This is a genomic window from Saccharophagus sp. K07 (genome assembly GCF_014336955.1).
In the GTDB taxonomy this organism is placed as follows: Bacteria; Pseudomonadota; Gammaproteobacteria; order Pseudomonadales; family Cellvibrionaceae; genus UBA5868.
The window spans coordinates 342,315-399,985 of sequence record NZ_QRAI01000002.1; the positions used below are offsets into that span (position 1 = coordinate 342,315).

Here is a 57,671-nt window from a genome sequence, read left to right on the forward strand (position 1 = left end):
AAATACGGATTTTTTTCTGTACAGCTCAAGAGCAGAGTTTTCCCTTGCCGAGCCGCGCAAGCTTATGCGCCGTCTGATCAAACACTTTCGCCATAAAGTCCCGGCGGAGGAATTGACCGGCTTTTCCCTGATTCACTTTGCCGAAGGGGAAGCGACATTGCAGGCGGAGTCAGACAAAATCATCTGCAGATGCTTCTCCAATGATCAAAGCCAACTGCAGGAAATTGAAGATACTTTGGAACGCCATATTTCGCGAATGGGAGATGTAGTCGCACAATCCAATGGATGGCGGCGTGTCGAAGTGAGGTCATGACCATCAGCGAAGATCGTTTTGACCTGCTGCGCAATTTTTTCCGTTATTTGGTCCCATCAATTATTGCATTATTGAGTGTCTCTACCGCTGCTGTCGTAGATGGGCTCCTGGTGGCGCATTATCTGGGACCGGAAGCTGTCTCCGCTGTCAATTTGTTGATTCCGCCGATGACCTTGATGTTTGGTCTGAGCCTGATGTTTGCCATAGGCGGAGTCGTGAAATGCACCTATTACCGGGCCGAAAATAACCAGGCCTCGGCTGACACTATTTTTACCAATACTCTTCTGGTCGTTTTAGCTATTGCGCTGCTTCTCGCAGCAAGTGCTTTTGTATTGCGTTACAAGCTCTTTGCTATTCTCGGGGCAACTCCGGACGTAATCACTTTTTTGAACGATTATTTTTGTGTGCTTTTGGTGGGGGTGCCGCTGCAGCTGATTGCTGTAGTGCTTTACTACTTTGTGCGCGGATTCGGATATCCGCGCGCGGCCACTACTGCACTTTTATGCGGCGCGTGCATTAATGTGGTGCTGGATTTTTATTTTCTGGGTGTGCTTCGTTTGGGTATTGCTTCTGCCGCTGCGGCGACGGTTGCAGCTCAGATTACCCAATTTTTAATTTTGGGAATCATTATATATCGCCGTCAATTATTGCGCTGGCGACCGAGTTGGCTGCGCCTTAAAGAGACTTTTCACAGCAGTGCAAATGGTATCTCCGAATTCGTAAACGAAATTTCGGTGGGATTGGTAATAGGCGTGATGCAATGGATTCTAATTCGCCAGGATGGCGTAAACGCAGTGGCAGGATTTGCATTGGTGAATTATGGCCTGTTTATCAATGCCATGGTGTGTTGTGCGGTCGCAGAGGTGGTTTATACCTTGGCAAGTCAGAATATCGGCAGTGGACAAATACATACCGCACGCGCTTATCGGCGTTTGGCGATTGTCTGTGTTTTAGGGTTTACCTCAACCTTTGCCGTAGTGTTTGGCATGTGGGGGCCGAATTGGTTTTTATTTTTGGTGCCTGTGCATGCTGCGGATTACGCAGTGCAATATCTCGGTTGGTTGTGGCCCGTATTTATTCTGTGCGGCATCAATATGATCATTTCTGCGTGGTTTACCGGCTGCCGCAGAGTGATGGAATCCACCAGCATTGCCATATTGCGCAGTTTGATTTTACCGCTTGTGTTTGTCTGCTTTATTGTGATTTTTCAATTGGATCTACCTGCTGTAGCGGTTTTACCTGCTGCGGAAATTTGCACACTGATTGTTGCATTTTGGCTATTTGCCCGGTTTGGAAGTGTCACTTTGAGTGATTCAGGATACCGCGAATTGCCGCCAGTGCAGCAATAAACAGCGGATGCCATTCGGAAGGCTGGGGCGACTCTGCCAGCGGTTGCCAGAAAAATTCAAAATAATGACCGCCGTCATCGGAGCAAAAATGCCGCCACCGATCAGGAAGCTGATCGCCGTTTTCCATCAAACAGAACGCCCATGTCGGCGTCGCCTCAGGTGTCCATTGCCACAACTGCAGAAATTTTTCGCACTGCAAATTTATACCAGCTTCTTCCCAAAGCTCGCGCACACTCGCCGCTTCCGGTGTTTCACCTTGTTCCATTGTCCCTTTTACCAACTGTTTTCCAGCAATGGGATGCCGGAATGTCAAAATTTGCAGTTCGCCTGATATGCGTCGCAAAACAACTAGACATGCTTTATTCATAAATTAGCGCGCTCATAAAAGTCGAATACTCCGCTTCTGTCCGCTTAATTGCAACAATTGTAAAAACAACTGCAGTTGAGAATCGTTATCATGTAGGGTTCTTTTAAACCTGTTAAATAAAAGGTGACCTATGTTGGAGCAGGCGCGAAAGATTGCTGAGGCGGCGTCCTTTCAAGCATTTATCAATGGGTATCTCCGCGAGATCAATGCTGGAAAAATGTGGAATGTTCGTGAATGGCTGGAATTCAACACTACGCCAACATTGTGTGGTGAATTTTTAATTGAGCTGGAACTGCCAAAGCAAGGCCAGAGTTTAATTTTGGATTTGGCTTATAAATCCACTGTTGGATGCCACACTATCAATGCAGTTTATGGCTGCTTGGATCAAAGCAAATGGAGCCGGGTCGGTTTTTGGGATGCAATTCAGCTATTGGTCACAGAAATATATGCAGTTGAAGCGGTCACAGATCCTCTCGGCTTGTGTCAGCAGGAATTGGTTAATCGCCTGGAAGACAGCCTGCAAAATATGATGGTTTATTTTGCCAATAATCCGCATCCTGTAAATCCTTTGGAAAATTTCTGCATTGCCGAGCAAAGTTTGTTGTGCGGTCACTGGTTGCATCCGACGCCCAAGAGTCGCCAGGGAATGCAAAACTCACAACATCGTTTGTTCGCGCCGGAATTGCATGGTGAGTTTCACCTGCATTATTTTGCAGTTGAACACGAGCTGGTGCGGTGGGAAAGCAATGAGGTAAATCCCGATCCGATCGCCATATGTTTGGCTGCGGCGGATTGGCCTCTGGAAATACTGGAGGAAAACGAAGTGCTGATTCCAGTTCACCCTCTGCAAGCGGAGTGGCTGCTGCATCGAGAGGATTTAAAACCCTGGTTTGCCAGTGGGCGCATTCGCAGTTTAGGTAAGGTCGGTAATGTGTTTACTGCCACATCTTCCGTGCGCACTGTATTCCAGGAGCAATTTCCTTGGATGTTCAAATTCTCGGTGCCAGTGAAAATCACCAATTCATTCCGCCAAAATAAAAAACACGAGTTGTTGGCTGGCGTAATCATGAGCCGTTTGTACGAGCGGATCGGCTTTTCGCGGCAATGGCCCAGCTTTCAACTGATCAGCGATCCTGCCTTTATAACAGTGGAGTTGCCCGGATTTAAAGAATCCGGTTTTGAGGTGATTATTCGCCGCAATCCGTTTATGGATAACGAAGGGCAGGGCAAAGTAACTCTGGCTGCTTTGTTGCAGGATAACTGGTCCGCCGAATCCAAAACCAAATCCCCGCTACAAAAATTGATTCGTGATATAGCAGAGAAAGAAAAGCGCAGCGAGCTGATGGTTGCGCATGACTGGTTTGATCAATATTGGAATTGTGCGATTGAGCCGCTTTTGATGTTGTTGGATATTTGGGGTATCGGCTTGGAAGCCCATCAACAAAATAGTTTGATCGATGTTTCCAAAGGTTATCCTTCTGCCTATTACTATCGCGATAACCAAGGATTTTATTTGGCAGAATGCGAGCGCGCTAAATTGCTGGATTGTCTGCCAGAGCTTGATTGCTGCCCCGAGCTATTCTACGAGCGGGACATGATATTGAATCGTTTGACTTATTACCTCATCGTCAATCATTTATTTGCTGTGATTTATCGACTCGGCCGCGACGGTTATGCCAATGAGCAACACTGGCTGGACATAACGCAGAAAAAATTGATGCCTCTGCAAGCGCGTATGTGCGGGCTGGGATATGAGTTTATTGGGCGCTTGTTGACCAAGGACACATTGCCAACCAAAGCCAATTTGCTTACTCGTATCAAGGATATAGACGAATTGGACGCCGATATGGAAATGGCGGTATATGTCACGCTCAGCAATCCATTGCGAATTGCCAATGGTATGCGCCGTAAAGAGTATGAGGTGGAGTATGCCTGATTCCGTGGCTATAACGTCGATCAGACGTGCATCCGCGATTTCTGCACCAGCGACCTTTCAATTGGGTAAGCAGAAAACAGCAGACGTGCCAGCTCTAGAGCGTGTTGTTCGCCAGTTGCTGGAAGCCTTGCTATTCGAACGCTGTATCGAGCATGTGTCTGTCAAGCGCAGCCAGGGCGATGGTCACGTTATTTATTTTTCGCTGGGAAAACACGATTTTGTGTGCACTGGAAGAATTGGCGGATTCGATCGACTGCGCCTGGATATGACAGAACTAGCTGAGTTGGATGGCGGTAAAAAACAACCGGTGGCATTGGATGAAATGCTGATGTGGATCTTAAGAGCCGCGCCAGGTGATGCCAATGCAAAAAATCACCTGTTGGATGAACTACTGCAATCCATATTTTGGCTCGAATGGACTCGCCGGAATCTCCCGCCCGTGCCGGCGCGACAAAATCTCCTTTTTCCTTATCTGGAAACCGCCTTGCGCGAGGGTCATCCCTATCACCCTTGCTGTAAAACCCGCACGGGATTTAATGCGGACGATCAGCTGCGTTACGGCTATGAAAGTGCAGAGCCCTTCCAGATGCAATGGTTGGCCGTGCCCAGATCCAAAATCGAATTTCGCGCATGTGACGCAGAAGGAAGAGATATAACGTTGGTAGAATTTGCGGCTAAGCAAGTGCCGGCAGAAGTCTTGCGAGCAATGAAAGCCTGCAACCTGGATTTAGCGCATTACGCAGCTGTTCCGGTACATCCTTGGCAATGGAAAAATAGCCTCGCGCCCGGATTGAATACACATCAATCCGCTTTGATTTCACTTGGTGAAATGGGTGATTACTACCTGGCTTCGCAATCGCAGCGGACATTGATGAATCTCTCTCAGGCGGGATCACCTGATGTGAAATTGCCGCTGGATATAGTTTGCACTTCGTCGCGACGTAATTTGCTCAGTCACGGTATTTGCACGTCGCCGGTGATCTCCCAGTGGCTTTACAACCTTGTCGCGGACGATGAATTTTTTCGCGATCATCCGCTGACAATTTTGCGGGAATTTGCCGGAATTAAAGTTGATCAATCGATTTATGCGCCCGAAGACGATCCGGGAATCAGCCGTTTATCTGCAATCTGGCGCGAAAATGTCATCGAGCATTTGCACTCGGATGAACAGGCAGTGCCAGCGACGGCCATTTTTGCAGAAGAATCTGACGGCTCTCCTTTTATTCATCCGTGGGTGACGCAATACGAATTGCTTCCCTGGTTGCACCAGTATTTTCGTGTGTTGATATTGCCTGTATGGCACTTGCTGATGGGTCATGGAATTGCACTGGAAGCCCATGCTCAAAATGCTGTTTTGATTGTTCGCAATGGCTGGCCGGTCCGTTTAGCTTTGCGGGATTTTCACGAAAGTCTCGAATATAACCCGGATTATATTGCTGAAACGCATAGGATTCCGGATTTTGCCTCGATGAATCCAAGATATCGGAATGCGACGTCCAATCAATTTTATTGGATGGATTCGATTGAAGCCCTGCGTGAATTGGCGATGGATACCTTGTTTGTCTTCCATCTCTCAGAGTTGGCCGATATCTGTTATCGCCATTATAACCTTCCAGAGGCAAACTTCTGGCAGATGTTGCAAGCATTGTTAAATGACTATGCACGGAGCGGACATTGCAGTGACAAAAGGTTGCAGCGTGTTGATTACACCGCGCCTTTGATCCGCACGGAATCCCTTGTGCGAAAAAAACTGAGGACTGCTCCAGTCGCTGAAGAATATCACCACCTGGTAAGCAATCCGTTCGCTGAACACTATTAACTATAAGTCATCTCAAAATCAGCCGAGCATTGTCGGCGCCAAGATTTTGGTGCAGGTATTTTTGAGATCGCATCTAAGCGGATTCTATTTATGCTACGTATCGACGATCATTATTTTTGTAGCGAAGATTTAATGGAGTTTCATAAAAAAGTTGCCATTGAATTTTCAGCGATTGATTTTTATTCCTATTCAGCAAAGCGAATCGCCGTTTGCACGCCGAACATGGTGGAGTGGCTTGCGCTGGTTTTATATTGCAAAGAGCGCGGCCTCAGTATTGCGCCTGTGCATCCGGATACACCTTTTTCCACTGCATTACTGAAAGCGGAATCTATGAAGTGTGACGCTTTGTGGTGGCAAAACATTGACGGTTTGCAGCTAATTGAGCAAGCCGACAATAAAAACACAAAAAGCCGCAAAAGTGGGATGATTCAGATGAGCTCCGGCACCACAGGTGCGCCCAAAATTATCGAGCGCAGTTGGGCGGAAATTGACGAAGAAATTGCCGCATACAATGCAATGCTGGGGCTTTCGCCAGATACAACACCAGTTCTGGTGTGTTCGGTGACTCATTCCTATGGCTTGATCTGTGGTGTTTTAGCGAGTCTGGCGCGAGGTGCTACGCCCCATGTGCTGACGTCCTGGAACCCAAAATATGCGCATCGCATTCTATCGAATTATGCAGATGCCATTCTCTACAGCTCGCCACCGTTTATCCATTCCATTATCCAAATGTTTCCGCAACCGAGCTTCCCGTACGCCGTGATGACATCCGGCACTCTGCTGCCGGAATCCTGGTTCGTTACCATGAAAGCCAGATTCCGGCATTTTTTTCAGCAGTACGGCTGTTCCGAAATCGGTTGTACGACTATCGCTAAAAATCCACGCAGCGGCGACATTATCGGCCGACCGTTGCCTCATTTATGTCTCACGACTAATCCAGATCAAAACAGTTTGGATACTCCGGCAGAACTCGTGGTAGTGGCGAAAGGTAAAATCGTGCACACACAGGATTTGGTATTTCAGGATAAAGACGGGGATTGGCATTTTGTCAGCCGTTTGGACGATACCATTATTGTCTCCGGCATCAATGTTTATCCTCAGGAAGTGGAAAATGGTATTGCGCATTTGCCGGGAATTGAAGAGGTTGTGGTATATCGCAAAAGCGATGATTTGGTAGGCCAGCGTGTTGCGGCGGTTTATGTGGCTTCGCGGGAAATTCCGCAGCCTGAGTTACGCACGTGGTGCACGCAATATTTGGCTCGCCATCAATGGCCATCTTTTTGGCAGAGGGTGACCAGCATCCCTCGAATGAACAATGGCAAAATCAGCCGGCGGATGTTGGCGGAAATGGATCTTGCTCCTTATCTGGTTAGCTCGGAAATACAAAAGCGGGAGACCATCGTATGAATTTTTATGAGCCAGCAGATGTGCAAAGCAAAATCGCTGCAGTGCTGTTGCAGCGCTTCGCCATAGGTGATGGAAAACATGTAGCCGGTGAAACCGATTTTTTGCTGGATCTCGGGCTAGATTCCATGCAAATGGTGCAGATTCTGGTGGATCTGGAAATGCAGCACGGTATCCAGGTGCCGGAATCTGCTTTAAACAAGGATGATTTTTCCAATGTTGCGACTTTGGTAAAAAAACTGTGTTCGATTCCACAAGAAGGGGTCGCCGATGTTAGTACGGTGTCACAGGAAGAACTGGATATCAAAGTACATTGCGTTGTCAGTTGCCTGTGCAATGCTTTGAAACTACGTGGCATAGATCATCGCCCTATGTATTTTGGAGTTTGGGATGCCGAGATCTTTATTGATGAGGCAGGTTTTCTTAGTTATCACTCCAATAAGGTAGACCACGAATTTTTTATCCGCTGGTACGAGCAGTTATACGGTATTTCGGTGGAAAGTTGGTATGACCCTGGACGTTCGCAAAGAGCCAATCTGGAACATTTGAAAAGCCTTTTGCAAAATCGCCAGGTGGATGAATGGATCATGGTCATGCTCGACTTGTTTCAATTGCCTGAACGGGAAAACAAATTTAACAAAAATCCGTTTCCTCATTATGTGATGCTGGAAAATCTCGACGATCCGGAAAAAATATGGATGTGGGATCCGGATTTTCGCTGGCAAGGCGAGCTGGATAAATCCCGCGTATTGCATGCCATTTTGCAACCGTCGGTTGCAGGTGGCTATAGATTTCGCTCGCATCAGGCCCGCACACCCAAGCCAGCGGACGTACTCGCTTATTTCTATTCCTCAATAAAATTTAATGACAACCCCATGACCGACCGAGTGCGCGATGTAGTGCGTCTGCATCGGGAAAATCCTAAGCGATTGACTGATCTTGGCAAAGCGCTGCGCGAATTGCCTGTGCTGGCGATTCGCAAATATGCCTATGAACATGGGTTCGCTTTTTTCTGGCGGGACCTGCAATTGGAGCCGGCGATTTTCGAATCCTGGTGCGATGAAATCGAGCGTTTGGTCAAAACCTATGACAAAGTTCAATTTGTCGCCATGAAATATGCGAGTCAAAAGGATTTGGATGATCTCGCTCAATTGCAGCAGTTATTGGATGAGCAGGATCAGCGGGAATTTTCCATTAAAGCAGGATTGCTCGAAGTCGCCCGTCGCTGGCAACAAAAATACGGTCTGCAATGGGGCGATAAATATTCCTCCAAGGAGGCCGCGTTATGATGGAACTGTCATTGTGTACCATCAGTTTTCGCCACCAATTGATCGCTTTGCCTGATATTGCCAGCTGGGCCGCGCAAGCCGGATTTCAAGCAATTGAATTGTGGGGTGTACACGCGTTTCATCTCAGTGATCAGCTGCACCTGGATGCCGCTTGGCTGAATGAAGAACACGGTCTACGAGTATCCATGCTGAGCGATTATTTACCTATGGATGGCGACGAGCGCGCAGCATTGACGCGGATGCGCAGTTTGTGTCGCCTGGCGAATCACTGGGGTGCGCTCAAGGTGCGCACCTTTGCTGGCAAACTTGCCAGCCATCAGCTAAGCAGAACGCAGTACCAGGCTCTGGTTGGGAGAATGCGTCGTCTTTGTGATGTTGCTGCCGAACATCAGGTGTCTTTATTGGTTGAGACGCATCCCGGGACCTACGCGGATTGCACTCCTACAGCACTGGAATTGATGGGCAATGTGGATCACCCTGCCTGCGGGCTGAATTTTGATGTGCTGCATTTGTGGGAGGCGGGTGAGGATCCCGCAGAAAGCTGGAAAGTACTTGCTCCCTACGTCAAACATCTCCATCTGAAGAATATCCGGCAGCGCGAGCTGCTGCCGGTATTTGCGCCTCACAATGTGTACGCACCAGCAGGCTCGCGCGAGGGCATGGTACCGCTGTTTGCCGGCGCCTGCGATTATCGGGATTTTTTCCGCCGCTTGCCGCGCGACCGTTTTTATCAGGCTTCGCTTGAATGGTTCGGAGGGTTTTGCAAAAGCGTTTTGAAATATGATTGTTGGGACGTTCACCAACAATTTGGCGATCGCGAAACTCAAATAATTAAGAATCCTATGTCGCATAACAAACATATAGGCATACCCAGCAGAGCAGCCAACTAGTGAACTTTTGGCAAAGATTGCAATCGATCTCCAAAAGCTTACAAAGTTCTCTCGCTCAGCGATCCGCCAGGTAACATTGGGGGTTTGGGTTGTCTTCCGCTAACACCTTCTTTTGTCGGTTTATGTTCTTTGCGATGCTGAGAAGGTCCCTCTTTTTGTCTTATTTTCACTTGGTACACCCTTTGCTCTTGAGCTTTCAAACTCAATAAAAAAAGGAACGACCTATGAAACGAGGCAAAACAAAACTCGAAATTACAAAAAAATTGTTTCTGGCGGCGTCTATTGCTTGTGTGTCCGTGGCTATGGCTTCTTCCGCATACGCTCAGCAGAGTAATTCTGGTCTTTATTTGGGCGCAAATTACGGAGGCTTTAAAGCACGCGGCGGTGAATTTGAAGATGAAAATGATTTCTTCGAATTTCTCGCCGGTTACCGCTTTAACAATTTTATTGGGATAGAAGCCAATTACGCCAATTTTGGCGAATACGGCGGTGATTTGGCTTCAGCGGAAGTCGATGGTTGGGGGGCCGCAGTCGTGGGTTTTCTGCCATTGACGAATAGCTTTACGGTATACGCTAAAGCAGGGCAGTTCTTTTCCACCGTAGATGTGGACGTGGCTGGCTTCCGCGATGATTTTGATGATGAACAAATCTTCTATGGTTTGGGGGGCAGCTTTACCATCGCTCGTCCGCTGGATGTGTCGCTTGAGTACAATCGTTATAAAGTCGAAGTGAATGACGACAACTGGCCTGTGCAGGTAAGCAGCTCCGATACGGATATCGATACTATTAAGATTGGTGCCAAGTTTACCTTCTAAAATTTGATCATCGATGATCATTAAAGATTTTTTGGGTGATGTAGGGAAATCCTCCAATATGCATGGACGCTATTTTTTAATTTTTATGACTTCACATCAAGGAAGTCCGGATTGATTGGCAATGAAGCGTTACAAAATTATTCATAGAACAGTATATACCTTTGCGACCCCTGTAACTTTAAATCCACATGCTCTGATGCTCCGCCCGCGCGACAGCCACGAGTTACGCATTGAAGCGTCGATTCTCCGTATCGAACCTGTGGCAGTATTGCGATGGGTGCGTGACGTGGAAGACAACTCCATCGCTATAGCAGAATTTTCCGAACAGAGTGACCGTCTGGAAATTTACAGCGAAGTGGATATCCAACATTTCAATGAAGCGCCGCTGGATTTTATTTTGGATGAATACGCGGTGAACTATCCATTTTCCTATAGCGAAGAAAACCACCTGTTTTTGCGCCCGTATTTGATGCTGCCCAAAGGCACTGTGTGCAAGCGCTTTAATAGCTGGATTCGTTCGGTAACCCCAGGCAGTGAAAAATTGCAGACTTTCGAATTTCTGCAACGCTTGATGGAGAAAATCAACACCAGTTTTGAATATCGTATTCGCGAGGAAGAGGGTATTCAAACACCAGATCAAACGCTGGAGTTTGGCACTGGCTCCTGCCGCGATTTTGCCAATCTGTTTATTCTTACCGCGCGCCGCTGTGGCTTGGCGGCGCGTTTTGTCAGCGGTTATTTAAATACCATCGGGCCGAGCGAAATTCCCGGTGCAACCCACGCATGGGCAGAAGTTTATCTGCCCGGCGCAGGTTGGAAAGGTTTTGATCCTACCTCCGGTTGTGTTGTTGGCGCTGACCATATTCCCGTGGCTGTATCCCATAATCCCGCCGGAGTGCCACCCGTCTCAGGTTCCTATATAGGCCCGCCGGGCGCGCAGTTGCAGGTCGGGGTTTGGGTGAAGTCGCTGGATGAAGTGATGGAAGCGGGTGGGGCGACGGCGATTGCTTGATTTAGTTGTACGTAGGTAATGATTTTATTGTCTTTAAATTTGGCTGCGCGGAATTTTGCCTCGCCCTAACCCTCTCTCGGAGGGAGAGGGGACGATAGAGTCCTCGTCTAAATTTTTCCTGCGCGAATGTTGGAGCGCGATCCTCACAACTCCCTCTCCCTCGGGGAGAGGGTTGGGATGAGGACGGGAACCCCCTCCCAACCTTCCACTAAATCATCACAACGCCAACAAAAATGCCACTACATCCGCTTTCTCCGCTTCCGTTAATTTCGTCCCTAATACCAAATTAAAAAATTCCACTGCATCGGCAAGCGTCAGCAATCGCCCGTCGTGTAGATAGGGACCGGATTCTTTTATGCCGCGCAGGGGGAAGGTTTTAATTGGGCCTTCGGGAACGGTCAGGCGTCCCAAAATATTGCGCGGTTGATAAAAACGATGGGCTTGTAAATCGTGCATTAAGTTGTCGGTGTAATAGGGCGGTATATGGCAAGTAGCGCATCGCGCTTTACCGTGGAATAACTGTTCGCCACGCAATTCCGCGTCGCTGGCTTTGGCGGGATCCAGGCGACCAAATACATCCAGTTTTGGGGCTGGGGGAAAATCCAAAAGCGCCTGGAATTCCGACATGGTATGCACTTCGCTGCCGCGCTCTAGAATGGTTACACCTTTTTTGGCAGCTATAACGGGGTCGCCATCGAAATAGGCTGCGCGTTGTTCAAACTCACTAAAATCCTCAATGGTTTTCAGTGCGCGTTGCGAGCCAAACAGCCGTTGAATATTGACACCGCGAAGTGATGGTGTGTCGATACGGCGGCGATTTTCTTGCGGTCTTATATCCCCCACCAAGTGAGTGGCGGCGTTGGTGTGGCCGTTGACGTGACAGTCGAAGCAGGTCACACCCAGACTCGGTCGTTCAGAGCGGCGATCGGCAGTGGCATTAAATTGTTGCTGCATGGTCGGCCGCACCAAAAGACGCAAACCCTCCAATTGTTTCGGATTCAAAATTCCGTTGAATAATTCATAAAAATTATCGTTGGTCACCACCTGACCTTTGGAGACATCGCCAAGATCCGGGCGAGTCGTCAGAAAAATTGCGGGTGGATATTCCGGCAGAAAGTGGTCTGGCAGCTGATAGGAAATATCAAAGCGGGCGAGATCGCGTTTTTCCTGTTGCCGCATCCGATCAATATGAAATTGCGGAAACAGCATGCCGCCTTCCTGGTGCAATTCATGAGGCAGAGGGTAAAACCCAGCAGGCCACAGGTTTTTCTGCTTGATTTCATCTGGCGCCATATTGGCCAATTGATCCCAGGTAACATTGCGCGGCAATTTAACGCGCACACCGCCCTGAATTTTTTTTCCCCGTGTCATATTGATATTGGGTATTGGGCGATCGGCAAGATCGTAGCGTTCATTGAGCAATTTGCGAAAACGCTCCTCGGCTTGCGGTTTTTGTTGGCTGAGGCGTTTCTTGACGGCTTCAAAAGGTTCTTTATCAACTACCGGGCTATAACTTGTTGGCACTTGTGCTGCGCTTTGATGAGCTTGTAATGAAAATGCCAAAATAAAACTGACTAATATCTTATTTTTCATTTTGTTATCTCCCCTTGTGATGACAATGGAGCCATCTCAAAAAAATAACTGAGCCATATTTTTTGTGATGACTTTGAAAAGATAACAAACTGGCCGCGATAAATATCGATACATTCAGCGGTTTTCCGTGTTAATTCGTTTATTGGCGCCTATTCGTTCATGTCAATTATTTTTTGATTTCGTAACGAATTTAGTGCGCCGCTTGCTTATGCAAAAACCAAATTTTAAAAAGTGGACGCGCCGCCTTTCCTCGCCTTGGCTTTCCTGTCGTCGGCTTTGCAGTAGCAAGGGATTGCGTCAGGCTTTAAACTGCCTGTTTTGGCCGAACCGGAGCGATCCGGTAGGTTTAGCGATCAAGTCAATGAATAAGAACGATTGCGCGATAAGAACCTTTGCACGATAAGAACCATTGGATAATACGAATTCATGCCGTTTTTTTTCCGTCCACTTCGCTGCACCCTCTGGTGTTCATTCCTGATTTTCATGTTGGCTTGTTCGCGCGGGGAGGAACCTGTGCCGCAGATGCGCGCCGTCGCCCCCATCCCGGCGAATCCCGCGTTGATTTCCGAGGCGCGGGAGCTGTTTACCAAATTGAGTGAAAACTACGGCAAGTACACAGTGGCAGGGCAGGCGGAATATCAGGAACAGGGGCGTTATGTGGCGGTGGATTACATAGCTTCCGTCAGCGACCGTCGCCCGGTGATAGTTGGTTTGGATTTGATCGACTACTCGCCCTCGCGCCGCCAGTTCGGTGCTGATCCGGGCAACTTGATCGAGGATGCGATCCAGATGGCAAAAAAGCAAAACATGGTGCTCACCCTGAACTGGCATTGGAATGCCCCTATGCACCTGTTGAATGACGATCGCGAGCCCTGGTGGCGGGCCTATTACACCAACGGTAGCGAATTCAATCTGCGCTACGCCCTGCGCAATACACAAAGCGCGGAATACCGAGCGCTGCTGCGCGATATGGACGCGATTGCGGTGGAACTGAAGCGCCTGGCCGATGAGCGTATTCCCGTGTTATGGCGCCCGCTGCACTCCGCCGAAGGCGGCTGGTTCTGGTGGGGAGCAAAGGGGCCGGAGGCGTTCAAGGAATTGTGGCGTCTGATGTTCGTGCGTTTTACCGATACCCACGAACTCAATAATCTGATTTGGGTGCTGACCAATGAAGATCCTGACTGGTACCCCGGCGACGATGTGGTCGACATTGTCGGTGTTGATGCCTATCCGGAGGATCGCAGTGAGACTCTGCTGGAAAATTGGAACGACCTGCTGCGTCGTCACAATGGGCGAAAGATGATCGCCCTCACCGAATTCGGCGGTATTCCCTATGTAGAGGAAATGCATCTGGATGGCGTCTGGTTCAGCTATTTCGTAACCTGGACGGACCAGAACCGCGGCAAGCTCGGTCCGAAGAATGTGCCAAAAGAACATTTGTTGCGGATATATGAAAGCCCAGCCGTGCTGACGCTCGACGAATGGCATGAATCGAGCAAAGGAAACGGCACGGGCGACGTGCCGGTTTCACCGGAAGTAACGGCAGATGGCGGTGAACCCGAGGCCAGCGAACCCGCCCAAAATCAGGAATCTCAGCCATAACCATGAAATCGACCTCCTCCCCGCACCCATTGTTGCAACGGCTCCGAGGACTGGAGCTGTCCGTAATGTTTGTAATATTTGCATTGGTCGGTGCGGTTTTCGGCTTCGTGGTAATTCTTGGATTTGTTAAATCCGGTGCGACCGAAGTCTTCGATCGCACCCTGCTACTGGCCATGCGCGATCCCGACAATATCCAGAATCCCTGGGGGCCGCGCTGGGTGCAGGAAATGGCCCGGGATTTCACCGCGCTCGGCGGATTTCCATTTCTCACCTTGCTGACAGCGGCGCTTGCCGGTTATCTCTGTATGGGCGGAAAAAAAGCCCTTGCGGCGATCATAGTGGTGGCAACCTTGATTGCGCTGCTGCTCAGTTCCGGTCTCAAACACGTTATCGACCGGGCGCGGCCGGATTTGGTACCCCACGGACAGCACGTCTATACCGCCAGTTTTCCCAGCGGTCATTCCATGCATTCGGCGGCGACCTATCTCACCTTGGGCGGGTTGTGGGCACGTTTTCAGCGGCGTCGGCGAATCCAGTGGTTTATCTTGTCCTTTGCGGTGCTGATTCCGCTGCTGGTCGGCATCAGCCGGGTTTATCTCGGTGTGCACTGGCCGACGGATGTGCTGGGCGGCTGGGCGGCGGGAACAGGCTGCGCTCTGCTGACTTTGCTATTCGCCCGCGGAATTCTCTCGGTGTCCAAAATTGTCGAGGAAGAGGGGGCTGCAGTTGAGCATGCTGCGGCTGCGTCCAGAGAGAGCAGAAAATATGGGTCCAGATAATTCCAAGATTCACTTTCCGGGAATCCACCTGCGGAACTCTCCGGAAGAAACAGTGCAAGCGTCATTGCCGAGCAAGGCATTGTTGTTGGTCAACCCCTCCAGCCGGCGTGGCAGAGATGAAAATTTGCAGGACGGCCTCGCCATACTTGAACAGGCGGGGGTCGAACTGATCCGCCGCGATCCGGAAAGCCGCGAGCACCTCGTCGAATTGATAGCGGAATATCGCAATCAGGTGGACTTTTTTATTGTTGGCGGTGGTGACGGCACTATCAGCGCGGCGGCCGAGGCGATTTATAAAGCGGGCAAACCCCTGGCGATTTTGCCCTTGGGTACAGCCAACGATCTGGCGCGCTCAGTCGGCATTCCGCCGAACGTTGAAGACGCCTGTAGGATTATTGCCGGCAATCGCAAACGCCGCATTGATCTCGGCATGGTCAATGGCCAGTTCTTTTTCAACGTGGCGCATATTGGCCTGGGCGTCCATATCACTTACGAATTGACGCCCGAAATCAAAAAGAAATGGGGCGTGTTCAGTTATCTGCACGCATTTTTTCGCGCGCTGTCGCGCAAGCAGACGTTCCGCTTGTATTTGCAGGTGGATGACCACAATTACCGGATGCGCAGCATTCACGTGGCGGTGGGCAACGGCCGCTTTTATGGCGGTGGCAACGTGGTGGACGAACGCGCGCGTATCGACAGTGGTGAACTGTATCTCTACAGCCTTAAACCGCAGTCCGCATGGGAATTATTGACACTCGCGCCACTACTGCGTGGCGGCAAGCAGCGTTTGGTTAAGCGAACCTTTACAGCTATAGGCAAACAAATTCGCATCACCACTACCCGCCCGCGGGAAATTCACGCCGATGGCGAACCGGCCGGTTATACGCCTGCCGTTTTCGAAGTTGTTCCAGGCGCTTTGGAACTTTTTGTTGCGGAAGAGGGGCCGGCGCTGGAATCTCAGGCTAATCTGGAAGGGTCCGCGCAACCCGATGCTGCGCAAAACCCACCCGAACCCAACCATTGGGAGAAAACAGTCGCATGACGTTTATCCGCACCGATGAGCAGGTCGCCTTAAATGATCTGTTGGTAGCGATTCAGAAAAGCGCCGATTTACTGCGCGATGCCGCCAGTTTCCTCGACGACGCCAATACTGAGCACGAATTACTGCAACTCGCGGAGCGCCGCGAAATGGTGAGCGCAGATTTGGCGCGCGCCATCCGCGCGCTCGACGATATGCCATCCGCACCGGACCCGGATGCGGAAGCTACCGAAAAGCTTCTGCAGCGCATTTCCGCTATTTTTTCCGGGGAAAAAAGTCAGCAAGCGGTTTTGCAGCAGCGCCTGCAGACGGAAGAGCGCTTGTCCGCCTTGTTGGAGGATGTGCAAGGGCGCAATGTCGGTCGTCAATTTGACGATCTGCTGTACGAAGTGAAAGAGAGTATTCGGGAAGTGACGTTACATTTGAAGGAATTGATGCGCCGCTGTCACGTGGATTGAGCCTGGCTCCAAAATTCCCGCAATGCATTTTTCAATTCTTCTGGCGTGCGGCAGCCTTTGGGCTGCCAGTGCGCCGGCATCAAATTGCGAAAGTCCCTGCGGTTAAAACGCGGGTCCACCAGAATCACTACACCCTTATCACGCTCCGAGCGAATAACGCGTCCTGCCGTCTGTAACACGCGGGTAAAACCCGGAAATTGGTAGACGTATTCGTAAGGGTTGAGTCCTTTGCCGGTGAAATAATCCGCCATCAGATTTTGTTCCGCTCCTGGCTGCGGCATTGCGGTGCCTACGATAATGGCGCCGTGTAATGCATCGCCGGTGTAATCCACGCCTTCGGCAAATAAGCCGCCGAGAATGGCAAATCCCAAAGCGGGTTCCGCATCGCCAAAAAACACGCGCAGAAATTCCGCCTGCTCGTTTGCCGCGCTGCCTGCATTTTGCCGCACTGTGCGGATGTCTGCGTACTGCTCGCAAAAATGCTCGTATACGGAAGTGAGATATTCATAAGAAGGAAAAAAGACCAGATATTTTCCCGGTTTTGCGCGGACGACATGTAACAGCATGTCGACGAGTGCATTTCGACTGCGCTCGCGCGCCTGCCAGCGGGTATCCAAATAATCGCAGCGCAGGGTCAATAAATTTTCCGCTGGAAAAGGATAGGGTAATTGCCGTAAATGGGTTTCAGGCGGCAGCCCCGCCATTTGCCGATAAAAAGGCAACGGCGTTAGAGTGGCGGAAAAACCAATAATAGCTTTTTGTTCGCTGTAACACTGAGCGAGTGCGGGTGCTGGGTCGAGGCAGATTAATTGAATGCGCAAATCATTTCCCGTATTTTGCACTACACAGCGATGGCCTGCGCTCAATTCTTTGTCTTCAATATACGAGCGGTAAATCACACAGAATTTATAAATTTCCCGCCCAATATCTTTTTCGCTCACTTCATTTAACAAAGCGTTTTGCGCGGGAATTTCGCTCGTTTCCGTCGCAATCGCCGCGTTTAATTCCTCCAGTTGTTCAATCAATTCTGGCAATTGTTCGGCATTTGCGAGCGTTTTCCATTTGCGCAAAATTCTGCGGCAGATGCGTTTGACTTCCGCGCCGCGCTCGTTTGCCAGTGCGCGCATATCGGCGGAGCTCAATTGCGCGGCATACATGGCGCGTGCGCGCTCCGGCAGATTGTGCAGTTCATCGATCAGCAATACGCGTTTATTGCCGCCGCGCTCAAATGCGTTGAGGCGCACCAGCGGATCGAAAAAATAGTTGTAGTCGCCCACCACCAGGGTGGACCAGGGGACGAGATGCAAGCCCAGGGCAAACGGGCAGACGCGGTGGCGCTGGCCTATGGCCGTCAGAGTCGTTTGGTTGAGCGTGCGCGCGCGCAAACACTCATTGCGCGCCTCCGGCAAACGGTCCCAAAAACCTATGGTGTAGCTGCAGGTGCCGTCGGGTTGGCTGACGTCGTTTGTGCCTGTGCGGCAGGGGCAGAGTTTGTCGCGCGCGCACAGGGTCAGGCAGTCCAGTGCAAATTTCTGCTCGCGCAGTTGCACCAGCGTATTTTCCACCTGCTGTTGATGGGTGGTTTTACCGGTGAGATAGAGCACCTGATTAGTGAGCCCTTCGCCGAGCGCTTTGCAGGCAGGGAATAGACTCGTCAGGGTTTTGCCGGTACCGGTGGGCGCCTCCGCCAGCAGCGCACCGCCCTGGCGCATTACCCGGTAAATATCCGCCGCCAGTTCGTATTGGCCGGGGCGGTATTGGGGAAAGGGAAACGCAAGTTTTTTCGCCTGAATGCGGATAAGCGTCAGGCGCTCCTGCACCTGCCGATACCAATCGAGATAAACGCGCAGCAGGCGCTCGGTCTCAGCCACGGCTTCCTGCGGAGTGAGGGTTTGCCAGAGGATTTCCTGCTGCTCGTCCCGCAGATTTACCAAAGTCAGGCCGACGCGCAGATCGTATTCCGGCGATTCCGAGCGATGAAGCAAGTGGTAGAGCGCCGCATAGACCTGTGCCTGGGCCCAGAAAAGTGCAATTTTCCCCGGCGGCAATTGTGGGGGTGGAAAGAGCGTGGTTTTGATTTCTTCGATGGCGACGGACGCTCCTGTGTCGCTCAGCAAATCCAACCGCCCTTGCAGATGAATTTCCCAGTCGTCGAGTTGCCAGCGGTATTTCAAACTCAGCTCGCGCTGCCACTCGGAACCGCGCGCTCGTTGGATGCGTTGATGTGCCAGCACCCCTTCGAGCGCGCTCGGGCCACCGGTGTTTTCCGGGTGGAGATCGCCGCTGCGCGCGCTGAACTCCACCAGATCCGTAACACTGAGGGAGATAAGGCGCGGCTCAGGCGAGTTGGCTGTCATTGTTCCTAGCCTTGTGCTCGCGCAGGGCTTCTTGTTCGCACCAAGTCACCTGGATCACCCGGTGCGGAATACCCTGCTCGGCGAAGTAGGTCATCCAGGCGATCTGGTTTTCCTGCAGGCGGTCGCCCGGCCCTTTGACTTCTATCAGCTCGTAGCCGCCGGACGCCGGGAAGTGAATCAGGTCGGGCAAGCCGGAGCAGTTGTTTTTCAGATCGCGCCAGAAGCGGCGGAACACCGCTATCCAGTGCTCAGAGGGTATGCGCTCCAATGCCCTGGCGATCAGCTCCTCGTCCAGCGCCGCCCAATACACAAACGGGTTGATACAGCCAAACCGGTCGCGCCAGCGCTCTTGGTAAACCGTCGCCTCGTGCAGGCGATCTGCCAATTCGGCCAATAGTTCGGCCCGCGTCGTGGCGAATTCCGGCAGATACAAATCGTGTGGTGCGTGCTGGAACGGATGGCTGAAAGCGCCGGGCACGGGGGCAAACAAAGCGTCCCAGTAATGCAGGCCAAACAGACTGTTGAACAGCGCGTTTTCCACGTAGTGGCAATGGCCATCGGCAGACAAATGCTGAACGACTGCAAACTCAACGGATTCGCCGGTAAATGGCAGTTCTACACACTGGCTGATAGGTTTGTAGGTCGGCCGCGCTGGCCAGTCGCCACCGGCGCGGCGCGCCAGTTTGGCACCGAAGCGCAGAGGGAAGGGATGTTCGCGATTCTCCTTCAGCAACTGCGCACACAACTGCAGAGCCTCCTGCTCGCGGCCGATTTTGGCCAGCACCCGAATATGGCGCTCGCGCGCATCGGGCAGAGTGAGGTGCTGGTACAGGTTCAAGGCATCGTCCAGATGCTCCAACCGCTCCAGCTGCCGCGCCACTGCCAGTTTGATTTTCTGCAGCCGCCGTAGGAGAACCGGATCGTCGGCGGGTACGACCGATACGCGTTGGGCAAATTCCAATAGAGCGTCGCGGTCCTCGCTCAGCACATCATCCAGCTCGCTGAGCAACTCATAGCTGGTCAAATGGGCTTCGATCTGCGCGCGGCTGCGGAACAGGCGGGTTTCCCGGTCGAGCCGGTAGTTTTCGTAGCGGTAAGTACCCAGATCGCGCAGGACAAAGTCGGTGAGATCTTGGTTGAGGTTGCCGAAGAACAGCAGCTTGAGCACATCAAAGACTTGCGGATCCTGCAGCTGATAAATCGACTCACCGGTAATAGTGAGCAACAGTTCGCCGCTGATCCACGGCTCATCGTCCCCGCTGCTTAACACGCCGATCAACGCAGCATCCAGCTCCGCCCGCGCCAGTTTGGCGAAAGGTTTGGCCGACACGCCGAGCCTTTCCATCATCTCCAGCCACTCCGGTTTGCTCCACAGGGCAATGGCCTCTGCCAATGGCACATCCGGATCAATCGCAATCAGGCCGCAGCTCTCTAGCTCCTGTGCGGCCCGCTTTGTGTCGGTGATTTCCTTATAACGCAGTTTGGTCGCGCGGAAGATCTCGCCTTTGCGGGTCAGCAAGCGCACATACAGCTTCTGCGCATCCGGGGTCAACTGGCGAAAGGTTTGATAGAACGCCGTTTCCTCCGGCGACAGCAGATCGTCATACTGCGTAACCACCGCATCCAGCAGGCTGACAAAGTTGCGCAGATAGTAGTCCGGCGGCAGTGTGACGTTGGTTTGGGACATGGGGCGAAGCAGGTGTGCAAAAGCTGAAGTGTAGGGGAAATCTGTATTTATATACAGCTTGATGGGAGCTTGTGCCTAATTAGATGCATAACAGAGGGGTGGATATGACAAGTCCTGACAATAAGAGTGATAAATCCAAGCCTAACGGCGGCTTTGTGATGGGCATTGTTATGGGCTTGGCGATTGGCGCGGCTATAGGCGCGGCGATGGACGATATGGGTGTCGGAATAGGCATGGGAATGGGCATTGGCATTGCCCTGGGAATCGTGATGAAAAACGAGCGCCGCAGCAAAGACAAACCGGATCAGTGATATCTGTGCTCCAATTGCCTGCTTGGGGTATAGTCGCGCATTGCAGTTCGACCAAACGGCTCCGTTGCGAGCAAAACTTATAAGGTTTCGCACGGTCCAGAGATAATCTCCGTCAACCATAGAAGAGCAGTCAAAAATGCCAAAATCCATGCTGCCCCTTAAGTCCTTGGTCTGCACATTCGCATTATTGTTTTCCACCCTTCCTGCCGCGTTAAACGCGCAGGAAACCCCCAAGCCTCAGCAGGCTGGGCAAAAGATCATCACTTCCCACGCTATCGCCATGCACGGCGAAATCAAATATCCCGCCGATTTCAAGCACTTCGAATATGCCTCACCCAAAGCCATAAAAGGCGGCACTTTGCGAGATTTTGCGTTGGGCACCTTCGACAGTCTCAATCCTTTCGTTACCAAAGGTACCCCGGCAAGTGACCTCGGATTGATCTATGAGACATTGTTGACCTCATCCCACGATGAGCCATTTACCATGTATGGCCAAGTCGCGGAAAAAATTGAATATCCAGAGGATCGCAGCTGGATTATTTTCCATATCAATCCCAAAGCGCGCTTTCACGATGGCAAACCGATTACCCCTGAAGATGTGATCTTTACCTTCAACACATTGATGGAAAAAGGCGCACCTTTTTACGCGTATTACTATGCGGATGTGGCCAAGGTCGAAGCGCTGGATAAAAGCCGCGTGAAGTTCACCTTCAAAAATGCAGAAAATAGAGAATTAGCGTTAATTGTCGGTCAATTGCCCGTACTGCCGCAGCATTTTTGGAAAGATAAAAACTTTGAACAGGCCGCTCTCGAAATTCCGCTCGGCAGCGGCGCCTACAAAATCGCCAGTTTTGACCCCGGTCGCTCGATTACCTATGAGCGCGTTAAAGATTATTGGGGAAAAGATTTGCCAGTAAATGTCGGACATTACAATTACGACCGCATCCACATCGACTACTATCGTGACGATACAGTTGCCGTAGAAGCACTCAAAGCCGGGCAATACGATTTTCGCGTTGAGCGTATTGCGCGAGTGTGGCATAGCAGTTATGACATCCCCGCCGTCAAACGAGGTGAGTTGGTCAAAAGAGAGCTGCGTGATTACAGTCCGCGCGGCATTCAAGCGTTTATCCTTAACTTGCGCCGTTCTCCGTTCGACAACATAAAATTCCGCGAAGCGCTGAATTACGCATTCGATTTCGAATGGTCCAATCGCAATCTGTTTCACGACAGCTATACGCGCAACAACAGTTTCTTCTTCAATTCCGATCTTGCTTCCAGCGGCCTGCCGGAAGGACGCGAGCTGGAAATATTGAAACCTTTCAAGGATCAGTTGCCGCCATCCGTTTTCACCACTCCCTACACCAACCCAAAAACGGACGGCACTGGCAATAACCGCGACAATTTGCGCAAGGCACAACAATTGTTGAAGGAAGGCGGCTTTACCCTGAAAGACGGCAAGTTGATCGATCCGAAAACCAAAAAACCAGTGGTGATTGAATATTTGGCGCAGGACCCAAGCTCCGAGCGCATCGTGAATCCCTATATCCAGAACCTCAAGCGTTTAGGTATTGAGGGCACTCTGCGAATGGTGGATAGCTCACAGTATGTGAATCGTGTGCAAAGCTACGATTTTGATATCACTACCTTGGTATTGGGCCAGTCCCAATCTCCTGGCAACGAGCAACGGGATTTCTGGTCATCCGATGCTGCGGATAAACAAGGATCGCGTAATTATTCCGGCATCAAAAATCCTGTTGTCGATCAGCTGGTCGAAATGGTCATTAATGCACCTGATCGCGCCGAGCTGGTGGCTCGTACGCGCGCGTTGGATCGGGTTTTATTGCATCATCATTACGTAGTGCCGCAGTACGCTTTTGTTTATCACCGACTGATCTATTGGGATAAATTTGGTTATCCCGAGATCGCTCCTAAATACGATCCAACCTTCGCTACGGGACTTATGACCTGGTGGATCGACCCCGAAAAAGAACGCCGTTTGGCAAAACAATCTGCTGCGAAAACCAAAGCTGAATAAAAAAAGTGGGCAGTTACGTTCTCCGTCGCTTGTTATTGATGATCCCCACTTTGTTGGGGATCTTGGTCATCAATTTTGTCGTTGTGCAATCTGCTCCCGGCGGGCCGGTGGAGCAGATGATCTACCGTATGCAGGGACACGGAGCGGAATCAGCAACGGCCCGATTTACTGGCGGTGGCAGCGAAACCGGTGATAATCGCTACGGTGCACGCGGATTGCCACCGGACATTATTCAACGTATCGAAGCCATGTACGGCTTTGATAAACCCGCGCACGAGCGTTTCTGGGAAATGCTCACCAATTACCTGCAGTTCGACTTCGGCGAAAGTTTTTACCGCAATGCCACAGTGCTCGATCTGATTCTGGAAAAAATGCCGGTGTCGATTTCCCTCGGGTTGTGGAGCACCTTGCTGATTTACCTTATCTCTATTCCGCTTGGGATTCGCAAGGCGGTCACTCACGGCAGCCGCTTTGATGTCACCACCAGCTCTGTCATCGTTATGCTGTATGCGATTCCCGGATTTTTGCTGGGTATTTTGTTGATCGTGTTGTTTGCCGGTGGAACCTATTTCAGTTGGTTTCCGCTGCGTGGACTCACCTCGGCGAATTTTGACGAGCTGAGTTTGCTGGGCAAAATCAAAGATTATTTCTGGCATTTGGCGCTGCCTTTAGTGGCATACACCATCGGCGGTTTTGCCACGCTCACCATGCTGACCAAAAATTCCTTCCTCGATGAAATCAACAAACAATACGTGATTACTGCGCGCGCCAAGGGTCTGGATCAAAAGCGCGTACTGTACGGCCATGTATTTCGCAATGCCATGCTGATCATTATTGCCGGCTTCCCCAGCGCTTTTGTCAGTATGTTTTTTGCGGGCTCCTTGTTGATCGAGGTGATTTTTTCGCTCGACGGCCTCGGACTGTTGGGCTTTGAGGCGGTGGTAAACCGCGATTACCCGGTATTTTTTGGCACTTTGTTTATTTTTACTTTGCTCGGCTTGGTCATGAAACTGATTTCCGACCTCGTATACGTGTTGGTTGACCCTCGCATCGATTTTCAGAGCAGGGAGCACTGAGCTATGTGGCAACTCAGTCCGATCAACCGCCGCCGCTTGGCCACCTTCCGCAGCAATCGCCGCGCTTGGTGGAGTTTCTGGATTTTTATGGTGATTTTTATTCTGTCGCTGGGCGCAGAACTGATCGCCAACGACCGGCCTCTGCTGATTCGCTATCAGGGCAGTTTTTATTTTCCGGCTTTTGTTGATTACACCGAAGCAGACCTCGGCGGCGATTTTGAAACCAGCGCGGATTATCACGATCCCTGGCTGCGCGAACATATTGAAAACGACGGCTGGATACTTTGGCCGCCGGTGCCTTACAGCTACAAAACCCATATCAATAATTTACCTGGACCTGCACCTACGCCGCCCTCGCGCGATAACTGGTTGGGTACGGATGATCAGGCGCGCGATGTATTTGCCCGCGTGATTTACGGTTTTCGCATATCGGTTTTATTTGCGCTGATTCTGACTTTTGGCAGCGCGGTATTAGGGGTGCTGGTCGGGGCGATACAAGGCTATTACGGTGGCAAGGTCGATTTATTGGGACAGCGCTTTTTGGAAATCTGGAGTTCTCTGCCGGTGCTGTTTTTATTGATTATTCTCGCCAGCATTATCACGCCGAATTTCTGGTGGTTGCTGGGCATTATGCTGCTGTTTAGCTGGACTTCTCTGGTGGATGTGGTGCGCGCGGAATTTTTGCGCGGTCGCAATCTGGATTATGTACGCGCGGCGCGGGCGCTCGGCGTCAGCAACGGCCGGATCATGCTGCGCCATATTTTGCCCAATGCCATGGTGGCGACTTTGACCTTTATGCCCTTTTTACTGACCGGTGCAATCAGCACCCTGACTTCGCTGGATTTTCTCGGTTTCGGTTTGCCCCCCGGTTCTGCTTCCTTGGGTGAATTGGTGTCGCAAGGCAAAAATAATCTGCACGCGCCCTGGCTCGCCCTCAGCGCATTTGGCGTCTTGTCACTGATGCTGACTTTGCTGGTGTTTATCGGCGAAGGCGTGCGCGACGCGCTCGACCCACGTTTGATCAATAAAGGGTAGGCCGCCGCATGTCACAAAATCCTTTATTGCGAGTGCAAAGTTTAACCGTGAGTTTCGGTCGCGAAGCGAACGCAGCTCCGGTTGTGCGCAATGTGAGTTTTCAATTAAGCAAAGGTGAAACCCTGGCGCTGGTCGGCGAATCCGGCTCCGGCAAATCCGTCACGGCGCACGCGATTATGCGTTTGCTGCCGTATCCTTTCGCGTGGCATCCGCCGGAAAGCGAAATCTGGTTCGATGGTCAGCAGCTGTTGCAAATGCCGGAAAAAGCCATGAACCATTTGCGCGGTAATCGCATTGGCATGATTTTTCAGGAGCCGATGACCGCGCTCAATCCATTGCACACGGTGGAAAAACAAATCGGCGAAGTTTTGCGTTTGCACAACGATATTCGCGGCGATGCGTTGCGCAGTGCAGTGCTGGAACAATTGGAGCGCGTACGTATTCCGGACCCCGCGAGCAAATTGCGCGCTTATCCTCACGAATTATCCGGCGGTCAGCGCCAGCGAGTGATGATCGCTATGGCGCTCGCCAATAAACCCGAATTATTGATTGCCGATGAGCCGACCACGGCACTCGATGTCACCGTGCAAAAGCAGATCATGGAATTATTGCGCGACCTGCAGCGCGAACTCGGCATGGCGATGTTGCTGATTACCCACGATCTCGGTGTGGTACGACATTTTAGTGATCGCGTCGCCGTGATGCGGCGCGGTGAATTGGTGGAACAAAATACGCGCGAAGCATTGTTTGCCAATCCGCAGCACGAATACACCCGCCATCTTTTGGAAAGTGAGCCGCGCGGGGAGCCTCTGTCGGTTTCTCTTGATGCGCCCGTCATAATGCGCGCAAAAGAGTTGACGGTGAAATTTCCCAAGGAAAAACCCTTTTTCCGCGCACCGCGCAAATTTTTGTTGGCGGTGGATCAAGCGAATATTCAAGTGCAGAAAGGCTCAACCCTCGGTATTGTGGGTGAAAGTGGTTCCGGCAAATCCACCTTGGCTATGGCGTTATTGCGTCTGGTGGGCAGCTCCGGCGAAATTCGTTTGGATGACATGCCGATTCAGCATTTGAATCAAAGAGAATTGCGCCCGCTGCGCAGTCGCATACAGGTGGTGTTTCAGGACCCTTTTGCCAGTTTGAGTCCGCGTATGACGGTGCAGCAAATTATTGCCGAAGGTTTGGAAATTCATAAAAAATCCGCCAGCGCTGCGGAAAATGAAGCGGCAGTGATTAAAGCGCTGCAGGACGTCGGTCTCGATCCGGAAACCCGCCATCGTTATCCCCACGAATTTTCCGGCGGCCAGCGTCAGCGCATTGCGATTGCACGTGCCTTGGTGCTCAATCCGGAATTGATTTTCCTCGACGAACCAACTTCCGCCCTCGACCGCGCCGTGCAAGTGCAAGTCATCGACCTGCTGCGCGATCTGCAGGCGCGTTATCAGCTCTCTTATGTGCTGATCAGCCACGATCTCAAAGTGATACGTGCGCTTAGCCACCATGTGCTGGTGATGCGCGCTGGCAAAATTGTCGAAAGTGGTGCAGCGGACGAGATTCTTAATAATCCGCAACAGGCGTATACACAGGAGCTATTGGCAGCAAGTTTGGGATGATGGTCTAAACTGTTGTACGGCGCAGGTATGCGCCTCAAATATCCAACGCTCGCAAACGGATAATAAAAACCAGAGCGGACCTGACGTGCCTCACAGGCTGAGGCGATCTTTACGAACACCTATGTCCGGGCGTTTCCTTTTAATCTTCCAACCGGAATAAGATCGATGATCAGCAAAAAACATCGCTCCCTGATTTTCCTTTTTGTCGCGCTCTTTGCCTCTCAAAGCCAGGCAGAAACCGCCATTTATAAAGACCCCAGCCGCAGCTTTGAAGAGCGCGCAGCGGATCTGGTGTCCCGCATGACTTTGGAAGAAAAAGTCTCCCAAATGCAGAACGACGCTCCCGCTATCGAGCGTTTGGGGGTGCCGAAGTACGAGTGGTGGAATGAGGCACTGCATGGCGTTGCACGCGCGGGGGAGGCGACGGTATTTCCGCAGGCAATTGGCTTGGCGGCGAGTTTTGATCCCAAAATGATGCTCGAAGTCGCCACTGTGATCAGCGATGAAGGCCGGGCGAAATATCACGAATTTTCCAGCCGCGATCAGCGCAATCGCTATCAAGGCCTGACCTTCTGGTCGCCCAATATCAATATTTTCCGCGATCCGCGCTGGGGACGAGGGCAGGAGACCTACGGTGAAGATCCCTATCTGACGGCGCAATTGGGCATTGCTTTCGTCAAAGGTTTGCAGGGCGATCACCCGAAATATCGCAAGACCGATGCAACCGCAAAACATTTTGCCGTGCACAGTGGCCCGGAACACAATCGCCACGAATTTGATGCGCGCCCCACCGAGCGCGATCTATACGAAACCTATTTGCCCGCATTCCAAGCCTTGGTGCAGGAAGCCAATGTCGCATCCGTAATGGGCGCCTACAACCGCGTCAACGGTGAATCGGCTTCTGCCAGCCAGCGATTATTGTTGGATATTTTGCGCAAAGATTGGGGCTTTAAAGGTTATGTGGTATCGGATTGCGATTCCATCGACGATATTTTCAGACATCACAAGATCGTCGACACAGCGGAAGAAGCTGCGGCGCTCGGCGTGAAAAAAGGTCTGGAATTAAATTGCGGTAAAACCTACGGCGCTCTGATCAACGCGGTAAAACAAGGCTTGATTAGCGAAGCGGAAATTGATGATGCATTGCGGCGTTTGTTTTACACGCGCTTTCGCCTTGGCATGTTCGATCCCGCTGAACAAGTGCCCTGGGCCAATACACCTTATTCCGTCAATCAAGCTCCAGAACATGACGAACTTGCCCGCCGTGCTGCGCAAAAATCCCTGGTACTGCTGAAAAACGCCAAGGTGGGCAAAAAACCGTTGCTGCCGTTATCCAAAGAGATTAAATCCATCGCCGTAGTCGGCCCGACCGCAGACGAGGTTATGTCGCTGCTCGGCAATTATTACGGCACACCTGCACATCCTGTAACGATTTTGCAAGGTATTCGCGAGGCAGTTTCGCCTAATACGCAAGTGTATTACGCGCGCGGAGTGGATCTGGTGGAAGGCCGCGAAGAGCCGCGCGCAGCACCGGTAATCGAGCCGCAATATCTGCGTCCTTCCGCCAATTCCAACGAGCAAGGTCTGCGCGCTGAATATTTTCGCGGTGCGGAATTAAAAGGCGAACCCGTGCTGCGCCGCGTAGATCCACGCATCGCCTTCCGTTGGGATCGCGGTGCCCCTACAGACAATTTAGTCGCGCGCGGCGAACTGCATAAAGATAAAGGTTTGCAAGGCGATTATTTCAGCGTGCGCTGGACAGGAAAACTCTTACCGCCTGTTACCGGTGAATACGAATTTAATGTCAGCGCCAACGACGGCTTCCGTTTGTTTATCGACAATAAATTGTTATTGGATTCCTGGCAGCTTGCTGAGCGCTTGAGCGCTAAAACCGCCAAGGTACATCTGCAAGCCAATAAGCCGGTGGATATCAAACTGGAATATTTTGAAGATGTTCGCGATGCCGAAGTGCGTTTAGCCTGGCAATTGCCGGGAGCCAAATCACCTTACGATGACGCGCTGGATGCCGCGAAAAAATCGGACGTAGTGGTATTTGTTGGCGGCCTTACTGGCGATGTGGAAGGTGAGGAAATGCGCGTGAACTATCCCGGTTTTATGGGCGGTGATCGCACCGATTTGCGCCTGCCCAAACCTCAACGTGAATTGCTAAAGGATTTGGTCGCTACAGGTAAGCCCGTTATTTTGGTGCTCACGGGCGGCTCTGCCATAGCCGTCGATTGGGCGAATCAGCATGTGCCAGCGATTTTAATGGCCTGGTATCCGGGCCAGCGCGGTGGCTCTGCTGTAGCCGATGTGTTGTTTGGCGATGTCAGCCCCGGCGGTCGTTTGCCCATTACCTTCTATAAGGAAAACGCCAAATTGCCGCATTTTGAAGACTACTCCATGCAGGGGCGAACCTATCGTTATTACGAAGACAAGCCGCTTTATCCTTTCGGTCACGGTTTGAGTTATGCGGATTTTCAATACAGCAAACTCAGTGTTGATAAAACCACTATGACTGCAGATGGCGAAACCACCGTGCGCCTGCAACTCAAAAACCGCGGCAAAATGGCGGCAACGGAAGTGGTGCAAGTCTACGTGCGACCATTGCAGCGCGGAGAAAATGATGTCATCAAAAATCTGCGTGCATTTGAAGCCGTGGAACTGCAGCCAGGATCAACGAAAAACCTGGAATTTACTTTGGCGGCTGCGAAAGATTTCACTTACTACGATGAGCAACAAAAAGCCTATAGAGTCAAACCTGGTAAGTATGAAATTCAGGTCGGGGCGTCCAGTAGTGATATTCGGTTGAAGAAAACAGTTACGATCAAATGATGTAAGGAGAGCCGCGATTGCGGCTCTTTTTTATTCCTGCCACTCCTTAATAATCCTGCCACTTTCAAGCAGCCCTCACCAAAATCCTCTCCCAGAGGGAGAGGGCTCGATAGTGCCAATGTCAGCGTGAGCAGATAAAAAATAATAAATTGCTAACAATATTAGGTAGTGCCGATAAAACAAAATTTTCTGCCTATTATGCAAGTATTAAAGCCCAAATCGAGCAAGAGCTTGGCGAGCCTTGGAGTTGCGAGGGCTTTGAAAGCTTCTTTCTGCCAAAACAGAAACTTGTATCGCTTCAATTAAAGGGTATTGAACAGAGAGCCATTGATCCGCAGGCGGATAACGTCATTATTATTATGTTGACCCATTCTGGCGATATTTTGATAAACGGCGCCCCATTAAAAGATCTTTCCAAGTTGCGCGCTGGGCTTGAGTTGAGAATAGCCGACAGGCCGATCAACAATCTCGACTTTATGCTGTATTTTGATGAAGGATCAAAAGGCGAATGGATTTCCAAGATATTGGGAACCTTGACGGAGATGGGCATATCGTCCGTTAGCCTTATTGATCCATGAGCGATTGCAAGCTCCCTTTGAAGCCCTACCAGCACGCTCCCTTTTTATTAGGCTCCGATGGCTGCCAGCTCAGAATTTTGTAGCCAAACTTTAAGTGTACGACACCATAAGTACTGCAAACTTTGTCCAAGGGTTTGCCGTCGGATTTGAGTCTGTTAAGGGTGAATGTTATCAGCGTGTAATCCTCTATATGAGCTAGGATCTTGGAGTTTTCTATTACAGACTTGGCATATCCCTGTTCAACCAGCTTCTTGTGCAAGTCCCCCACGTAATCACCCGCTTCAGCGGACGAATCCGGGATATGGATATGATGACCAAAAATAAACTGCGGGCGCTCAACAAAATAGCCGGTCAGATCCGCATTTTTGTCGAGATCCTGTAAATACTTCTCGATAAATGGCTTGGCATCATGCGAGAGGGCGGAAGTCGATACTAACAGACCAAAAACAAGGGCAATGGTTTTTTTCATTTACTGCTCTTTCAATGTACCTGAGGAGGAGAAGTATCTTTCTCCATAAGATTTCATGGATTTCCTGAATCTGTCTTATTGAGATTCTTTTGTGTTTAAATCCTTTTGATAGCATACATCAATTGCTTCAGCCGGATTTGTCAGAGTAGGAGAATTTACCCGTGAATTCCAGCGCAGCTCATGCGGCTATCAGAAGATGGAGTATATTTTTCTTTCACTGCTTGCAACACCGTCTCATGCTCATAAATATGCTTGAGTTCATATTTCTCAGTCATTATTTTCAGTGATAAATCTTTTTACATCCGCGACACCGTCATTCAGTGGAAGTCTTGCCGAACTTCCGCGAAGGCTATTTCATCCAGTGACAATGGGGTCGTCGGAATCTGGAAAATGGTCCTTTTGGAGAATGTGCTTTTGCCGGAACCGGCATTTCCCAGGATTATTATTTTCATAAAGCTTTGCGATCATTGATGACGCTGCACTCATACGCGAATATTTGCCGATTCGCGTTTTTTACCGTTGCAGCCTACGTGATACATAAAAAACCGCCGCAGCCATCACCCAAGCTGCTCCATTAAGAAGTACTGATACAACCAACATAGTCCATTCAACCCGGTTGCCCGGATCAACCAATACGCGCGGTACATGCAGAAGACAAACAAAGCTGGCGAACATAAAACACAATAATGGTGTGGCGGTTCGCATGGCAATGCCGCTGATAAGGCTTAATCCAGCGGCTATATGACCGGCTCCGGTGAGATAAGTAAAAAATAAACGCGCAGGAAACCAATCAGGAATCATCTGGGAAGCCGGTTCGGCATAAATAAAGTGAGAGGCGCCGCAGCCAATTAAGCCGATGCCAAAGCCGATGCGCGCAAAAATAAAAGTTTGACGGTCGAAAAATCGTGAGCGGCCATCCGATCGCAGCCATAAAAGTGCAATACCCGCGGTCGCCGGCAGCAGAAATTCCGCCGCGCCCAACCATCCATCTTTAAATAGCGCAGGAATATGAAACACCAATAACCAGGCCCAGAAAATTACCACAAGCGTGTTTATGCCAAAATTCCGCAGCTGGGGCAGGAAACACAGCAATCCGACCGCAATAAACAACAATCCCGTCAATCGCGCCAACAATGCCCGCTGAGGGAGATTTTCTGGCACTGGCTGCCAGCTGTAGGCAAAGTCTCCAGTGATTAAACAAAGCGCTCCAATTATTGCTGTTGTGGACGCAAGCAAAACCCAGCCGACGTTCACAGCTCGAGAAATGGCATTATGGGTGCGGTCCAGGCGCTTGTGGCGCGTTATCAAGGTGTGACGGAACCTAGAGCCAGCCTGAACCTTTCACAGACAGCTGAATTATTCGACCTTACTGTGAAGACCAAAGATGGCGATACAGTTACGCTCAGCATTAGCGCCAATGTTTTGCTTAACGAAAAAGAAGGTGGTACCTCGCTGGCTAACGAGTCCAATTTTTCGTTTGTGGTTGCGGGAACTCTCAGTGACAGTGAGCGTGAAGCCATAGATGCCCTGGTGCAGCGTCTGGGCGATATTGCAGGTGCTTATCAAAAAGACGGCTGGACAGATGTGGAGTTTTTGGATGTTCTGGACGGCGATGTGATTGCGGGATTGGATTTCAGCATCGCCGGAGAGGAGAACAACGCGTTGACGATTGCCTACAGCCTTAATGCGGATGCAGGTACGCACACATTGGCAGTCAATCAGAATGATTATAAGTACGAAATAGATGCGGAAACGATTCTTGCCTCGACTGGGTTGGCGCTGGAGGACAATGATGTCTATCTGCAATACCAGCAAATTCTAATCGACACCGCGCGATCCTATAAGGCGGGGGAATTTTCGGGCGGCGTAAGAAGCGTGGATGCTGCAGAATTTTTTCTCGATGGATTGGAAGCTATTCTTACGCCACTTACACCCGATAAAAACGGTGGCACAAAAGCACCGAAAGCTGATGTAGAAGATACGACCAGAAACACCGGCAACGGCACAATTAACAGTGATAAAAGGAATTATCAATCCGACCCAGGCTTCGCGAAAGAAAACGTCCTGCCGCGGAAAAGTGCCGCGGAGAAAGAATTTATAAGCGGAATTCCCGACTTCTGCGCCAGCTTTAATAGCCCGCGCTTCACGCCCAATGCCTCTAATCTCGGGGAAGTTTCGCAAATGAGCTTAAGCATGGAACAGGTCACAGAAGTCTCGGTTAGCCCGGGTACCGGTAAATCCATAGAGCAGCGCTACAGTTACGAGTCGGTTGTCAGCCAGCATTTTGGCATTGGACGCGATAGCGTGGAGCATGCAAATCTGGCGGATAAAAAGCAGCCCGGCGGACAAACTTATTTATACGAAGTGGTTAAGCAAGCGGAAACTTTAACTCGAACATTGGACATGGACACCAATGGCCATGCGCTGGCCTACCTCGAAGAAAAAGACAGTGAGAAGCTCAAAAGCACCAAAACTGTCGAGAATGGCAATATCAAGGATATCAAAGAAGAAGATCTAACCGATCCACGGGCAAATTACTCTTACGCTTTACAGGCTGTAACGGACGTGCCATTGCGAGCGGCACAGATCCGTGATTATGTTGATATTCAGACGCTGGAGGAGGCGGTTAAATTAAAAGGCATCAATTTTTATTCGTAGTGCGTTATTTTAACTGGTGAATACCGCGTAATAGGGGCTGATGACGCTATTCGCCAGTTGGAGGTGGAAAACAAAGTGCGCCTGAAGCTGTGCAAGCTGCGGTATTAATCCTTTAAAGGTTGGTAGCGGAAATTTTGGTTATTCAACATTTTCTGAGCTTCATCGGGCAGTATTAGGAAAAAGACATCAGGATTTCCTCGTTTAAGCCGAAAGAAATAGGTCTTGCCTTCTTCCATGGACACAGTATCAGCTCTGAAAGTAGGATTTTTCTGCGGGCCTGTGCTCACTACATGGGTTCCTGGCGGAACATCGGTATACGCAAAGCCATGATTGTTCAACATCGCAAATAATTTCCCGTCAACATAAAAATGAGATGGCCAGGCTAAGCCTTTTAGTGCTGGTGCGCGTAATACAACTACGCGAGATTTCCCGCTTTCGATGGTTTGGGGAATTTCTGAGTAAGTTGGCCCGTCCAGTGTGGCGCATGAGGTTATAAAAAGGCTGGTAATAAGAAGGCAGATTGATTTGGGTGATTTCATAGATTACCTAATATCTAAACAGCTCCGTCTTTCTGGAAGCCCGCAGCTAAATCTGCGGGCTTTAGGTTGAGGCATTATCTTAATTGATATCCACCAAATGCTCATAAATGGCATTAAACCACTTCGCCGCCATACGTGCATATCCTTGAGCATTAGGGTGGATTCCGTCGGCGAGTTCGTTACTGGGAAAGCCTGTATTTTGGTCGACGAAAATTACGTTTTTGCCTTGGTTGATTCGCTGGTTGACCACATTGGCAAGTTCCGAGTTGTATTGATTCACATTACCAGCCATTGTTGGCCAGGGAATGATGTTGGAAACCACGATCAGCGAATTCGGCAAGCGGGTAGTCAAATCATCGATCAAGCTGCCAAGGCGATCGGGTGCGCCGGATGGGCCGTTCCACATGTCGTTGGTGCCGGCGTGCAGCAGAACTATATGTGGGCTGTCTTTCAATGCCTGGTTTCTTACCCTGTTATGAATTTGTGCGATGGTTTCGCCACTGACGCCTTCGTGATTTTTCGGGAAGGGAACGCCAGCAACCGTGTTGGGACCATTGGAGAAATTGCCGACGAAGGTAATATCAAATCCTGCTTCCACAGCCTGCCTGAACAGTTCTATTCGATAACCGCCGCCACCGGAAACTCCTAGGCCATCGGTAATGGAATCACCAAGAGGCAGAATTTTGCACGGAGCATTGGACGGACAATATTTCGATACAGCCCCCGATGAAGATGAACTGCTGGATGAGCTGGAGCTGCTTGAGGAGCTGGAACTGCTGCTCGAGGAACTTGAACTGCTGGAACTGCTTGAGGAGCTGGATGAAGAACTTGAAGAGCTTGACGTGCTACCACCGCAGGCGGTGAGTAATAGGGTACAAATTAAAGTAAAGCTGACTGCGCACACCGAGTTTTTTAGATGCATGGTTTTCTCCTAATCCTATTGGTTTTGTCATATTTTTAATTTGACTAAATAGTCATTCGAAAATGATTTTTCAGCCTTTTTTGTTTTTTTATTTATCGGGTCTATCGAAGCGAAAATAGGAAAAAACTTCCGGTCATTTTTCCTATTTTTGATGGGGTGGCAAAAATGGAGGAGAGAAAAGATAAATTTAAATAGTTATAAATCAGACAAATTTGGGATTTTGGGGTCCTCACCCTGAAATAAAAAAGGGCGCATGATGCGCCCTTTGGGTTTTGATAATTGAAGGAAAATTACAGACCTTGTAATGCTTCCTTCACGCCTTCGTAGGCTGGTTTTTTCTGCAGGCTGCCGTTCCACAACAATGGCCAATCGGGAACGGTTTGACCGTTGTGAGTTGTGGAGGAATACCAGCTGTCGGAGTCGGCAATACCCCAGACGGTGATACCACCGCGACGATTGGCTGGAACAGTGTCCATATAGGCTTTGATAATTTCCTTATAGCGCTGTTTCTGCGCGTTCAAACAGCTGTTGTCGCAGGATTGGCTGATGCGCGGCGGAGTGGCGTACGGGTTGTTGGTACGTACGTCGATTTCCGTCAGTTTGATTTTCAGGTTTGGATCCAGATCCAAAATCTTCTGCCAGGCGGCTTTGATATTGGTGATACTCGGCCAGTCAGGCAGCACGTGCATCTGGAAGCCGACGCCGTCAATCGGTGCGCCCTCTTGCAACAGGTAGGTGATCAGATTGACCAGACCATCGGTTTTATTGCCGTTTTCTTCTGTGTTGAAGTCGTTGTAGTACAGCAATGCGTCAGGGTCAGCCGCGCGCGCGGCTTTGAAGGCTTCGACAATGTATTCCGGGCCGTTGTATTGGGTGTAGAACACGGAGTGGCGATAGTACTCGGTTACCGGAGGTGTGGATTGCCCGGTGGTGTTGTCGGCGGGGTCAAACAATGCCTCATTCACTACGTCCCAGCTGAGCACTTGGCCTTTGTGTTTGGTCGCCACGCTTTGCACGTGGTTGATGAATTTGGTTTTGAAATCGCTGCCTGGGGTTTTTGCCCAGCTTGGCAATTGGTAGTCCGGGTGCCATACCAGTGCGTGGCCGTGAACGCTAAGGCCATTCTCTTGCGCCCAGGCAATCATTTGATCCGCGAGGGTGTTGGAGAAGTCGGTTTCGTTGTAGTAACTCATCTTCATCTGGTTTTCAGCGCTGATCTGGCTGAACTCGTGCTTGACGATATTTTGCCGTGGAGAGCTGCTGAGGAAGTTGGAGCCGCCGGATACGGAAACCGCAACGCCAACTGGGAAGTTCACCAGGGTAGCAAGACCTTCGCCGGTGGGCTCTTCTGGATCTGTACCTGGATCAGAAACTTCGCCATAAACCACAAAATCGTCGGCGTAGAAGCTGACTTCCTGGCCTTCGTCAAAGGTTTCGATAATGAAGGATTCGAAGGTGCCTTGAGGGACATAGGTGCCTGAAAGCTGAGCCCACTCGCTGGAGTTGACGGTAGCGGTGGCAATTTCGGTGTATTCCAGATAAGTCTCGGGGTCGCTGTCATCCACTAATTTGCCGGTCAACTTGATGACGGTTTCCGGCTGTTCTGCAGTCAGTTTTACCCAAACGGAGACGTCGTAAGCGTTGCCTGGAGTCAATTGGACGTTAAAGGTTGCGCCGTGCCACGCAGCCGAGCGATTGCTGACCAGAGCGCTGCCTGAACCGCCGTGTTTATCTTCGGTCGTGCGAATAACTTCTGCCCCTCCGCGACCACTCCAGTTGAGGATGCCGTTTTCCACATCGCCATTAACAGCTTGGTTGGTGCTGCCGCTTGAACTTGAGCTGCTGGAAGAACTTGAGGAACTGGAAGAACTGCTAGAGCTAGATGAGCTGCTAGAACTGGATGAGCTAGAAGAACTTGAAGAGCTGGACTCCTCTACAGCGTCGCATGCGGCAAGAGCACCCACGAGCAGCGCGACACAGCCATATCGGCTAACGGCCGATACCAATGACTGAAAAAGGGGTAAAGACATAAGAGAATTCTCCTGAAGGGCTTAAATTATTTTTGATCCGTAAAAAGGATTAGGGCGCTTTGATGGCTGTTGTGGTGACTCTGAAAATATTATTAAGACGGCGGACTGCCTGTATTGTGGGTGCTGGTGGACAATCGCCGTCATTTATTCGCCATGCAAAGCGCCATCCTTTCAGCTACAGCAAAAAATCGACAAAATTCAGGCGCCAATGATACTGGCATCGCATTTCTGGTCACAATACAAACAGGTAACTTGTGAGGTTTATCAAACTATTTCAGAAATTGCGGTCTCGAATGTTAAAAAAATGCTTTTTTAAAGTTAAAAAATAATCTTCGTGTCGGGCGAAACAGATTGGCGTTAGCGACAGATTTTCTGTCGGAAAAGACGGGATGTGGTTAAGAACGGATTCCTGGAAGTAAAAAAGCCGCCAGGGGATGGCGGCATATGCATGACTCTAGAGCAAACCCTTGATTAGAAGCGCGGGCTGGTGACCGCGTTAACCAATGGATCAGAATTCGTATTGAGCGCGGAAAATCGCCGAGCGACCTTTGCCGGATTCGATTTCTTTCGGGCTATCCACGTCGGATTCTGCAAGGTTCAGCATCAGTTTGACTCTGCCAGTCGCATAATAGTTCACGCCCACCATCAGCGTATCTGCTTGCAAATTGCGGTCGATATCCGCCAATTCGATCTGGCTGTAGCGCGCAACCAATTCCCACGCACCCGCTTCACCCGTCGGCTTTACGCTGCTAAATGAGCCTTTTTTGTAGGAGCGGCTGTCCTGGGTGAGGAAAAAGCTGGCGAGAACGTAGTAACCGGAATAGGTGGTATCCGGAATCGGGTCGCCAGTGGTTTGCTCTTCGATTTTCTGTTCCATCCACTCGGCTTGTAAGGATGCGCGGCCAAACACCGCGGCACCTTCAAGCGAGTACTGGCTGATTTTGTCAGCGTTGATGCGTCGACCTTCAATAATGCTGCCTGCAGCATCGACTTCGAGCGATTCATTGATGCGATGCTGATTGCCCTGCATATCCCGCTGTGAACCACTGAAACCCAAATGGATCAGGCTGGTTTCTGTGAGCAGTGGGTTATAGGTCAAACGAGTTGTCAGGGCATAGCCGTCCAAACCATCTTCGTCTTCAGACGTGCGGAAACCGCCGAGATTAAAGGTATAACGGTCGCTGTAACGGGAGACCAACAAGCCGTAATTGCGACCGGGCTTAAAGGATTCGGTCACAATACTTCTTTCCGCGGTGTTAATGCTCTTGGAGCCGGTGGTATTTTCCAGGCCAAAAGGTTCTTTCATTTTGCCGAAAGTGAAATTCGCGTGCGGCCATTTAGTATAGCGGACATAACCATCAGTGATGCTGACTTCGTTGTTATCGTCGTCGATATCAATTTCGAATTCCGCTTCCCAGCCTTTTTTGGATTCGTGTTTGAGGCCTATGCGGGCGCGTCGAATTTCCCATTCACTCCCTTTTGCCTGATCGTTATGAGCGCCTTCGAAATAGGAAAAGCCGGTTTGCAATACGCCTTTTATTTCAAAGTCTGGTGGGGTAGCTGCTAGGGCACTGAGTGGAGTTGCGGCCAGGCCAACTAAAGCAAGACCTAGTTTTGTTTTAGTCATAAAAGCTCTGATGGTTGATGAATGTTTTTAAGCAAATAAGGCTTATGGTGGAAGAAACGACAGAGACTGTAAAGGTTCGTCGGGGTGCAAACAGGTAACTGCATCACACATGACAGGATTGTAATGTGGGGGAGTTTGGACCACAGAAGTGCACTTGGCCTTTAAAGCAGGGTCCGGTTACTTAGCCTCTAGCTTCTTTTATTGATGGAGGCGATAGGACCTGATAGTGAGATGGATGGCGTTCGTCATATGGTCAAACGGATAATTTTCCTGCTTGCGTGATTATTCTTCTCCCTGTCGATCATCATGGATTTTCCCTCTTCAAAATGTTCCCCTTCGTTTTGTTGGTGCGGAGATTTTTCGGTTCGCCATTAAATTATTGATGTGTTAATAAAATAGATGTTGAAAATATTCTGAATGAGGTGTGTTATTGCGCGTTGAGGTAATGGTAAACAGGAGCTGTGTGTTTCAGGAGTTTTGCATCGTGGAGTTGTTGTAGTTGGAAAAACAAAATCGGAAGTCGCATCAAAAAAATGACCGCGCCTAGTTGGTTTTTGAGAAGGCTTTCTGGCAACAATCGAGAAGAGGCAAAATATGAAAATAACAAGGTTAAACTCTTGGTGGGCAGGTGCATCGGTTGGAGTTTTCTTTAGCATGGCTGCGGCCTCTGCTTATGCACAAACGGCGAATACCACCTTCAAAATCGGTGGATTTGTGAAACTGGATGTCATTTCCAGTGGATATGATGACGGAGATCTTCCGGCTGGCAATTTAGGTCGGGATTTTTATGTGCCGTCCAGTATTCCAGTCGGCGGTGAAAACGAGAGTCGCGATATCGATTTTCACGCTAAGTCATCCCGAATAAATCTGGAAAGCAAGACCGAGATTGACGGGCACACCATCGGCGGTTTTGTCGAATTCGACTTTTTAACGCCCAGCGGCGGCAACGAAAGAACCACCAATGCCTATCAGCCGCAACTGCGCCACGCCTATCTCACCTACAACAATTGGTTGTTCGGTCAGAGCTGGACCACTTTTCAAAATGTTGCTGCCTTGCCGGAAGTTTTGGACTTTATTGGCCCTACCGACGGTACAGTGTTCGTCAGACAAGCGCAGGTGCGCTATACCCTCGGCCCTTGGCAGTTCTCTTTGGAAAATCCCGAAACTTCCATCAACCAAACGGATATAGACGATGACGCACTGCCGGATATTGTTGCCCGTTACAACTGGGCGGCGGATTGGGGCAGTCTTTCAGTGGCGGGAATTCTGCGCGATCTTCGTTATGACGGAACCTCTGAAGGCAATGGCTTTGACGATAATGTCACCGGTTATGGGGTAAGCGTTGCGGGCAAAATTCCGCTTGGCAGCAATGGCAACGATATAAGATTTATGGTCACCACGGGGACCGGCTTGGGGCGTTACGTAGCGCTCAATGCAATTAACGATGCAGCGATTGATGGCGATGAATTGGAAGCGCTGGATGTGACATCGGCTATGGTGTCATACCGCCAGGTGTGGAATTCCAAATGGCGCTCCAATATCAGCCTCTCCCTTTTGGAAGGTGACGATAGTAATTTGATTGCGCCAACCCAGACCAAAAGCACTCAGTCCGTTCGTGCCAATATTCTCTATTCACCCGTCAGCAAAATTACCCTGGGTGCAGAATTGATGTATGCCGAGCGTGAATTGCAGAATTCTGCGAAAGGGTCAATGAATAGGTTGCAGTTTTCTGCCCGCTATGACCTATAAGATTTATGACCTATAAAATTTATGTTTTGCAGCCTCTCCCTGGCCAGGGGGAGGTATCAATTTGACTGCCGCAATATTTCCCCCACCGAAAATCGCGAGCGGCTGATTTGCGCGAGCAGCAGTAATGCGCAGCCGTAGGCATCTTCCAATGCGTGATGTTCAACTGCGCTTTCCGGCAAACCATAACGTTGCAAACAACTGCGCAGTTGCAGAGCATCTTGGCTAAGGGCTAATCCCTGGCGTTGCAGGCGCGATTGTTCGATCGCCAAGGTATCAATAAAGGTTAATTTGGCTTTTCCACCGAAGCAACGCTGAATTGCACTGCCGAGAAATGCGCGTTCGATAGGGGCGTGATGGGCAACAAAAATGTATCCAGCGTACCGCTCCAACAAATCCGTGAGTACATCGTGAAGGCTTTGCGCATTTTTCAAATCGCTATCCAGCACCCCGTGAATGGTTGCGCTTTGGCCGACGCTGACAGGGCAGGTGACAAGATGGTGATTCGCTTCGCCGAGAATGATTTCCCGTTGTCGAATCGGCAGCCATCCAATGCTGATAATATGATCTTTGCTGGCATCCAGTCCGGTGGTTTCCAAATCCAATACCAGAAGAGGGCAGGTGGTAATCGGTGTTGTGCGATCGGGAATAGGAGTGGAATTGAATTTTTTCAACACGGGCGCCATAGCGTTTTCGTGCTGACGGAACCAGTTGAATGCCACGCGACACCTCCTCTATAAGTCCCGGCAAAATCGAAGTCGCAACGCTGCCTGGGCTTGGATGATCACTTGGAAACTGTCTTTCAATTGTTCGCGCTGCAATACATGCAATTGCTGCGGGTTGATCAAATTGCTTGGGCGGTGGGAGCTGACCTCACCCGTGGGTGGTACTTCACCGGCAGGCGACAGGTGCTGTTTGTGCTGCCGCCAGCGCAAATTGGCAATAACCTCAAATGCGTCCAGGAGATTTTGTCCGTCCTTTTCATCGAGAATTTTTTGCTGCATCAAACGCTGCAAGCGTTCGCGCGTGCTGACAGTGCTGATACCTGCTGACAAAGCGTAAACTCGCGCGATATCGGTAATCAGACTGAGGCCGCGTTTTTTTACATCGACGCCGGATTCACCGTCCGCATTTTTTTCCAGAATAAAATTTCTCAGCATGCTGAGCGGCGGTGTGCGCTCCAGTGCGGCGTTGGCGAGATGAAAGAAAAATAACGAATTCTGCACCACAAATGGTTGCAACCGCTCATGCAGTTCTGCCACTAAACTCAAGTCGCCAGCAATTCCTCGCGCATCGAAAAAAATTACGGAACCCAAAATGGATTCCGCATCGGGGGAATGAATGAAATTCAAAAATTTGCGCATCCAGCCGTCGAGGCTCAGACGCAATTCCGGATTGCTTGCCATGATATTTCCGGGACACAAGGGAATGCCGCAGCGCGCAAGGCCGCTGCACACAAAATCGGCGAGCTTGGCAAAATATTCTGCCGCCTCCTCTGTGACTTCTCGTTCCAATAACAAAGCGTTGTCCTGGTCGGCGTTGATACTTTGGTCCATGCGCGCTTGCGAACCGAACGCCAGCCAACAAAAGCGACAGGGTGCAGGACCGAGTTGTTCTTGTGCCAAATACACAAGGCGTTGTGTGAGTGCGTCTGTGATCAGGGTGATGATATGGCTGACTTCATGACCCGGTACTTCCTGTTGCGCAAGATCTGCCAGCAGAGCCGGTAATTGCGCGGCGCTTTGTTGCAAACTTTCAATATCCATTTGGTGATGGATATCGCTGATCACATAGACCGGATGTTTTTGCTGTGCACGGATAATATCGGTGAGCGTAATCATGCCGTAACTTTTGCCGCGGTCAGTGACGGGTAAGTGGTGTACGTTGTGCCGACTCATGGTCAACACAGCCTCAAACACAAACGCGCTTTTTTCCACGCAACGCGGCGACCGACTCATGATGTTTTCAACCGGCGTAGCGGTATCGAGTTCTTGCGCCACAACCCGGCTGCGCAGATCCCGGTCGGTAATAATGCCGACCAATTGTCCTTCTTCCTCCACCAATAACGACGACACACGATTTTCCGTCATTAAACGCGCGGCGTCGGCAACACTGGCGCCCGGCGCAATCACCACTTTTTTGGTGGAAATGAGGTCCTCGATCTTTACGGTGATGCGGGGATTGGTATTGGGCTCGTGGTATTGATGTAGTGCTCGCCGCGTCAGCCCTTCGAAATATCCTTTGAAGTGTCCGCTATGATGCAAGCATTCGTGAAACGCTTCGGCCGTGAGCCGATAAATCAAACCGTCTTCTTCGCACACCAAGCGGTCAGATTGCACGCCGGGCTTTATCAGAGCGTCGTAGCCGTAACAATCGCCGGAGACTAATTGGGTGTGGCGGTTGTTGTGTTCGTCAATCAGAGAAAAACGCCCAGAACGGATGATCACCAGGCGCCCGGTTGGCGGGTCGAGAATTTCTTCAGAAGTGCAATAAAGAACCGAAAGGTGGCGAATGACGACTTCCAATGTCGCAAGGTCGAGATAACAAAAGGGCGCGGTATCGGCGAGAAATCTGTGGATCTCCGACGGCTGCATCAGGTATCTCCGATTCCAGTGAGGGCTCTGCGGCAGACAGTATTAAGCAGAGCATCATCTGCAGACAAGCGGAACCATTGCTCGCTGAGTGATTCTCCCTGTTGGGGGATCTGCAGTTGCTCATTGAAATCGGCGCGCGCGTTTTGGCCGCAGTGAAAAACCTGATGTACCCGTCTGGCCGACATACGTCGCTCGAACAAATAAACCTCCGCGAGTACCAGGTCTGGATTGATGGTGTTGACGGCGGCTTTGCCAACGCGCACGGCAATAAAACGCACGGTTTGCGGATAGAGATAACTCCAGGGACGCCAGGGGGCAGCCTCTTCGATTTGCCGGACCACTGTGACGTCATTCGGCAGCAGGCTTTTTTGATGGGGAAACCAGTTGTATTCGCTGTAAATCTGAAACGCCAACATAGCCCCGCCTGCAACCGCAGGAATACCCCAGCGCGGCAGTTTCCAGCGAGTGATCATCCGGACGATCAAAAGAACGCCTGCGGCACCCACGCCGGCAAAAAGGGTGGCGATAAATTCCCAAAACATGAAGAGCCTTAAATAAAAAGGGCTTTCCCAGGAAAGCCCACGATTGAACGAATGTATATTGCTTTTAGTGGCCTGTAGCGGCTCCAGCGCCGCGCGGATAACGGACGCTTTCGACCAATTCCTGAATCTTTTTCGGTGGCGGCGCGGTGAAAGCAGAAACCGTCAGAGCGACCACAAAATTGATCACAGCACCGACTGCACCAAATGACAATGGGGATATGCCCAGCAGCCAATTGGCTTCGGTATTGGCGAAGGTAGCCGTGCCGGGGATAAAGAACCAGCCGAGGTACAGGAAGATGTAAACCACGGTGGAGATAAAGCCGGCGAGCATGCCACAAATCGCCCCGATGCTGTTTACGCGCTTGGAGAAAATTCCCAGCATCAACGCCGGGAAAATAGACGCGGCGGCAATACCGAAGGCGAGCGCCACCACCTGCGCGGCAAAGCCCGGTGGATTGATGCCCAGCCAAGTGGACACCACTATGGCCACCGCCATGGAAATCCGCGCCGCCAGCAATTCGCCGCGATCACTGATATCCGGCTTGATCCAGCCTTTGATCAGGTCGTGACTTATCGCGGAAGAGATCGCTAACAACAAGCCTGCGGCAGTGGAAAGTGCCGCAGCCAGACCACCTGCGGCAATCAGACCGACAACCCACGCAGGCAGGTTGGCAATTTCCGGGTTGGCCAAGACGATGATGTCGTTGTTCACAGTCATCTCATTGCCGTTCCAACCACGCTCCTGAGCGGTTTGCTGGAACGCGGGCGCGTCGTTGTAATACTGAATGCGACCGTCGTTGTTTTTATCCTCGTATTTAATCAGTCCAGTGGCTTCCCAGTTTTTGATCCAATCTGGCCGGTCTTCGTAGCGAATGGAGGCCTGTTCTGCGCCGTCGGGATAAATCGTCGTCAACAGATTCAAACGTGCCATGGCCGCCACCGCCGGAGCGGACAAATATAACAGTGCGATAAACACCAGCGCCCAACCGGCGGACCAACGCGCGTCGGCCACTTTGGGAACCGTAAAAAAGCGGATGATTACGTGGGGCAGACCTGCGGTACCGATCATCAATGACAAGGTCAGCAGAGTCATGTTCAGCTTATTGGGAACATCTGCGGTGTAATCCTGAAAGCCCAGTTCGCGCACAACGCTGTCCAGTTTTGAAAGCAGCGGGACACCCGATTGAGTGTGGTCTGAGAACAAACCGAGGGGAGGGATGGGATTACCGGTCAGGTGGATAGAAATAAAAATCGCCGGAATCGTATAAGCGATGATCAGCACTACGTACTGAGCGACCTGAGTGTAGGTAATGCCCTTCATGCCGCCGAGCACTGCATAGAAAAACACAACTATGGCGGCAATGATCAATCCCGCAGTGCTGCTTACCTCCAGAAAGCGGGAGAACGCCACGCCCGCGCCGGTCATCTGGCCGATTACGTAGGTCACCGAGATCACGATCAAACACACAACCGCCGTTAAGCGCGCGCCTGAGCTGTAAAAACGATCGCCGATAAATTGCGGCACCGTGAATTTGCCGAACTTGCGCAGATAGGGCGCGAGCAACATGGCTAGCAGAACGTAACCGCCCGTCCAGCCCATCAAGTAGGTGGAACTCCCGTAACCGCCTGCGGAAATAATGCCGGCCATGGAAATAAAAGATGCGGCAGACATCCAGTCAGCTGCGGTCGCCATTCCGTTGACCACCGGATTGACCCCGCTGCCTGCGACATAAAATTCTTTGGTGGAGGCGGCGCGCGACCAAATGGCAATCGCAATGTAAAGCGCAAATGAGCCGCCCACGAACAGCATATTGATGGTGAATTGGCTCATAGATCAGTCCTCGTGAACGTCGAATCGTTTATCGAGGGCGTTCATGCGCCAGGCATAGAAAAAGATCAAAACTATAAAGGTGATAATTGACCCTTGCTGGGCAAACCAGAATCCCAAATCAGTACCGCCAACTGATATGCCCGCCAGCAGCGGACGCAAGAGAATGGCAAATCCATAAGACACTAATGCCCAAACAATCAGGCACCCCAGAATCAGGCGCAGGTTGGCGCGCCAGTATTGCTCAGCACTACTGTTTTTATCGCTCACATTCGACTCCTCGGTATTAACGTTATTGTTGATTCGATGAATGTTGTTTTTGATGTTGCTGGCCGGAATACGAACCGGGTGTTCGTGACGTATGCTTCGTTGTCTGTGTGTCACCATGGCACAGATTAAAAGCGACGACGTGTTGAGTCTAGCACTGTCGTTTAGCGAGACAATCCATTTTTATTGACCGTCGGCCATTTATCGATAATCGGCTCCCGGCGAAACGGAATTTCTTTTCCATGGGAAGCATATCTTCAGTAGAACAATATCTCCGCCAGATCGCGCATTTGAAATTCTGGCGCCAGCGCATTTGATGTTGTTATGTAATGCTGCTGTATATTCCGTTCCTGCTGCGCTAGATCATCTACGTTCTGTTTTACAAAAGCTTGCAAAATTCTCTCAGACCCTTGGTGGTTTTTTGCTTTTGTGCTGCGACGGGAATGTGGTTCGCAACATTTGACAGGTATTTTCCCGGCGGATTTTTCGAGTTCGTAATGCAGGCATGCTAATTGCGTACGGGCAAGCTCGGTTGACATGAAAATGAAAGAGCATGTCACCCATAACTCAAACGGAGGATTAACAATGAAAACTTGGCTTATGTGTATTTTGTTGGGCATTTTTTCAGTCTGCAGTTTGACTGGCTGTGAAACCATGGAGGGCTTTGGGCGCGACGTCGAAAAAACTGGCGACAAAATTGAAGATGCTGCCGACCGATAAACGTGTCTTCAATGTGGATTCATTAAATTCGGAACACTTTGGCGCTTTTTGATTTAGGCATATTTTAAGTGCCAACAGGACAAGCGCAATTGAAAAAGTGTCCGCGCCATTAGGGGGAAAAGGGGGCGTTGGCCATGTTCCTCAGGCTGTTAAACCAATAAGGATTTCTGTGCATCGAAGGGTTAGTGACTGTATCGAAATCTAAAAACCACATTGATGAATCCACTTATTGAAGCACCCTCTGGGTGCTTTTTCTTTTCGGCGGCTTCACTTCTAGTAGGCTGAATACATTTTCCAGTGGATTGGTATCAGGTTACAGGCTGCTGGGAGACTAAAGAAAAAGGCAGCTTGCGCTGCCTGTAAAGTAACTGTCAGGGAGGAAATTATTCGTCGTCGACTACACTGCTGTAACGACTTTCGTCGTATTTGAATTCCTGCGAATCCTTAATTTGAGCTGCATCTAATTGCGTTTCCCAAATCAGTTGATTGCCGGACAGTCTTACGGAGTCCAGCGGGACCACTACTTCTTTTTTGCCTATACCCATAAAGCCGCCGGCTTTGACCAGCAGTGCGCCGGAGCCGTCTTGCGATTGAATAACCTGCGAGACCTCACCGATTTCTTTTTGCTGCAAATTAAGAATTTTGCGGTTAGCCAAAGAGTTGACCGGCACTTCCTGCAGCTCGGCACCGTCGGAGCTCAAGTGAACTACTTGCCCCGAATAGGTTGTGCCGCCGGTAATGCTACCCGGCTGGGCATTTTCGGAACCGGCGGCGAGAGAGCTATCTTCACCAAGCGCGCTGTCTTGCGAGCTATCGCTGCTGATCGCGCCGTCGGTAGGGGAGGGGCGGTTGGTATCGGATACGCCTGTGTCGTATTCGCCTTTGCTTTGCATGCCTCGGTCACGCCAATTTTGATCGCTTACAGCGCCATCATCTCCGCGGCGGTTGGTGGTGCGGTTGGAAGTAATTCCGTCGTCTGCGGAACTGGTTCCAGCGCTGGATGGATCTTCACCAAATGAATTTGGCTGATTGATACCATGGTCTTGTTGAGGATTAGTGTTGGGTGTTGCTTGGTTAACTGTATCGCCAGTTTGCGCGGACAAATTAGCGCTTAACAAAAGCAAGCTGCTGACCATTGCCGCTGAAACGCCGCGCAGCAGGAGAGATTTTGTTATTGAATTGTTCATAGTGATCTCCTATACGTTTATCAACGTAAGATTTCAAAAAATGCCTGCCGAAATAAATTTCCCTTGTAACGCTGGGCTAAGGTGCACCAGATGCTTCCATTCCAAAGCTCGATGCAAAGCACGCGCCATGCTCGTAATGACTGAATCTTCCTGCATTTGTCGTAAATATCGCCACAAACATCTATTGCGAAGCCGTTTGCTATTTTTTGGTGCCACTTGGTTAATTTTTGTATTTGTATGGTGTGCAAGCTTTGTAAGCCTTACCAAATAGAAGAGAAACTTTTTGAATATGCTGCGTCTTGTAAAAAGCTTTAAGCTTTGATTGTGTTGTGTATTTTCATTTTGGCGAAAAATAATTGGTCGAAATGGAACAAAATGCGAATGAGTAGCTCGGCTGGAATACAGGTTGCTATTAGCTAGTCAGGCTTCTGTTATTGGTGCTCAAAGTTTTTACGATGGAGGCTCTTGGGGTTTTAGAGCTTTGCATTGGGGTTGGCATTTACCTTCATCGTATTTGTATTCCTGCAGTGTGAATCCATTAAGCAGTGCGTGAATCCATAAATGGTGATGGAAACTTTAAAGCCTTGGGTGCTCAAGAGGCGCTGTTCAATTTGTTTTCATGAGGTTGTTTTACGTTTGTAGCATCATGTGATGATGGAGGGCGTGGTATGTCTAGAGAAAAACCTTACAAAGCAATTACGACGTTTGTTGTGGTGGCCGCCACGGCAGTAATGATTTTTTATTCCGAGCAAGCAATGGCTGGGCAGAAGAATTCATTTCAGGTTTGTGTTGTGCAACAGGGATAATTTCTGGTGGGGCGTTGGATGTCGCATGGCCGAATCATTTTGCCGAAAGGAATCATCTTTGACAAAAATCATCATTGGCAAAGAAGATGTCGGGTGACAAGGATGTCACCCAGAAGCCGTTTCTGGTCAATTAAATAAGTTTATGTTTGCGCAATTGCGAACGCAGTTGATGATAAGTCAATTGTAGAAGTTTTGCGGCATCTCTCTGATTAAATTTGGCTTCTTCCAAGGCGCGCGTCAAATAGAGTTTTTCCTGTTCCCGGCAGTGGTCTTTGAAGTCGACCGGCAGTTTTAGTTTGGTAATGGATTCCGCCTTTAATTCCTCAGTCGCTTTTTGTTTAGACTCGGTCGCTGGTCTGAAGGGCGAAGCAAACGGATCCAAAATAATTTCATTAATCATCTCGTCTGTGTCGCGGAAACGATAGACACTGCGCTCCACTGCATTCTTTAATTCCCGAATATTTCCCGGCCAGGAATAATTCAATAGCATCGATTGCGCGCGAGTGGAAAATCCGGGGAAGTACGCCATGCCGAGTTCTTTGCAGAGGGAAACGGCAAAAAATTCCGCAAGTAGCAGTATATCCTCTTGTCTTTCACGCAAAGGGGGGAGGGTAATTACATCAAACGCCAGGCGATCCAATAAATCGTGGCGAAATTTGCCTGCTTTCGCCAGGGAGGGCAGGTCTTCATTGGTGGCGGCGATCAGGCGAACATCTGCATGTTGGCTGGTATTGCCGCCGACCCTTTCATAATCCCCGTACTCAATAAAACGCAGGATTTTTTCCTGAGTCCGCAGCGACATAGTTGCCAATTCATCGAGAAAAAGGGTTCCGCCATCGGCGCGCTCGAAGCGTCCCACATGGCGTTTGGAAGCGCCGGTAAAGGCACCGGCTTCGTGGCCAAACAATTCGGATTCGAGCAGTGATTCACTCAACGCTGCGCAGTTCATTTTGACCAGCGGCTTCATCCATCGGTCCGACAGAAAATGCAGTCGCTCGGCGATCAATTCTTTGCCGGTGCCGCGTTCGCCGACGATCAGTACCGGCCGGTTCAGGCGGGTGAGCTGCGACACGTGCTCCAGCACCGCCAGAAAAGCGTTGGATTCGCCCAAAAGCTTATGTTCGGTCATTGAATGCCCTGGTTGTATATTCGATAGGCTATATTAGCCAACCTTTAGCTATTTTGGCTAAGTATTAGCGGAAATAGTCAATAAGCTGTGTGAATATTAGGTGGCAATAATAATAAAAATCTTTTAAAAACAATAGGTTGAAGGATTTCTATGGTTTGGCACAAAAGCTGTAATAGCTCCCGCGTCACATGACGTTCATCCGAATCTGCCATACACATAGAGTCAAGGAGCATAACCATGGGTATCTTCTCCCGTTTTTCCGACATCATTAACTCCAATATCAACGCGCTGCTGGACAAGGCCGAGGACCCGGAAAAAATGGTCCGCCTGATCATTCAGGAAATGGAAGAAACCCTGGTGGAAGTGCGCACGGTTTCTGCCAAGGCGATCGCTGATAAAAAAGAACTCACCCGCCGCAAGCAGTGGTTGCTGGACCAGGCAGATACCTGGCAGAGCAAAGCGGAGCTGGCTTTAACCAAGGGGCGGGAAGATTTGGCGAAAGGTGCTTTGGCTGAACGGCTCAAACTTGTCAACGATGCGCAGGCGGTGGATGTTGAATTGGAAACGTTGGAGAACAGCCTGATCGAATTGGAAAATGAAATCAGCCAGCTGCAACAAAAAATCGCCGAAGCGAAAACCCGGCAGAAAACTTTGGTAATGCGCCACAACGCTGCTACGTCCAAACTTAAAGTGCGCAAAACCTTGAGCGGAAATTCAGTGCAAGAGACTTTGTCTCGCCTGGAAGGTTATGAGCGCAAATTGGATGAGCTGGAAGGTCGAGTGGAATCCTACGATCTGGGCAAAAAATCATTGGCCGATGAAATCGATCAACTGGCCAAAGATGAGGAAATCGAAGCCCAATTGACAGCGCTGAAACAAAAGCTCGGCAAGTAACATCATCAAGTTAAAAGGAGATCGTTATGGTTGGTGTAGCACAGGGGATAATGGCGCTGAGCTTCGCGTTATGTCTATTGATCATTCCGCTATGGCTTATGACCCGTATATTCGGCCGAGGCCGCTGTTCTAGAGGCACATCGGAGGAGGAGCGCAATAAAATCGAGCGGTTGCTGCAAATCGCAGAAACCATGGAAAAACGCTTGGTGACTTTGGAAGCCATTCTCGACAAACAACACCCTAACTGGAGGCATGACCTATGAGCCGTTTTAGTGGTGATCGCAAACTCTATCGCAATCGCGCCAAAGGTATAGTCGGTGGGGTATGCGCAGGACTGGCGGATTATTTTGAAGTCGATCGAAAATTGGTGCGCATCTTATTTGTGGTTGCGCTTTTTATGACGATGCAGGTCGCATTGATCGCCTACATCATCGCCTATTTCGCATTGGACAATGATCCAAATTCGTTAATGGGTGAAGACGGTCGATTAAAAAGCCGTTTCGACAGCAGCTACGAGCGCAAATCTGTTCTCAATAGCGTGCAGGACAGGTTTGAAACGGTGGAGCAGAGAATTCGGCGGCTGGAAGCTTATGTCACCTCCAAGCGCTTTCAGTTGAGGGACGAGATTGATCGGTTGTGATAGATAAAAATCCGGCTTCCGCCGGATTTTTTTGCTATTTCAACTTGTATGGAAAATGTCCTAGTAAGGCAATCCCGCCACCTGCAAATCCAATTTCCAAACAGCGCCCGCGCCTGTAATAAACAGCGTTTTTCTTTCAGGCCCTCCGAACGCAGCATTAGTGACATTAGCGTCGACTTTGATAACGGCCAAATCTTCACCTGCTGGCGAAATCACGCGAATTCGCTGCTGGCCGTGTTCGGTCACGTATAAATTGCCAAGGCAATCCACCGCCATGCCATCAGGTCCGTCGATAACAGCAATATCGCGGCCTTCACCGACGTTGCCATCTTCTATCGGATAAGCGCGCAATACGCTGCCACCTGCTACGTAGAGTGTGGATTCGTCTGGAGATAGAGAAATTCCGTTGGGATTATTCAGCGAATCGTCAACGACGGTGATTGTCACTCCGTCAAATTGATAAACCCGGGTTTTGGGTTGTCCTCCGGGAGCGGCTGAGCGCTGGTAATCCGGATCGGTGAAATAAAGAATGCCTTTGCTGGAAATGGTCAAGTCGTTGGGAGAATTGAAGGCATCGTCTTCGAACTTATTGACGAGCACATCGCGCTCTCCCTTGGCGGGATCATAAAAAATGGAAATAGCTTTGCGATCGTGCGTGGCAGCCAGGATCATGCCGTCTTTGGTCGCCGCCAAACCATTGCTGCCGCTGTTTTCGATAGCGGTGGTAACCGTGCCATCCGGATGCAATACCTGGATACGCGAAGGAAAACCTTCGGAAAACAGAAAATCGGAAAAATACAATTTATCGCCAATCCATACGGGGCCTTCATAGAGTCCAGCTTCAGTACGAGTGGTGTTCGCGCCAGGAATTCTTTCTGCGACCAGTTCGCCACTCGGTGCTGTTCCGGGTTGGGCAGGGCAGGTCCAGGATGCGGTTGCGGTTTCGACTTTTTCTATCGGCGCTGCAGTTTCCGGTTCGTGTCCCGCGTGGGAGGAATGATCATCAACGCTGGCATTTTTATTTCCACATCCGGCAATAGCCAGCAATATGCAGCTGGCGAGTAATTGTTTTTTCATTTTTATAAACTCTTCTAATGGTCGTAAGTTTGTGTGGACGAGCGATTTGTTTTGCCCCCCCTTTCTAAGGGGAGGGTTGGGGTGGGGTTAAAATCTAAACCGTCAAAACATTTTTCGCCGGCAAATCCCGAATGCGAATGCCGGATGCGTGATAGATCGCATTGATAATGCTGGGAATCACCGCAGGCAATCCGGGTTCGCCAACACCGCCGGGTGCATGATTGGACGGAATCAAATGCACGTGCAGCGGCGGCACTTCCGGCATGCGTGAGACGGGATAATCGTGGAAATTGGATTGTTCGATTGCGCCATTTTTTATGGTGATCTGACTGGATAACGCAATGGAAAGTCCCATTATCATCGCGCCTTCCATTTGCGAACGCACGCGGTCGGGTGTAATGGCGAGACCGCAATCGATCGCGGTATGCATTTCCAATACTTCCACTTTTTTGTCTTTGACGCGCACCTTGGTCGCAGCGGCGCTATAGGAATTAAAACTGTTGGAATAGGCGATTCCCCAGGCTTCACCCGCAGGCAATTTCTGCTCGATTTTGGCTTTGTCGGCAACTGTATTGATGACCTGTTTCATGCGGCGTGTATCTACCGCATGGTCATCGTTGAGCTGATCGTAATTGGTCCAGCCGGTAAAACCTTCTTTGCGCGGGTCGATAATGCGATCTTCGCCCAATAAATTCAGCCACATCTGCCGCGTGCTGATGCCGGCTTTGACGGCGAGTTCATCGACAAAACAGCTGAGCGCAAAAGCGTTGTGAAGGTTTTGCACCGCGCGGAACCAGCCGATCCGCACATGCGCAGGAGCGGGTTGAACTTCGCAACTGAAATTGTTCAACACAAAGGGAATATCGGCAAAACCTTGTTGCAGCAGCATATCGGCGGGAATATCGGATTTGCCGTCAAACGTCCAACCAATCGGCGGATGGGCAACGCGCTGTACCCAAAAATCGGCGGATTTTTTCTCGTTGATTTCCGCCTTGCAATAATTCGCGGCTATGGAGTGATAAAAACCGTGGCGCACATCGTCTTCGCGCGACCAGATGACTTTTACGGGTTTACCTGTCACTTTTGCCAATTCAACAGCTTCCAGGGTGAAATCGTTTTTGCCTTTACGCCCAAACGCACCGCCCATCAAAGTGGTATTCACTTCCACTTTATCGCCGTCTTTTTGCGGATCGAGACCCAATTCACCGAGAATCAAACCTTTGCCCCATTGTGGCGTTTGCGTTCCCGTCCAGACCGTGCATTTGCCATCTTTAATGATGGCAGTAGCCGCTGGTGTTTCCATGGACATATGGTGGTGATAGGGCATGGTGTAAACAGCTTCAACCGTGCGCTCGGGATTGTATTGGTGATCGTCGATCTTCCCTTTGCCGCGCACCACTTTGCCGGGTTGCTGAACTTTTTCGGTCAAGGCCTGTTTGTAGGTTGCGGAATTGTGGTCAGCGTTGCTGCCGAGATCCCATTCCACTTTTAATTTTTTGCGGCCTTCGATGGCCGCCCAGGTATTAGTGGCGAGCACTGCAACGCCCGATACAGGGCGCGCATCGACGGGAAGTGGACGGTCTTTCAATTTAATGACGTCGACAACACCGGCGACTTTTTTCGCTTCTGTCGCATCGAATTTTTTGACTTTACCGCCGACCACCGGTGGCCGTTCGATACTGGCGATCAACATGCCTGGCAACTGAATATCCTGCGCATAAACTGCCTTGCCTTGCACGATGTCCTGGTGACCAATCAATTTGACGTCTTTGCCAATCAATTTAAATTCATTGGCTGATTTAAGTTTTACCCAATCGGCATTGGGCACAGGCAATTTGGCTGCATCAGCGGCTAAATCACCGAACGCGATTTTTTCGCCAGTTTTGGTATTTACCACAAAATGCTGCTGCGCTTTCACTGCGGATTTTTCCACCTTCCAGCGATTCGCTGCAGCTTGTTCCAACATGTCACGCGCTATAGCGCCCATTTGGCGGATATGGGTAAAAAATTTGCGGATGGATGCGGAGCCGCCGGTGCTTTGATCGCCGTAACGCGCATCGGCTTTGCCGAGAGAAACGGTAACGCGCGACCAATCAGCCTCCATTTCGTCGGCAATGATTTGCGGCACGCTGGTGTTGATGCCTTGGCCCATTTCCATACGGTGGCAAATAATATTGACCGCACCGTCCGGACTTAAGCTGACAAAATAGCCAAGCGCTGCAGCTGAAGGATTTGGTTGTGCGTTAACGGCTGCGGCGCTAATACCTGGAAGGGATGTGCCGAGCACCAGTGCGCCTGCACCTATACCCAATTGCGCGAGAAAATCCCGACGGGTTACCTGAAAAATGGGAGTCATTTATACACCCTCCTTTTTCTTCACTTCTTGGATCATCACAGCCGCTGTTTGAATCGCTTTTTTGATGCGCGGGTAGGTGCCGCAGCGGCAGATATTTCCCTGCATATAATTTTCGATATCTTTTTCGGAAGGATTGGGTATTTGTTGGAGAAGCGCTGCCGCAGTCATAATCTGGCCGCACTGGCAGTAGCCGCATTGGGCGACATTGTGTTCAACCCAAGCCTTTTGTAGCGGATGCAACTTGCCGTCTTTGGCTAGTCCTTCGATGGTGGTGATGTCCTGGTCGACTACGGCGGAGACCGGGGTAAGGCAGGAGCGGATGGGAATGCCGTTCAGATGGACTGTGCAAGCGCCACAAAGCCCGGCCCCACAGCCAAATTTCGTGCCCGTGAGATGCGCAAAGTCGCGCAGAGCGTAGAGCAGGGGCATATTGGGATCAACATCGAGGGGGATCGTTTGGCCATTGACCTTGAGTTGCACCATGGGATGACACCTTTCATTGCGCCGCTTGCGGCTGGTTGCGAGCGGCTTTCTGTCTAATGGATAGAGGTCGAATGGCGTCGATTATGGTCCATTTGGGATGGGGGAACAATGCCGAGATCGGGTTCTGCTGTTTCAACTCTTGATGCAATTAATCGTTGGAAGGTGCTGCGCTTTTCCAACCTTGGGAAAAGGCGCAGCGCCTTCCGACAAATAATTTAAAAACTCAACTCCAACTGCGCCGTTCCCGCATAAGTTTCCCATCCACCACCCAAAGCTTTGTAAATCGCCACCATATTGAGCAGCAATTGCGTTTCACTTTGGGCGAGTTGGGCGTTGATGTTGAGTTGTTCGCGTTGTGCGTCCAGCACGCTGAGAAAATCACTGCTGCCAATCTGGAATTTCTGCTGCGCAAGGCGCGCGGCTGTCGCGCTGGCGTGGGCGGCGTCGCGCAAGCGCAGACGGCGTTCTTCTTCGCGGGAGAAATGTTGTAGGGCGTTGTCTGTTTCCTCCAACGCCAGGGCGACGCGTTGTTCAAATTCCGTTAAGCGCACTTGCGTACGCGCATCCGCCGCTTTTATACGGGCGTGGACGCGGCCGAGATTAAAAGCGGCCCAGTGGATGCGCGGAGAAAAAATAAATGTCTCTGTCGGATCTTCGCCCAAGCGCGACCATTCCGTTGATAAATAGCCGAGACTGCCATCGATGCTGACGCGCGGATAAAGATCCGCGACGTGCACGTTATATTCGGCGACTGCGCCAACCAAAGCCTGTTCCGCGTATTGAATATCCGGCCGTCTTCGCAACAGCTGCACAGGATCGCCAACCGCCAGAGTTGTCGGCAACGAGGGCAGGGAACGAGGTTCAGTCAGTTCAGACTGCAATTGCCGTGCATCGCGGCGCGTTAACACAGCAAGTCGGTTAAGAGCCTCATTCACTTGCGCTTGCAGCGGCGGAATGCTCGCGCGGGTTAAATCCAATTGACCTTGCGCGCGGGCAATGTCCAGTTGGTTGCCGCGTCCTACTTCCAGCAAGCGCTGAATAAAGGCCAGTGATTCTTGCTGATTTTTGACGCTGTCCTGCGCCACCTGCAGCAAATATTGATTGCCGCGCAACATTACATAATTGGCCACTACTTCCGCGGCGACGCTGACGTGAGCTGCGCGCACATCGGCTGCCCTTGCCGCGACCTGCGCTTCACCCAAACGCACCTGATTGCGCACGCGGCCAAATAAATCCACCTCCCAGCTCGCGTCAAAACCAGCGGTATAAATATCGCGAATCGTTTCAGCGCCCGGCTGTAATAAATCCGCACTGGTTTTTTCCCGTGCATAGGCCACATCCGCTTCCACAGATGGCAATTGATGCAGACGTGCATTGCGCAATAATGCACGGGCTTCTCTCAATGATGCCTCCGCAATACGGATATCCTGATTGTGCGTCAATGCATCCTGCACCAGATTTTTGAGTGCATCATCGTCCAATTGTGACCACCAGGCGGCCACAGGCTGGCCGTTCAATAATCTGCCCTCGAGATTAAATTCCCCTGGCACATTCACTTCCGCCTGCGCGCGCACGTTTTCCGCACTTTTGTAACTGCTGCACGCGGCCAAGGCGGCGACCAGACTCAATAGCAAAAAGGATTTTCCGTGTTTCATGCTGCTGCTCCTGTGTGTTCTGTATGCCCAGTATGTTCTGTATGAGAGGTAGCTGGTAATTCGGCATGGGTCTGCGGCATGTAATATTGACGCTTGCCTTCCAATTTACGCAGCAGTACGTAAAAGATGGGGGTGAAAATCAGGCCGAAGAAGGTCACACCCAGCATGCCGGAGAATACCGCTATACCCATGACATTGCGCATTTCCGAACCTGCGCCAGTGGAGAACACCATTGGCACCACACCCATAATGAATGCGAAGGAGGTCATCAAAATCGGACGCAAGCGCATACGGCTGGCAGTGATGGCCGCTTGATAGGTGGCCATGCCACGCTGTTCCAATTCGCGGGCAAATTCCACGATCAGAATCGCATTTTTACTGGCCAGCCCTGCCAGCACAAATAAGCTGATCTGCGTAAAAATATTGTTGTCGCCACCTGTCACCCATACACCAAAAAGGGCGGACAAAATCGACAGAGGCACTATGGAAATCACGATCAACGGCAATGCCAAACTTTCGTATTGTGCAGCGAGTATCAGAAATACCAAGAGCAAGCACAAAGGAAAAATATAAATCGCAGTATTGCCCGACAGTACTTGTTGATAAGTGAGATCCGTCCACTCAAACACCATTCCCGGCGGCAGAGTTTCCGCGAGAATTTCGGCAATCGCATCCTGCGCCTGACCGCTGGAATATCCCGGTGCGGCGTTGCCATTTAAATCCGCGGCGAGATAACCGTTGTAGTGAGTGGCGCTTTCCGGGCCGTAGCTTTCTTGCATCATCAATACAGAACCGAGTGGCACCATTTCGCCTTGTTGGTTGCGCACTTTTAAATTCAGCGCATCGCCTGCCGTGCTGCGGAAGGGCGCGTCCGCTTGGGCAATCACCTGATAAGTGCGGCCAAATTGATTGAAATCGTTGATGTAAAGCGAACCAAGATAAATCTGCATGGTGTCGAATACGTCCTTGATATTCAGCCCCAATTGTTTAGCTTTGGTTCTGTCCACGTCCGCGTAAAGCTGCGGCACATTGATTTTGTAATTGGAATAAACCCCGAACAATTCAGGACGCTGCCAGGCTTTTTGTTGCACTTGGCCGACCACTTCCGCAAGTTTTTCGTAACCGAGCCCTGCGCGATCTTCGATTTGCAATTTAAATCCGCCTGTAGTGCCAAGTCCGCGCACAGGTGGTGGCGGAAAAATCGCAATAAAGGCTTCTTCAATGCCGGCGTATTTGGCTTGCAGTTTTTGCGCAATGGCCGCAGCAGAAAGAGTTTCTCCCGTGCGCTCATTAAACGGTTTCAAGGTGAG

Annotated in this window: 50 protein-coding genes (2 of these 50 cut by a window edge); 27 read left to right on the top strand and 23 right to left on the bottom strand. The window is 50.5% G+C overall.

The window, feature by feature from the left end; translation table 11 throughout:
- Both DWB84_RS08050 and DWB84_RS08055 read left to right on the top strand, forming a co-directional pair.
- A protein-coding gene (locus DWB84_RS08050) for a DUF2218 domain-containing protein (protein WP_187409253.1) crosses the window boundary here: on the top strand, positions 1–313 show its 3' portion. Its footprint begins 50 nt before the window's first position; 313 of the gene's 363 nt are visible here — the last part of the coding sequence; the start codon falls outside the window, past its left edge; it ends in the stop codon at positions 311–313.
- The gene (locus tag DWB84_RS08055; RefSeq protein WP_187409254.1) at positions 310–1,662 is read left to right on the top strand and encodes an MATE family efflux transporter; all 1,353 of its coding nucleotides are present in this window, start codon (positions 310–312) and stop codon (positions 1,660–1,662) included. The genes DWB84_RS08050 and DWB84_RS08055 overlap by 4 nt, the downstream gene beginning before the upstream one ends.
- Here DWB84_RS08055 and DWB84_RS08060 read toward each other — a convergent pair.
- Entirely contained in the window at positions 1,613–2,029 is a 417-nt protein-coding gene (locus DWB84_RS08060) for an NUDIX domain-containing protein (protein WP_187409255.1), read from the bottom strand. The genes DWB84_RS08055 and DWB84_RS08060 overlap by 50 nt on opposite strands.
- Before the next feature lie 130 nt (positions 2,030–2,159).
- On the opposite strand from DWB84_RS08060, the gene DWB84_RS08065 reads away from it, so the two are divergent.
- The 7 genes from DWB84_RS08065 (at position 2,160) to DWB84_RS08095 (ending at position 11,194) form a co-directional block, all read left to right on the top strand.
- Entirely contained in the window at positions 2,160–3,965 is a 1,806-nt protein-coding gene (locus tag DWB84_RS08065) for an IucA/IucC family siderophore biosynthesis protein (RefSeq protein ID WP_187409256.1), read from the top strand.
- Complete coding sequence (locus DWB84_RS08070) at positions 3,958–5,784, top strand: IucA/IucC family siderophore biosynthesis protein (protein WP_187409257.1); 1,827 nt, start codon at positions 3,958–3,960, stop codon at positions 5,782–5,784. The genes DWB84_RS08065 and DWB84_RS08070 overlap by 8 nt, the downstream gene beginning before the upstream one ends.
- 90 nt (positions 5,785–5,874) lie before the next feature.
- A complete protein-coding gene (locus tag DWB84_RS08075; protein ID WP_187409258.1) occupies positions 5,875–7,191 on the top strand; it encodes an AMP-binding protein in 1,317 nt (438 codons plus the stop codon).
- Entirely contained in the window at positions 7,188–8,477 is a 1,290-nt protein-coding gene (locus DWB84_RS08080) for a DUF6005 family protein (RefSeq protein WP_187409259.1), read from the top strand. The genes DWB84_RS08075 and DWB84_RS08080 overlap by 4 nt, the downstream gene beginning before the upstream one ends.
- Complete coding sequence (locus tag DWB84_RS08085) at positions 8,474–9,367, top strand: sugar phosphate isomerase/epimerase (RefSeq protein ID WP_222868091.1); 894 nt, start codon at positions 8,474–8,476, stop codon at positions 9,365–9,367. Before DWB84_RS08080 ends, DWB84_RS08085 begins: the two co-directional genes overlap by 4 nt.
- Positions 9,368–9,591: 224 nt before the next feature.
- Complete coding sequence (locus DWB84_RS08090) at positions 9,592–10,182, top strand: porin family protein (RefSeq protein WP_187409260.1); 591 nt, start codon at positions 9,592–9,594, stop codon at positions 10,180–10,182.
- 121 nt (positions 10,183–10,303) lie between these two features.
- Complete coding sequence (locus DWB84_RS08095; protein ID WP_187409261.1) at positions 10,304–11,194, top strand: transglutaminase family protein; 891 nt, start codon at positions 10,304–10,306, stop codon at positions 11,192–11,194.
- Positions 11,195–11,410: 216 nt separating this feature from the next.
- Here DWB84_RS08095 and DWB84_RS08100 read toward each other — a convergent pair whose 3' ends face one another.
- Positions 11,411–12,787 (bottom strand): cytochrome B6, encoded by a 1,377-nt coding sequence (locus tag DWB84_RS08100; RefSeq protein ID WP_187409262.1) that lies wholly within the window; start codon positions 12,785–12,787, stop codon positions 11,411–11,413.
- Between the two features lie 522 nt (positions 12,788–13,309).
- Between DWB84_RS08100 and DWB84_RS08105 the strand changes: the two genes are divergently transcribed.
- The 4 genes from DWB84_RS08105 to DWB84_RS08120 all read left to right on the top strand — a co-directional run bounded on the left by DWB84_RS08105 (position 13,310) and on the right by DWB84_RS08120 (position 16,665).
- A complete protein-coding gene (locus DWB84_RS08105; protein WP_255428924.1) occupies positions 13,310–14,389 on the top strand; it encodes a glycosyl hydrolase in 1,080 nt (359 codons plus the stop codon).
- A 65-nt stretch (positions 14,390–14,454) separates the two neighbouring features.
- Positions 14,455–15,168, top strand: coding sequence for a phosphatase PAP2 family protein (locus DWB84_RS08110; protein ID WP_222868092.1), 714 nt, complete (start codon positions 14,455–14,457; stop codon positions 15,166–15,168).
- Positions 15,155–16,210: a lipid kinase gene (locus tag DWB84_RS08115; protein WP_187409265.1), complete on the top strand. Its 1,056-nt coding sequence runs from the start codon at positions 15,155–15,157 to the stop codon at positions 16,208–16,210. The genes DWB84_RS08110 and DWB84_RS08115 overlap by 14 nt, the downstream gene beginning before the upstream one ends.
- Positions 16,207–16,665, top strand: a complete 459-nt coding sequence (locus DWB84_RS08120; protein ID WP_187409266.1) for a hypothetical protein — start codon at positions 16,207–16,209, stop codon at positions 16,663–16,665. Before DWB84_RS08115 ends, DWB84_RS08120 begins: the two co-directional genes overlap by 4 nt.
- Here DWB84_RS08120 and DWB84_RS08125 read toward each other — a convergent pair.
- Positions 16,653–19,022: an ATP-dependent DNA helicase gene (locus DWB84_RS08125; protein ID WP_187409267.1), complete on the bottom strand. Its 2,370-nt coding sequence runs from the start codon at positions 19,020–19,022 to the stop codon at positions 16,653–16,655. The genes DWB84_RS08120 and DWB84_RS08125 overlap by 13 nt on opposite strands.
- Complete coding sequence (locus DWB84_RS08130; protein WP_187409268.1) at positions 19,003–20,709, bottom strand: VRR-NUC domain-containing protein; 1,707 nt, start codon at positions 20,707–20,709, stop codon at positions 19,003–19,005. The genes DWB84_RS08125 and DWB84_RS08130 overlap by 20 nt, the downstream gene beginning before the upstream one ends.
- 104 nt (positions 20,710–20,813) lie before the next feature.
- Here DWB84_RS08130 and DWB84_RS08135 point away from each other — a divergent pair, with 104 nt between their 5' ends.
- From DWB84_RS08135 to DWB84_RS08165, 7 genes are all read left to right on the top strand, one after another.
- Positions 20,814–21,020, top strand: a complete 207-nt coding sequence (locus tag DWB84_RS08135; protein WP_187409611.1) for a glycine zipper family protein — start codon at positions 20,814–20,816, stop codon at positions 21,018–21,020.
- Positions 21,021–21,156: 136 nt separating this feature from the next.
- Positions 21,157–23,058 (top strand): extracellular solute-binding protein, encoded by a 1,902-nt coding sequence (locus DWB84_RS08140; RefSeq protein WP_222868093.1) that lies wholly within the window; start codon positions 21,157–21,159, stop codon positions 23,056–23,058.
- A gap of 5 nt (positions 23,059–23,063) precedes the next feature.
- Positions 23,064–24,134: a microcin C ABC transporter permease YejB gene (locus DWB84_RS08145; RefSeq protein ID WP_187409269.1), complete on the top strand. Its 1,071-nt coding sequence runs from the start codon at positions 23,064–23,066 to the stop codon at positions 24,132–24,134.
- 3 nt (positions 24,135–24,137) lie between these two features.
- Positions 24,138–25,169, top strand: a complete 1,032-nt coding sequence (locus DWB84_RS08150) for an ABC transporter permease (protein WP_187409270.1) — start codon at positions 24,138–24,140, stop codon at positions 25,167–25,169.
- Positions 25,170–25,177: 8 nt separating this feature from the next.
- A complete protein-coding gene (locus DWB84_RS08155; RefSeq protein WP_187409271.1) occupies positions 25,178–26,779 on the top strand; it encodes an ABC transporter ATP-binding protein in 1,602 nt (533 codons plus the stop codon).
- Between the two features lie 165 nt (positions 26,780–26,944).
- On the top strand, positions 26,945–29,614 hold the full coding sequence (locus DWB84_RS08160) for a glycoside hydrolase family 3 protein (RefSeq protein WP_187409272.1): 2,670 nt from the start codon (positions 26,945–26,947) through the stop codon (positions 29,612–29,614).
- Between the two features lie 149 nt (positions 29,615–29,763).
- On the top strand, positions 29,764–30,192 hold the full coding sequence (locus tag DWB84_RS08165) for a hypothetical protein (RefSeq protein ID WP_187409273.1): 429 nt from the start codon (positions 29,764–29,766) through the stop codon (positions 30,190–30,192).
- A gap of 25 nt (positions 30,193–30,217) precedes the next feature.
- Here the strand turns inward: DWB84_RS08165 and DWB84_RS08170 are convergent, their stop codons facing one another.
- Positions 30,218–30,661, bottom strand: a complete 444-nt coding sequence (locus DWB84_RS08170; RefSeq protein ID WP_187409274.1) for a hypothetical protein — start codon at positions 30,659–30,661, stop codon at positions 30,218–30,220.
- 513 nt (positions 30,662–31,174) lie between these two features.
- Positions 31,175–31,822, bottom strand: coding sequence for a hypothetical protein (locus tag DWB84_RS08175; RefSeq protein WP_187409275.1), 648 nt, complete (start codon positions 31,820–31,822; stop codon positions 31,175–31,177).
- Positions 31,823–31,933: 111 nt separating this feature from the next.
- On the opposite strand from DWB84_RS08175, the gene DWB84_RS08180 reads away from it, so the two are divergent.
- Positions 31,934–33,319, top strand: coding sequence for a hypothetical protein (locus DWB84_RS08180; RefSeq protein WP_187409276.1), 1,386 nt, complete (start codon positions 31,934–31,936; stop codon positions 33,317–33,319).
- A 104-nt stretch (positions 33,320–33,423) separates the two neighbouring features.
- Here the strand turns inward: DWB84_RS08180 and DWB84_RS08185 are convergent, their stop codons facing one another.
- The 4 genes from DWB84_RS08185 to DWB84_RS08200 form a co-directional block, all read right to left on the bottom strand.
- Positions 33,424–33,858, bottom strand: a complete 435-nt coding sequence (locus DWB84_RS08185) for a DUF2846 domain-containing protein (RefSeq protein WP_187409277.1) — start codon at positions 33,856–33,858, stop codon at positions 33,424–33,426.
- A gap of 79 nt (positions 33,859–33,937) precedes the next feature.
- Entirely contained in the window at positions 33,938–34,780 is an 843-nt protein-coding gene (locus tag DWB84_RS08190) for an SGNH/GDSL hydrolase family protein (protein ID WP_187409278.1), read from the bottom strand.
- Between the two features lie 290 nt (positions 34,781–35,070).
- Positions 35,071–36,810, bottom strand: a complete 1,740-nt coding sequence (locus tag DWB84_RS08195) for an endo-1,4-beta-xylanase (protein ID WP_187409279.1) — start codon at positions 36,808–36,810, stop codon at positions 35,071–35,073.
- A 508-nt stretch (positions 36,811–37,318) separates the two neighbouring features.
- Entirely contained in the window at positions 37,319–38,437 is a 1,119-nt protein-coding gene (locus DWB84_RS08200) for an OprO/OprP family phosphate-selective porin (protein ID WP_187409280.1), read from the bottom strand.
- 654 nt (positions 38,438–39,091) lie between these two features.
- On the opposite strand from DWB84_RS08200, the gene DWB84_RS08205 reads away from it, so the two are divergent.
- Positions 39,092–40,186, top strand: coding sequence for a DcaP family trimeric outer membrane transporter (locus tag DWB84_RS08205; RefSeq protein ID WP_222868094.1), 1,095 nt, complete (start codon positions 39,092–39,094; stop codon positions 40,184–40,186).
- Positions 40,187–40,242: 56 nt separating this feature from the next.
- On the opposite strand, the gene DWB84_RS08210 is transcribed toward DWB84_RS08205, so the two are convergent.
- The 6 genes from DWB84_RS08210 to DWB84_RS08235 form a co-directional block, all read right to left on the bottom strand.
- Positions 40,243–40,905, bottom strand: a complete 663-nt coding sequence (locus DWB84_RS08210; protein WP_222868095.1) for an exonuclease domain-containing protein — start codon at positions 40,903–40,905, stop codon at positions 40,243–40,245.
- Positions 40,906–40,917: 12 nt separating this feature from the next.
- Positions 40,918–42,777, bottom strand: a complete 1,860-nt coding sequence (locus DWB84_RS08215) for a DUF294 nucleotidyltransferase-like domain-containing protein (protein ID WP_187409282.1) — start codon at positions 42,775–42,777, stop codon at positions 40,918–40,920.
- Positions 42,777–43,319 (bottom strand): hypothetical protein, encoded by a 543-nt coding sequence (locus tag DWB84_RS08220; protein WP_187409283.1) that lies wholly within the window; start codon positions 43,317–43,319, stop codon positions 42,777–42,779. Before DWB84_RS08220 ends, DWB84_RS08215 begins: the two co-directional genes overlap by 1 nt.
- Positions 43,320–43,383: 64 nt before the next feature.
- Positions 43,384–45,150: a sodium:solute symporter family protein gene (locus DWB84_RS08225; protein ID WP_187409284.1), complete on the bottom strand. Its 1,767-nt coding sequence runs from the start codon at positions 45,148–45,150 to the stop codon at positions 43,384–43,386.
- 3 nt (positions 45,151–45,153) lie between these two features.
- Positions 45,154–45,417, bottom strand: coding sequence for a DUF4212 domain-containing protein (locus DWB84_RS19005; protein WP_187409285.1), 264 nt, complete (start codon positions 45,415–45,417; stop codon positions 45,154–45,156).
- A 254-nt stretch (positions 45,418–45,671) separates the two neighbouring features.
- On the bottom strand, positions 45,672–45,953 hold the full coding sequence (locus DWB84_RS08235; protein ID WP_187409286.1) for a hypothetical protein: 282 nt from the start codon (positions 45,951–45,953) through the stop codon (positions 45,672–45,674).
- Positions 45,954–45,999: 46 nt separating this feature from the next.
- Between DWB84_RS08235 and DWB84_RS08240 the strand changes: the two genes are divergently transcribed.
- On the top strand, positions 46,000–46,134 hold the full coding sequence (locus DWB84_RS08240; protein ID WP_187409287.1) for an entericidin A/B family lipoprotein: 135 nt from the start codon (positions 46,000–46,002) through the stop codon (positions 46,132–46,134).
- Positions 46,135–46,517: 383 nt separating this feature from the next.
- Here DWB84_RS08240 and DWB84_RS08245 read toward each other — a convergent pair whose 3' ends face one another.
- Positions 46,518–47,321 carry a PRC-barrel domain-containing protein gene (locus DWB84_RS08245; protein WP_187409288.1) on the bottom strand — a complete coding sequence of 268 codons (804 nt, stop codon included), beginning with the start codon at positions 47,319–47,321 and terminating at the stop codon, positions 46,518–46,520.
- Positions 47,322–47,989: 668 nt separating this feature from the next.
- Here DWB84_RS08245 and DWB84_RS08250 point away from each other — a divergent pair.
- Positions 47,990–48,127 carry a hypothetical protein gene (locus tag DWB84_RS08250; protein ID WP_187409289.1) on the top strand — a complete coding sequence of 46 codons (138 nt, stop codon included), beginning with the start codon at positions 47,990–47,992 and terminating at the stop codon, positions 48,125–48,127.
- Positions 48,128–48,257: 130 nt separating this feature from the next.
- On the opposite strand, the gene pspF is transcribed toward DWB84_RS08250, so the two are convergent.
- Positions 48,258–49,256: a phage shock protein operon transcriptional activator gene (gene pspF / locus DWB84_RS08255; RefSeq protein WP_187409290.1), complete on the bottom strand. Its 999-nt coding sequence runs from the start codon at positions 49,254–49,256 to the stop codon at positions 48,258–48,260.
- 237 nt (positions 49,257–49,493) lie between these two features.
- Here pspF and pspA point away from each other — a divergent pair, with 237 nt between their 5' ends.
- Genes pspA through pspC form a run of 3 tightly spaced genes read left to right on the top strand, consistent with a single transcriptional unit; the run spans position 49,494 to position 50,790 of the window.
- The gene (pspA, locus tag DWB84_RS08260) at positions 49,494–50,150 is read left to right on the top strand and encodes a phage shock protein PspA (RefSeq protein ID WP_187409291.1); all 657 of its coding nucleotides are present in this window, start codon (positions 49,494–49,496) and stop codon (positions 50,148–50,150) included.
- A gap of 26 nt (positions 50,151–50,176) precedes the next feature.
- Entirely contained in the window at positions 50,177–50,413 is a 237-nt protein-coding gene (locus tag DWB84_RS08265; protein ID WP_187409292.1) for an envelope stress response membrane protein PspB, read from the top strand.
- A complete protein-coding gene (gene pspC, locus DWB84_RS08270; protein ID WP_187409293.1) occupies positions 50,410–50,790 on the top strand; it encodes an envelope stress response membrane protein PspC in 381 nt (126 codons plus the stop codon). Before DWB84_RS08265 ends, pspC begins: the two co-directional genes overlap by 4 nt.
- Positions 50,791–50,850: 60 nt before the next feature.
- Here pspC and DWB84_RS08275 read toward each other — a convergent pair whose 3' ends face one another.
- The 5 genes from DWB84_RS08275 to DWB84_RS08295 all read right to left on the bottom strand — a co-directional run.
- Positions 50,851–51,867, bottom strand: a complete 1,017-nt coding sequence (locus tag DWB84_RS08275) for an SMP-30/gluconolactonase/LRE family protein (RefSeq protein ID WP_187409294.1) — start codon at positions 51,865–51,867, stop codon at positions 50,851–50,853.
- A gap of 94 nt (positions 51,868–51,961) precedes the next feature.
- Complete coding sequence (locus DWB84_RS08280; RefSeq protein WP_187409295.1) at positions 51,962–54,223, bottom strand: xanthine dehydrogenase family protein molybdopterin-binding subunit; 2,262 nt, start codon at positions 54,221–54,223, stop codon at positions 51,962–51,964.
- Entirely contained in the window at positions 54,224–54,706 is a 483-nt protein-coding gene (locus DWB84_RS08285) for a (2Fe-2S)-binding protein (RefSeq protein WP_187409296.1), read from the bottom strand. It lies immediately after the preceding gene.
- Between the two features lie 215 nt (positions 54,707–54,921).
- Positions 54,922–56,361 carry an efflux transporter outer membrane subunit gene (locus DWB84_RS08290; RefSeq protein ID WP_187409297.1) on the bottom strand — a complete coding sequence of 480 codons (1,440 nt, stop codon included), beginning with the start codon at positions 56,359–56,361 and terminating at the stop codon, positions 54,922–54,924.
- Positions 56,358–57,671 carry the 3' portion of an efflux RND transporter permease subunit gene (locus DWB84_RS08295; RefSeq protein ID WP_187409298.1) on the bottom strand. 1,908 nt of this gene lie beyond the right edge of the window, so the window shows 1,314 of its 3,222 coding nt (coding positions 1,909–3,222); its start codon lies beyond the right edge, outside the window; its stop codon occupies positions 56,358–56,360. Before DWB84_RS08295 ends, DWB84_RS08290 begins: the two co-directional genes overlap by 4 nt.

Bases quoted from the DNA above. Each gene is read 5' to 3' on its own strand.
- DWB84_RS08055 (WP_187409254.1), top strand. From the start codon at position 310: ATGACCATCAGCGAAGATCGTTTTGACCTGCTGCGCAATTTTTTCCGT.
- DWB84_RS08060 (WP_187409255.1), bottom strand. From the start codon at position 2,029: ATGAATAAAGCATGTCTAGTTGTTTTGCGACGCATATCAGGCGAACTG.
- DWB84_RS08065 (WP_187409256.1), top strand. From the start codon at position 2,160: ATGTTGGAGCAGGCGCGAAAGATTGCTGAGGCGGCGTCCTTTCAAGCA.
- DWB84_RS08070 (WP_187409257.1), top strand. From the start codon at position 3,958: ATGCCTGATTCCGTGGCTATAACGTCGATCAGACGTGCATCCGCGATT.
- DWB84_RS08075 (WP_187409258.1), top strand. From the start codon at position 5,875: ATGCTACGTATCGACGATCATTATTTTTGTAGCGAAGATTTAATGGAG.
- DWB84_RS08080 (WP_187409259.1), top strand. From the start codon at position 7,188: ATGAATTTTTATGAGCCAGCAGATGTGCAAAGCAAAATCGCTGCAGTG.
- DWB84_RS08085 (WP_222868091.1), top strand. From the start codon at position 8,474: ATGATGGAACTGTCATTGTGTACCATCAGTTTTCGCCACCAATTGATC.
- DWB84_RS08090 (WP_187409260.1), top strand. From the start codon at position 9,592: ATGAAACGAGGCAAAACAAAACTCGAAATTACAAAAAAATTGTTTCTG.
- DWB84_RS08095 (WP_187409261.1), top strand. From the start codon at position 10,304: ATGAAGCGTTACAAAATTATTCATAGAACAGTATATACCTTTGCGACC.
- DWB84_RS08100 (WP_187409262.1), bottom strand. From the start codon at position 12,787: ATGAAAAATAAGATATTAGTCAGTTTTATTTTGGCATTTTCATTACAA.
- DWB84_RS08105 (WP_255428924.1), top strand. From the start codon at position 13,310: ATGCGCGCCGTCGCCCCCATCCCGGCGAATCCCGCGTTGATTTCCGAG.
- DWB84_RS08110 (WP_222868092.1), top strand. From the start codon at position 14,455: ATGTTTGTAATATTTGCATTGGTCGGTGCGGTTTTCGGCTTCGTGGTA.
- DWB84_RS08115 (WP_187409265.1), top strand. From the start codon at position 15,155: ATGGGTCCAGATAATTCCAAGATTCACTTTCCGGGAATCCACCTGCGG.
- DWB84_RS08120 (WP_187409266.1), top strand. From the start codon at position 16,207: ATGACGTTTATCCGCACCGATGAGCAGGTCGCCTTAAATGATCTGTTG.
- DWB84_RS08125 (WP_187409267.1), bottom strand. From the start codon at position 19,022: ATGACAGCCAACTCGCCTGAGCCGCGCCTTATCTCCCTCAGTGTTACG.
- DWB84_RS08130 (WP_187409268.1), bottom strand. From the start codon at position 20,709: ATGTCCCAAACCAACGTCACACTGCCGCCGGACTACTATCTGCGCAAC.
- DWB84_RS08135 (WP_187409611.1), top strand. From the start codon at position 20,814: ATGACAAGTCCTGACAATAAGAGTGATAAATCCAAGCCTAACGGCGGC.
- DWB84_RS08140 (WP_222868093.1), top strand. From the start codon at position 21,157: ATGCCAAAATCCATGCTGCCCCTTAAGTCCTTGGTCTGCACATTCGCA.
- DWB84_RS08150 (WP_187409270.1), top strand. From the start codon at position 24,138: ATGTGGCAACTCAGTCCGATCAACCGCCGCCGCTTGGCCACCTTCCGC.
- DWB84_RS08155 (WP_187409271.1), top strand. From the start codon at position 25,178: ATGTCACAAAATCCTTTATTGCGAGTGCAAAGTTTAACCGTGAGTTTC.
- DWB84_RS08160 (WP_187409272.1), top strand. From the start codon at position 26,945: ATGATCAGCAAAAAACATCGCTCCCTGATTTTCCTTTTTGTCGCGCTC.
- DWB84_RS08170 (WP_187409274.1), bottom strand. From the start codon at position 30,661: ATGAAAAAAACCATTGCCCTTGTTTTTGGTCTGTTAGTATCGACTTCC.
- DWB84_RS08180 (WP_187409276.1), top strand. From the start codon at position 31,934: ATGGGTGCGGTCCAGGCGCTTGTGGCGCGTTATCAAGGTGTGACGGAA.
- DWB84_RS08185 (WP_187409277.1), bottom strand. From the start codon at position 33,858: ATGAAATCACCCAAATCAATCTGCCTTCTTATTACCAGCCTTTTTATA.
- DWB84_RS08190 (WP_187409278.1), bottom strand. From the start codon at position 34,780: ATGCATCTAAAAAACTCGGTGTGCGCAGTCAGCTTTACTTTAATTTGT.
- DWB84_RS08195 (WP_187409279.1), bottom strand. From the start codon at position 36,810: ATGTCTTTACCCCTTTTTCAGTCATTGGTATCGGCCGTTAGCCGATAT.
- DWB84_RS08200 (WP_187409280.1), bottom strand. From the start codon at position 38,437: ATGACTAAAACAAAACTAGGTCTTGCTTTAGTTGGCCTGGCCGCAACT.
- DWB84_RS08205 (WP_222868094.1), top strand. From the start codon at position 39,092: ATGGCTGCGGCCTCTGCTTATGCACAAACGGCGAATACCACCTTCAAA.
- DWB84_RS08215 (WP_187409282.1), bottom strand. From the start codon at position 42,777: ATGCAGCCGTCGGAGATCCACAGATTTCTCGCCGATACCGCGCCCTTT.
- DWB84_RS08220 (WP_187409283.1), bottom strand. From the start codon at position 43,319: ATGTTTTGGGAATTTATCGCCACCCTTTTTGCCGGCGTGGGTGCCGCA.
- DWB84_RS08225 (WP_187409284.1), bottom strand. From the start codon at position 45,150: ATGAGCCAATTCACCATCAATATGCTGTTCGTGGGCGGCTCATTTGCG.
- DWB84_RS08235 (WP_187409286.1), bottom strand. From the start codon at position 45,953: ATGTCAACCGAGCTTGCCCGTACGCAATTAGCATGCCTGCATTACGAA.
- DWB84_RS08240 (WP_187409287.1), top strand. From the start codon at position 46,000: ATGAAAACTTGGCTTATGTGTATTTTGTTGGGCATTTTTTCAGTCTGC.
- DWB84_RS08245 (WP_187409288.1), bottom strand. From the start codon at position 47,321: ATGAACAATTCAATAACAAAATCTCTCCTGCTGCGCGGCGTTTCAGCG.
- DWB84_RS08250 (WP_187409289.1), top strand. From the start codon at position 47,990: ATGTCTAGAGAAAAACCTTACAAAGCAATTACGACGTTTGTTGTGGTG.
- pspF (WP_187409290.1), bottom strand. From the start codon at position 49,256: ATGACCGAACATAAGCTTTTGGGCGAATCCAACGCTTTTCTGGCGGTG.
- pspA (WP_187409291.1), top strand. From the start codon at position 49,494: ATGGGTATCTTCTCCCGTTTTTCCGACATCATTAACTCCAATATCAAC.
- DWB84_RS08265 (WP_187409292.1), top strand. From the start codon at position 50,177: ATGGTTGGTGTAGCACAGGGGATAATGGCGCTGAGCTTCGCGTTATGT.
- pspC (WP_187409293.1), top strand. From the start codon at position 50,410: ATGAGCCGTTTTAGTGGTGATCGCAAACTCTATCGCAATCGCGCCAAA.
- DWB84_RS08275 (WP_187409294.1), bottom strand. From the start codon at position 51,867: ATGAAAAAACAATTACTCGCCAGCTGCATATTGCTGGCTATTGCCGGA.
- DWB84_RS08280 (WP_187409295.1), bottom strand. From the start codon at position 54,223: ATGACTCCCATTTTTCAGGTAACCCGTCGGGATTTTCTCGCGCAATTG.
- DWB84_RS08285 (WP_187409296.1), bottom strand. From the start codon at position 54,706: ATGGTGCAACTCAAGGTCAATGGCCAAACGATCCCCCTCGATGTTGAT.
- DWB84_RS08290 (WP_187409297.1), bottom strand. From the start codon at position 56,361: ATGAAACACGGAAAATCCTTTTTGCTATTGAGTCTGGTCGCCGCCTTG.